Source organism: Amycolatopsis sp. NBC_00438 (assembly GCF_036026695.1).
Taxonomy (GTDB): Bacteria; Actinomycetota; Actinomycetes; order Mycobacteriales; family Pseudonocardiaceae; genus Amycolatopsis.
The window spans coordinates 5,242,801-5,298,358 of sequence record NZ_CP107923.1; the positions used below are offsets into that span (position 1 = coordinate 5,242,801).

Annotated in this window: 53 protein-coding genes and 1 pseudogene (2 of these 54 running past the window's edge); 24 read left to right on the forward strand and 30 right to left on the reverse strand. The window is 71.7% G+C overall.

The window, feature by feature from the left end:
* From OG494_RS23010 to OG494_RS23025, 4 genes are all read left to right on the forward strand, one after another.
* Positions 1-8, forward strand: the final stretch of a protein-coding gene (locus OG494_RS23010) for a DUF4097 family beta strand repeat-containing protein (protein WP_328442484.1). Its footprint begins 655 nt before the window's first position; the window shows 8 of its 663 coding nt (coding positions 656-663); the start codon falls outside the window, past its left edge; the stop codon is at positions 6-8.
* A gap of 244 nt (positions 9-252) precedes the next feature.
* Positions 253-1,272: a fatty acid desaturase family protein gene (locus OG494_RS23015; protein ID WP_328442486.1), complete on the forward strand. Its 1,020-nt coding sequence runs from the start codon at positions 253-255 to the stop codon at positions 1,270-1,272.
* 9 nt (positions 1,273-1,281) lie between these two features.
* Entirely contained in the window at positions 1,282-2,343 is a 1,062-nt protein-coding gene (locus OG494_RS23020) for an MBL fold metallo-hydrolase (RefSeq protein WP_328442488.1), read from the forward strand.
* Entirely contained in the window at positions 2,340-2,594 is a 255-nt protein-coding gene (locus OG494_RS23025; protein WP_328442490.1) for a Smr/MutS family protein, read from the forward strand. The genes OG494_RS23020 and OG494_RS23025 overlap by 4 nt, the downstream gene beginning before the upstream one ends.
* Before the next feature lie 3 nt (positions 2,595-2,597).
* Here the strand turns inward: OG494_RS23025 and OG494_RS23030 are convergent, their stop codons facing one another.
* The 3 genes and pseudogenes from OG494_RS23030 to OG494_RS23040 all read right to left on the reverse strand — a co-directional run.
* On the reverse strand, positions 2,598-3,188 hold the full coding sequence (locus OG494_RS23030; protein WP_328442492.1) for an Rv1733c family protein: 591 nt from the start codon (positions 3,186-3,188) through the stop codon (positions 2,598-2,600).
* 205 nt (positions 3,189-3,393) lie between these two features.
* Positions 3,394-4,491 (reverse strand): hypothetical protein, encoded by a 1,098-nt coding sequence (locus OG494_RS23035; protein WP_328442494.1) that lies wholly within the window; start codon positions 4,489-4,491, stop codon positions 3,394-3,396.
* Between the two features lie 65 nt (positions 4,492-4,556).
* Positions 4,557-4,664, reverse strand: a pseudogene (locus tag OG494_RS23040) (oxidoreductase); the annotation flags it as partial.
* A gap of 225 nt (positions 4,665-4,889) precedes the next feature.
* Here OG494_RS23040 and OG494_RS23045 point away from each other — a divergent pair.
* Positions 4,890-5,450, forward strand: coding sequence for a TetR/AcrR family transcriptional regulator (locus tag OG494_RS23045; protein WP_328442495.1), 561 nt, complete (start codon positions 4,890-4,892; stop codon positions 5,448-5,450).
* Here the strand turns inward: OG494_RS23045 and hsaB are convergent, their stop codons facing one another.
* The 5 genes from hsaB to OG494_RS23070 all read right to left on the reverse strand — a co-directional run bounded on the left by hsaB (position 5,451) and on the right by OG494_RS23070 (position 10,616).
* Complete coding sequence (gene hsaB / locus OG494_RS23050; RefSeq protein ID WP_328442497.1) at positions 5,451-5,981, reverse strand: 3-hydroxy-9,10-secoandrosta-1,3,5(10)-triene-9,17-dione monooxygenase reductase subunit; 531 nt, start codon at positions 5,979-5,981, stop codon at positions 5,451-5,453.
* A 5-nt stretch (positions 5,982-5,986) separates the two neighbouring features.
* Positions 5,987-6,901 (reverse strand): iron-dependent extradiol dioxygenase HsaC, encoded by a 915-nt coding sequence (gene hsaC / locus OG494_RS23055; protein ID WP_328442499.1) that lies wholly within the window; start codon positions 6,899-6,901, stop codon positions 5,987-5,989.
* Positions 6,901-7,746 carry a 4,5:9,10-diseco-3-hydroxy-5,9,17-trioxoandrosta-1(10),2-diene-4-oate hydrolase gene (gene hsaD / locus OG494_RS23060; protein WP_328442501.1) on the reverse strand — a complete coding sequence of 282 codons (846 nt, stop codon included), beginning with the start codon at positions 7,744-7,746 and terminating at the stop codon, positions 6,901-6,903. Before hsaD ends, hsaC begins: the two co-directional genes overlap by 1 nt.
* Complete coding sequence (gene hsaA / locus OG494_RS23065; protein ID WP_328442503.1) at positions 7,746-8,909, reverse strand: 3-hydroxy-9,10-secoandrosta-1,3,5(10)-triene-9,17-dione monooxygenase oxygenase subunit; 1,164 nt, start codon at positions 8,907-8,909, stop codon at positions 7,746-7,748. The genes hsaD and hsaA overlap by 1 nt, the downstream gene beginning before the upstream one ends.
* A 108-nt stretch (positions 8,910-9,017) precedes the next feature.
* Positions 9,018-10,616, reverse strand: a complete 1,599-nt coding sequence (locus OG494_RS23070; protein WP_328442505.1) for an FAD-binding protein — start codon at positions 10,614-10,616, stop codon at positions 9,018-9,020.
* Positions 10,617-10,717: 101 nt separating this feature from the next.
* Between OG494_RS23070 and kstD the strand changes: the two genes are divergently transcribed.
* The 6 genes from kstD to OG494_RS23100 all read left to right on the forward strand — a co-directional run bounded on the left by kstD (position 10,718) and on the right by OG494_RS23100 (position 16,265).
* Entirely contained in the window at positions 10,718-12,382 is a 1,665-nt protein-coding gene (gene kstD, locus OG494_RS23075; RefSeq protein WP_328442507.1) for a 3-oxosteroid 1-dehydrogenase, read from the forward strand.
* Positions 12,379-13,515: a Rieske 2Fe-2S domain-containing protein gene (locus tag OG494_RS23080; RefSeq protein WP_328442509.1), complete on the forward strand. Its 1,137-nt coding sequence runs from the start codon at positions 12,379-12,381 to the stop codon at positions 13,513-13,515. The genes kstD and OG494_RS23080 overlap by 4 nt, the downstream gene beginning before the upstream one ends.
* The gene (locus OG494_RS23085) at positions 13,512-13,769 is read left to right on the forward strand and encodes a hypothetical protein (protein ID WP_328442511.1); all 258 of its coding nucleotides are present in this window, start codon (positions 13,512-13,514) and stop codon (positions 13,767-13,769) included. The genes OG494_RS23080 and OG494_RS23085 overlap by 4 nt, the downstream gene beginning before the upstream one ends.
* Entirely contained in the window at positions 13,762-14,796 is a 1,035-nt protein-coding gene (locus OG494_RS23090; RefSeq protein ID WP_328442513.1) for a ferredoxin--NADP reductase, read from the forward strand. Before OG494_RS23085 ends, OG494_RS23090 begins: the two co-directional genes overlap by 8 nt.
* An 8-nt stretch (positions 14,797-14,804) precedes the next feature.
* Positions 14,805-15,650 (forward strand): MaoC/PaaZ C-terminal domain-containing protein, encoded by an 846-nt coding sequence (locus tag OG494_RS23095; protein ID WP_328442515.1) that lies wholly within the window; start codon positions 14,805-14,807, stop codon positions 15,648-15,650.
* Between the two features lie 162 nt (positions 15,651-15,812).
* Entirely contained in the window at positions 15,813-16,265 is a 453-nt protein-coding gene (locus tag OG494_RS23100) for a riboflavin kinase (protein ID WP_328442517.1), read from the forward strand.
* On the opposite strand, the gene OG494_RS23105 is transcribed toward OG494_RS23100, so the two are convergent.
* The 6 genes from OG494_RS23105 to OG494_RS23130 form a co-directional block, all read right to left on the reverse strand.
* The gene (locus tag OG494_RS23105) at positions 16,266-16,817 is read right to left on the reverse strand and encodes a DUF5134 domain-containing protein (RefSeq protein WP_328442519.1); all 552 of its coding nucleotides are present in this window, start codon (positions 16,815-16,817) and stop codon (positions 16,266-16,268) included.
* Between the two features lie 141 nt (positions 16,818-16,958).
* The gene (locus OG494_RS23110; RefSeq protein ID WP_328442521.1) at positions 16,959-18,128 is read right to left on the reverse strand and encodes a lipid-transfer protein; all 1,170 of its coding nucleotides are present in this window, start codon (positions 18,126-18,128) and stop codon (positions 16,959-16,961) included.
* Entirely contained in the window at positions 18,125-18,511 is a 387-nt protein-coding gene (locus OG494_RS23115) for a MaoC family dehydratase (protein ID WP_328442523.1), read from the reverse strand. The genes OG494_RS23110 and OG494_RS23115 overlap by 4 nt, the downstream gene beginning before the upstream one ends.
* Positions 18,508-19,449, reverse strand: a complete 942-nt coding sequence (locus OG494_RS23120; protein ID WP_328442525.1) for a bifunctional MaoC family dehydratase N-terminal/OB-fold nucleic acid binding domain-containing protein — start codon at positions 19,447-19,449, stop codon at positions 18,508-18,510. The genes OG494_RS23115 and OG494_RS23120 overlap by 4 nt, the downstream gene beginning before the upstream one ends.
* On the reverse strand, positions 19,446-20,600 hold the full coding sequence (locus OG494_RS23125; RefSeq protein ID WP_328442527.1) for an acyl-CoA dehydrogenase family protein: 1,155 nt from the start codon (positions 20,598-20,600) through the stop codon (positions 19,446-19,448). The genes OG494_RS23120 and OG494_RS23125 overlap by 4 nt, the downstream gene beginning before the upstream one ends.
* Positions 20,601-20,605: 5 nt before the next feature.
* Positions 20,606-21,652: an acyl-CoA dehydrogenase family protein gene (locus OG494_RS23130; protein WP_328442529.1), complete on the reverse strand. Its 1,047-nt coding sequence runs from the start codon at positions 21,650-21,652 to the stop codon at positions 20,606-20,608.
* An 86-nt stretch (positions 21,653-21,738) separates the two neighbouring features.
* Between OG494_RS23130 and OG494_RS23135 the strand changes: the two genes are divergently transcribed.
* Both OG494_RS23135 and OG494_RS23140 read left to right on the forward strand, forming a co-directional pair.
* Complete coding sequence (locus tag OG494_RS23135) at positions 21,739-22,623, forward strand: alpha/beta fold hydrolase (protein WP_328442531.1); 885 nt, start codon at positions 21,739-21,741, stop codon at positions 22,621-22,623.
* Between the two features lie 9 nt (positions 22,624-22,632).
* On the forward strand, positions 22,633-23,139 hold the full coding sequence (locus OG494_RS23140; protein WP_328442534.1) for a nitroreductase family deazaflavin-dependent oxidoreductase: 507 nt from the start codon (positions 22,633-22,635) through the stop codon (positions 23,137-23,139).
* Here the strand turns inward: OG494_RS23140 and OG494_RS23145 are convergent.
* Entirely contained in the window at positions 23,114-24,508 is a 1,395-nt protein-coding gene (locus OG494_RS23145; protein WP_328442536.1) for a WS/DGAT/MGAT family O-acyltransferase, read from the reverse strand. The genes OG494_RS23140 and OG494_RS23145 overlap by 26 nt on opposite strands.
* Positions 24,509-24,573: 65 nt before the next feature.
* On the opposite strand from OG494_RS23145, the gene OG494_RS23150 reads away from it, so the two are divergent.
* Complete coding sequence (locus tag OG494_RS23150) at positions 24,574-25,809, forward strand: alpha/beta hydrolase (protein WP_328442538.1); 1,236 nt, start codon at positions 24,574-24,576, stop codon at positions 25,807-25,809.
* Between the two features lie 286 nt (positions 25,810-26,095).
* Here the strand turns inward: OG494_RS23150 and OG494_RS23155 are convergent, their stop codons facing one another.
* The 3 genes from OG494_RS23155 to OG494_RS23165 all read right to left on the reverse strand — a co-directional run bounded on the left by OG494_RS23155 (position 26,096) and on the right by OG494_RS23165 (position 32,323).
* Complete coding sequence (locus tag OG494_RS23155; RefSeq protein WP_328442540.1) at positions 26,096-27,256, reverse strand: SWIM zinc finger family protein; 1,161 nt, start codon at positions 27,254-27,256, stop codon at positions 26,096-26,098.
* A complete protein-coding gene (locus OG494_RS23160; RefSeq protein ID WP_328442542.1) occupies positions 27,256-30,066 on the reverse strand; it encodes a DEAD/DEAH box helicase in 2,811 nt (936 codons plus the stop codon). The genes OG494_RS23155 and OG494_RS23160 overlap by 1 nt, the downstream gene beginning before the upstream one ends.
* Positions 30,067-30,268: 202 nt before the next feature.
* A complete protein-coding gene (locus OG494_RS23165; protein ID WP_328442544.1) occupies positions 30,269-32,323 on the reverse strand; it encodes an acyl-CoA dehydrogenase family protein in 2,055 nt (684 codons plus the stop codon).
* 140 nt (positions 32,324-32,463) lie between these two features.
* Between OG494_RS23165 and kstR the strand changes: the two genes are divergently transcribed.
* Both kstR and OG494_RS23175 read left to right on the forward strand, forming a co-directional pair.
* The gene (gene kstR / locus OG494_RS23170; protein WP_328442546.1) at positions 32,464-33,102 is read left to right on the forward strand and encodes a cholesterol catabolism transcriptional regulator KstR; all 639 of its coding nucleotides are present in this window, start codon (positions 32,464-32,466) and stop codon (positions 33,100-33,102) included.
* Positions 33,099-33,731, forward strand: a complete 633-nt coding sequence (locus OG494_RS23175; protein WP_328442548.1) for a maleylpyruvate isomerase family mycothiol-dependent enzyme — start codon at positions 33,099-33,101, stop codon at positions 33,729-33,731. Before kstR ends, OG494_RS23175 begins: the two co-directional genes overlap by 4 nt.
* Before the next feature lie 3 nt (positions 33,732-33,734).
* Here OG494_RS23175 and OG494_RS23180 read toward each other — a convergent pair whose 3' ends face one another.
* Both OG494_RS23180 and OG494_RS23185 read right to left on the reverse strand, forming a co-directional pair.
* On the reverse strand, positions 33,735-34,727 hold the full coding sequence (locus tag OG494_RS23180) for a TIGR03557 family F420-dependent LLM class oxidoreductase (protein ID WP_328442550.1): 993 nt from the start codon (positions 34,725-34,727) through the stop codon (positions 33,735-33,737).
* A 46-nt stretch (positions 34,728-34,773) separates the two neighbouring features.
* Positions 34,774-35,604: an LLM class F420-dependent oxidoreductase gene (locus tag OG494_RS23185; protein ID WP_328442552.1), complete on the reverse strand. Its 831-nt coding sequence runs from the start codon at positions 35,602-35,604 to the stop codon at positions 34,774-34,776.
* Positions 35,605-35,711: 107 nt separating this feature from the next.
* Here OG494_RS23185 and OG494_RS23190 point away from each other — a divergent pair, with 107 nt between their 5' ends.
* Positions 35,712-36,422, forward strand: a complete 711-nt coding sequence (locus tag OG494_RS23190; protein ID WP_328442554.1) for a class I SAM-dependent methyltransferase — start codon at positions 35,712-35,714, stop codon at positions 36,420-36,422.
* Positions 36,419-37,195: a hypothetical protein gene (locus OG494_RS23195; RefSeq protein ID WP_328442556.1), complete on the forward strand. Its 777-nt coding sequence runs from the start codon at positions 36,419-36,421 to the stop codon at positions 37,193-37,195. Before OG494_RS23190 ends, OG494_RS23195 begins: the two co-directional genes overlap by 4 nt.
* Here the strand turns inward: OG494_RS23195 and icmF are convergent.
* On the reverse strand, positions 37,192-40,425 hold the full coding sequence (icmF, locus tag OG494_RS23200) for a fused isobutyryl-CoA mutase/GTPase IcmF (RefSeq protein WP_328442558.1): 3,234 nt from the start codon (positions 40,423-40,425) through the stop codon (positions 37,192-37,194). The two genes, OG494_RS23195 and icmF, sit on opposite strands and share 4 nt — an antisense overlap.
* A gap of 138 nt (positions 40,426-40,563) precedes the next feature.
* Between icmF and OG494_RS23205 the strand changes: the two genes are divergently transcribed.
* Genes OG494_RS23205 through OG494_RS23215 form a run of 3 tightly spaced genes read left to right on the forward strand, consistent with a single transcriptional unit; the run spans position 40,564 to position 42,021 of the window.
* Complete coding sequence (locus tag OG494_RS23205; RefSeq protein WP_328442560.1) at positions 40,564-40,929, forward strand: ArsR/SmtB family transcription factor; 366 nt, start codon at positions 40,564-40,566, stop codon at positions 40,927-40,929.
* Positions 40,910-41,386, forward strand: coding sequence for an SRPBCC family protein (locus tag OG494_RS23210; RefSeq protein ID WP_328442562.1), 477 nt, complete (start codon positions 40,910-40,912; stop codon positions 41,384-41,386). Before OG494_RS23205 ends, OG494_RS23210 begins: the two co-directional genes overlap by 20 nt.
* Positions 41,383-42,021: a DUF899 domain-containing protein gene (locus OG494_RS23215; RefSeq protein ID WP_328442564.1), complete on the forward strand. Its 639-nt coding sequence runs from the start codon at positions 41,383-41,385 to the stop codon at positions 42,019-42,021. The genes OG494_RS23210 and OG494_RS23215 overlap by 4 nt, the downstream gene beginning before the upstream one ends.
* A gap of 124 nt (positions 42,022-42,145) precedes the next feature.
* Here the strand turns inward: OG494_RS23215 and OG494_RS23220 are convergent, their stop codons facing one another.
* From OG494_RS23220 to OG494_RS23235, 4 genes are read right to left on the reverse strand one after another with little or no spacing between them, the layout of a single operon-like run.
* Positions 42,146-42,709, reverse strand: coding sequence for a GTP-binding protein (locus OG494_RS23220; RefSeq protein ID WP_328442566.1), 564 nt, complete (start codon positions 42,707-42,709; stop codon positions 42,146-42,148).
* A gap of 28 nt (positions 42,710-42,737) precedes the next feature.
* Positions 42,738-43,454: a DUF742 domain-containing protein gene (locus tag OG494_RS23225; protein WP_328442568.1), complete on the reverse strand. Its 717-nt coding sequence runs from the start codon at positions 43,452-43,454 to the stop codon at positions 42,738-42,740.
* Between the two features lie 7 nt (positions 43,455-43,461).
* Positions 43,462-43,914 carry a roadblock/LC7 domain-containing protein gene (locus tag OG494_RS23230; RefSeq protein WP_247063292.1) on the reverse strand — a complete coding sequence of 151 codons (453 nt, stop codon included), beginning with the start codon at positions 43,912-43,914 and terminating at the stop codon, positions 43,462-43,464.
* Positions 43,911-48,026: a nitrate- and nitrite sensing domain-containing protein gene (locus tag OG494_RS23235; RefSeq protein ID WP_442874494.1), complete on the reverse strand. Its 4,116-nt coding sequence runs from the start codon at positions 48,024-48,026 to the stop codon at positions 43,911-43,913. Before OG494_RS23235 ends, OG494_RS23230 begins: the two co-directional genes overlap by 4 nt.
* 1,142 nt (positions 48,027-49,168) lie before the next feature.
* Between OG494_RS23235 and OG494_RS23240 the strand changes: the two genes are divergently transcribed.
* Positions 49,169-49,624, forward strand: coding sequence for a DUF485 domain-containing protein (locus OG494_RS23240; protein ID WP_328442578.1), 456 nt, complete (start codon positions 49,169-49,171; stop codon positions 49,622-49,624).
* 8 nt (positions 49,625-49,632) lie between these two features.
* Positions 49,633-51,240, forward strand: a complete 1,608-nt coding sequence (locus tag OG494_RS23245; RefSeq protein ID WP_442874495.1) for a solute symporter family protein — start codon at positions 49,633-49,635, stop codon at positions 51,238-51,240.
* A gap of 30 nt (positions 51,241-51,270) precedes the next feature.
* Here the strand turns inward: OG494_RS23245 and OG494_RS23250 are convergent, their stop codons facing one another.
* Positions 51,271-51,837, reverse strand: coding sequence for a TetR/AcrR family transcriptional regulator (locus OG494_RS23250; RefSeq protein WP_328442582.1), 567 nt, complete (start codon positions 51,835-51,837; stop codon positions 51,271-51,273).
* Positions 51,838-51,968: 131 nt separating this feature from the next.
* On the opposite strand from OG494_RS23250, the gene OG494_RS23255 reads away from it, so the two are divergent.
* A complete protein-coding gene (locus tag OG494_RS23255; RefSeq protein ID WP_328442583.1) occupies positions 51,969-53,402 on the forward strand; it encodes an MFS transporter in 1,434 nt (477 codons plus the stop codon).
* Here the strand turns inward: OG494_RS23255 and OG494_RS23260 are convergent.
* From OG494_RS23260 to OG494_RS23275, 4 genes are all read right to left on the reverse strand, one after another.
* Positions 53,380-53,724 (reverse strand): DUF3817 domain-containing protein, encoded by a 345-nt coding sequence (locus tag OG494_RS23260; RefSeq protein ID WP_247063289.1) that lies wholly within the window; start codon positions 53,722-53,724, stop codon positions 53,380-53,382. The genes OG494_RS23255 and OG494_RS23260 overlap by 23 nt on opposite strands.
* 23 nt (positions 53,725-53,747) lie before the next feature.
* A complete protein-coding gene (locus OG494_RS23265) occupies positions 53,748-54,143 on the reverse strand; it encodes a hypothetical protein (RefSeq protein WP_442874259.1) in 396 nt (131 codons plus the stop codon).
* 246 nt (positions 54,144-54,389) lie between these two features.
* Entirely contained in the window at positions 54,390-55,304 is a 915-nt protein-coding gene (locus OG494_RS23270) for a lytic transglycosylase domain-containing protein (RefSeq protein ID WP_328442585.1), read from the reverse strand.
* Positions 55,305-55,428: 124 nt separating this feature from the next.
* On the reverse strand, positions 55,429-55,558 hold the 3' portion of the coding sequence (locus OG494_RS23275) for a helix-turn-helix transcriptional regulator (protein WP_328442587.1). It continues 353 nt past the right edge of the window; only the last 130 of its 483 coding nucleotides appear in the window; its start codon lies beyond the right edge, outside the window; it ends in the stop codon at positions 55,429-55,431.

Here is a 55,558-nt window from a genome sequence, read left to right on the forward strand (position 1 = left end):
GCCTGTGACGCCCCTTCGGGCGGCGTAGCCGACATCGGCTACGCCGCCCCCGGCGCGCCCGCCCCTTCCAGACACGCCCCCAGGTATGCGAGTCGACCTTCCAATCACGCGAGATGCCCCGGCGGTCACCGTGATGCCCCGCGAGTCACGCGGGATCCGCGCATACCAGGCCGTCCGGTAGGGCTGGCCCCCCGAAGTTCGCACCGGCGCACAGGATTCCGCCCGGTGGCGTCCGCGCGAAGACTCGGGGACGTGACCACAGACAACCTCGTGCACACCGGCAGCGACTTCGCCCGGCTGAGCCACCGCATCTCCGCCGCCGGCCTGATGCGGCGCCGTCCCGGGTACTACACCGCCCGGATCGCCGTCGTGACCACGCTGTTCGCCGCCGGCTGGGTCGCCTTCGCCTTCCTCGGGAACTCGTGGTGGCAGCTGGCCGTCGCCGCGTTCCAGGCGGTGATGTTCGGCCAGATCGCTTTGCTGTCGCACGATCTCGCGCACAAGCAGGTGTTCCGGCGCCGGCGGCCGACCGAGGTCGCCGGGATGATCGCGGGCAACCTCGGCGTCGGCATGAGCTACGGCTGGTGGATGGACAAGCACACCCGCCACCACGCCAACCCGAACCACGAGGAGCTCGACCCGGACGTCGACCCGGACATCCTGGTGTGGTCGAAGGACCAGGCCCGCGCGGCCCGTGGTGTGCCCGCGTTCATCGGGCGCCACCAGGCGTTCCTGTTCTTCCCGCTGCTCACCCTCGAAGGGCTGAACCTGCACTGGTCCGGCATCCGCGCGGTGCGCAAGCCGGGCCTGCGCCGCCGCGGCGTCGAAGCGGCACTGCTCGCCACGCACTTCGCCGTCTACTTCAGCGCGTTGCTCACGGTGCTCTCGCCGGGCATGGCGTTGCTGTTCTTCGCCGTCCACCAAGGACTCTGGGGTGTCTACATGGGATCGATCTTCGCGCCCAACCACAAGGGCATGCCGACGCTCACCGGCCGCCCGGAGCTCGACTTCCTGCGCAAGCAGGTGCTGACCTCCCGCAACGTCCGCGGCGGCGCGGTCGTCGACGTCGCCCTCGGCGGCCTCAACTACCAGATCGAGCACCACCTGTTCCCGAGCATGCCGTCGCGGCACCTGCGGCAGGCGCAGCCGATCGTCGAGGGCTACTGCGCCGAGCTGGGCATCCCGTACCTGCAGACGAGCCTGGTCGAGTCCTACCGGCAGGCGCTCACCCACCTGCATGAAGCTGGGGCGCCTCTCAGGAACCGTTCGTAGACTCAAGGCATGAGGAAGACGATCGCTGCTCTGCGTGACCTGCCGGCGGCGTTCGGCGCGAAGGCCGCCGGTGCCCGCGCCGAGCGGGTCCGCCGGTCGCCGCAGTTCGACGGCAAGGTGTTCCGCAACGTGGCGCCGCGGCATCCGATGACCGCGGCGTCGATGCGCACCATCTTCCGCGAGATGTTCTTCGGCACCGACCGTGAGCTGCGCAAACCCGGCGGCGCGATCCCGTTGGTCCAGGCCGCGCCGGTCGAGACGGCCGAGGGCCTGCACCTGACCTGGTACGGCCACGCCTCGACGCTGGTGGAGCTGGACGGCGCCCGCGTGCTGCTCGACCCGGTGTGGAGCGACCGCGTCTCGCCGGCGACGTTCGCCGGCCCGCGGCGGCTGCACGAGCCGCCGGTGCCCCTGTCCGGCGTCGGCCGGATCGACGCCGTCGTCATCTCGCACGACCACTACGACCACCTGGACCTGCCGACCATCCGCTCGCTCGTGACGTCGACCGAAGCGCCGTTCTTCGTGCCGCTCGGCGTCGGCGCGCACCTGGAACGCTGGCACGTCCCGGCCGAGCGGATCATCGAGCTGGACTGGCACGAAGAGGCGACGGTCGCCGGCGTCCGGTTCATCTCGACGCCGGCCCAGCACTTCTCCGGCCGCGGCATCACCAACGACGACACGCTGTGGACGTCGTGGGCCCTGATCGGCCCGCGGCACCGGGTCTTCTACACCGGCGACACGGGCTACTTCGACGGCTTCGCGCGGATCGGCGCGGAGCACGGGCCGTTCGACGTCGCGCTGGTCCAGATCGGCGCGTACGCCCCGCAGTGGCCGGACATCCACATGACGCCGGAGGAAGGCGTCGCGGCGGGTCTCGACGTCCGCGCGAAGCTGCTGGTCCCGGTCCACTGGGCGACGTTCTCGCTGGCGATGCACCCGTGGGGTGAGCCGGCGGACCGCGTCTGGACCGAGGCGAAGGCGGCGGACATCCCGCTGGCGATCCCCCGCCCGGGTGAGCGCGTGGACGTCGGCGAGCCGCCGGCGGTCGACGGCTGGTGGCAGGCCCTGTGAAGCTGAAGCTGGACCTCCACGACATCTACAACCGCGGCGGCGAGATCGAGCGCGCGCTGCAGGGGATCATCGACGAAGCCGTCGCCAAGAAAGCGCCGCTCGTCGAGATCATCCCGGGGAAGGGCTCGGGGCAGCTGAAGAAGCACGTCCTGCGGTTCCTCGAGCGCAAGGACATCAAGGCGCTCTACCACCGGATCGAGAAGGACAAGGACAACTTCGGCCGGGTGTTCGTGCACTTCCGCTGGAAGTGACGCTCAGAACCGGCTGTCGTGGCGGGCTTCCGCCCAAGCGCGGTCCCACGCCGCCGCGCGGAGGCGGTCCAGGACGAAGCGGCCGAGGCCGTACAGTGCGGCCAGCACTCCGGTGACGGCGAGCCAGAGCAGGATCGCCGCGAACACGCCGTCGGCGACCGAGGTCGACGGCGAGAGCGGTTCGGTCGTCAGCTCGCCGCGCTGGTCCAGCCACACCGGCAGGTGGGTGCCCTTCGGGCTGCCGGAATCGGCGAGGACGTCGCCCGTGTGGCGCGTGCCGCGGGCGTCGAACCAGGCCGCCGGGACGGTGGTCTGGTCGGCCGGGGCGCCGGCGCCGTCGGTGCTGTAGGTCCGGGTGGGGGCCGCGGCCAGCGAGGTCGCCGTCGCGGGGTGGCGGGTGGTGCGCTCCTGCTCGGCGCGGGCGGTCTGCGCGGCGTAGGTGTCGGAGCCGACCGCGGCCGCGAACGGGAGCGTCAGCAGCGCCCCCGCGACCATCAGCACCAGCAACGCGGCTTCGACGCGGTCACCGAAGCGGGCGAGCGGGTTGCGGCCGGGGAACAACCGGCGCCGGAACCGGGCGATCCGACCTCGCATGCGCGGCACACTCCTCCCCGGGAACACGACTCTGCGCTACCAGTGTGCGCGCGAGGGGCCGGCTTTCTCTCGTGAATGGGACGCGGCCCACCTGTGAACCCGTGCACAACCACCCGGTGGCGCTACTGCGCCGACTATTACCCATCCGACCACAGCCACGGCCGATGGCGTCACGTCGACGGTTACGTGCCGCGTGGGGGTCGGCCTACCTCTGGCCGGATGGGTAACCGGCCACGATCGCCGACGACAACGCGTGAGCGACTTCCGGCCCGTGGACGTCGGTGTGCCCGCGCACGAACCGGTCGGCCCGCAGGTTGTGCGGCACGCCCGGGCGCCACGCGTAACGCCCGCCGACCGGCAGCAGCTCACCCGGCACGGCTTCGGCCGTCGCCTGGGCGCCGTCCCGGCCGATGGCGCCGTAACCCAGCCCCGTGACGCGCGACGCGATCTCGAAGGCGACCCCGGCGACCAGGTCGTACGTCGTGTGCGTGACGAGGATCGGGCCGGTCACGAGGTGCTCGTCGAGCACCCCGCGGTACCCGCCGTGCTCGGCGAAGGCGTGGTGCGACAGCGTCGCCTGCAGCAGGGTGAGCGTGCTCACCGTCCCGGCCGGCCGCGAAGCGGCGGCCGAGGTGACCAGCCGGCCGCCGAAGCCGTGCCCGACCAGGTGCACACGCAGGCCGGGCCGGGCGACCGCGGCGAGCAACGGCGCCAGGCCCCGCTCCCCCACCACACCCGCCCGCGCCTTCATCTCGTAGTACGTCAGGTAGTCGAGCAGCTCCCGCGCGGCTTCGACGAACCCGGACGCCGGTTTCGCGAGCCGGTCCAGCACGGTGCCGCCGGGCAGGGTCAGCAACTCCGTCGACGCGTCTTCGCGGTCCTGCGCGGCCGGGGGCACCACCGACAGCAGCGCGGCGGCGAACGCGGTCCGCGCGGTCGAGCGGGCCGCGAGCGCCGGGACGAGCTCGGCCGCCGCGTCGATGGTCGGCCCGTGCTCGGGCCGCAGTTCCCGCAGCAGGGCGAGCCGCTCCGCCAGACCGGGGGACTCGGCGAACCTCCGCGACGGCCACAGCACGCAGGCGAAGGCGAGCCGCGTTTCGGACACCGCGCGCAGCGAGGCCGCGAGCGCCGCGTAGAGCTGCCGGGCGGTGGCGTGGTCGTCGTCCCAGCCGTGGCTCAGCACGACGAGATCGGTGGTCGCGCTGTCGGCGGCGAGCTCACGCACGGCCGCGCCCCGGTCCCCGGTGAGCCGGCCCGCGCGGTCGAACCCGACCTCCGCGGCCGGGAAACCGGACAGCTGCACGGGCTCCTCCTCGAGCGGCGGGGACCCTGTGAAGTCGCCTTCGCGACGGCTGTCGTTACCGCTCGGCCTTGCCGGACGGGCCGAATGGTGATGTCGCCGATTTCGACGTCGCCGGGCTGCTCGATCGCGAACGCGACGGCGCGCGCCACGGCGTCCGGGCTGATCCCGAGCCGGCCGGTGCGCCGGGCCCCCAGCACGACCGCCGCGCCCCGGGCCGCCGGTTCCGACGCCGTGTCCGCTCCGATGCCGCGCCGATGCCGCTGCCGGCTCCGGTGATCGCGACGACCTTGCCGCCCGGACTGCTCGGCACAGCTCTCCCGGGCTAAAATGACAACTGTCCGGTTACTCCGCAACCTTGTCGGACAGTTGTCCACTTCGCCAGGAAGGGCGGTGCTGCCGTGCCGGGTCGTGAGCGCCGGTCGGACGCGGTCGCCAACCGCGACCGGATCGTCGAGGCCGCGCGGGCCGAACTGAGCGAGTCCAACGGCGCGGCCGACGACCTGAAGCTGCACCGGGTCGCCAAGGCCGCGGATGTCGGGCAGGGCACGCTCTACCGGCATTTCCCGACGCGCGAGCACCTGCTGGCGGAGGTGTACCGGTTCGAGCTGACCCAGCTCGTCGACGCCGTGGCCCCGTTGCTGGCCGAGCACCCGCCGCTCGAGGCCCTGACCTGCTGGCTGGAGCGGCTCGTCGGGTACGCACGCGTCAAACGCGGTGTCATGGCGGCGATCGAGGCGTCGGCGTGGCAGGACCTCTACGCGGACCAGCACCACCGGCTCGACGAAGCGCTCGAGATGATGCTCCAGCGGGGAAAAACCGCCGGCCAGGTACGCGAAGAGGTCGACGCCGCGGACGTCATCCTGCTCCTGGGCGCGTTGTCACGAGTACCCGAAGCGGAGTGGGACGCGCGGGTGCCCAAGATCGTGGCGGTGATCGTCGACGGTCTCCGCCCGCGGTGATCAGAGCCAGTCGTCCGGGCGGGGCCACGGCATCAGCGCGGCCAGCACGTCGCGCGCCGGCTCGGTGACCGAGTACCGGCCGCGGTGGAACAGCAACGGCCGCGCTTCCGACGGTGCGCCCAACGCCGTGACCCGCCCGATCACCACGTAGTGATCGCCGGCTTCGTGCACCGCTTCCAGCTCGCAGTCGATCCAGGTCAGCGCCCCTTCGAGCAGCGGCGCGCCGGACGGCGCGGGCGTCCAGCCGAAGCGGGCGAACTTGTCTTCGCCGCGAGCTCCGAAGACCGCGCTGACCTCCTGCTGGTCCTCGGCGAGGACGTTGATCGCGAACCGGCCGGCCGCGGCGAGCACCTGCCAGGTGCGCGACGACTTCGCCGGGCAGAACAGCACCAGCGGCGGGTCGAGCGACAGTGCGGCGAACGACTGGCAGGCGAAGCCGGCCAGGGTGTCGCCGTCGCGGCCGGTGACCACCGTGACGCCCGTGCAGAAGTGCCCGAGGACACTGCGGAACTCGGTCTGATCGACCGCCATCGCCGTCACGGCGCGCCGGGCGGCCGGGCGCCGACCGAGAAGTCGTGGCCCCACAGGGAAACCGCCGTGCTCTCGCGGGCGATCCAGTTCTCGTCGTCGACCTGCCGGCCCTCACAGCCGAACTCGACGTCGAAGCCGCCGGGGGTCTTCATGTAGAACGACAGCATCAGGTCGTTGACGTGCCGGCCGAGCGTCGCGGACATCGGTACCTTGCGCCGGATCGCGCGGTCGAGGCAGAGGCCGACGTCGTCGGTCTGCTCGACCTCGATCATCAGGTGCACGATCCCGCTCGGCGTCGGCATCGGCAGGAACGCCAGGCTGTGGTGGCGCGGGTTGCAGCCGAAGAACCGCAGCCACGCGGGTGGCCCGTCGGCGGGGCGGCCGACCATCTGCGGCGGCAGCCGCATCGAGTCGCGGAGCCGGAAACCCAGGACGTCACGGTAGAACCGCAGTGACGCCTCGTCGTCCTTTGTAGACAAAACGACATGGCCGAGGCCCTGCTCGCCGGTGACGAACTTGTGGCCGTACGGGCTGACCACCCGCCGGTGCTGCAGCGCGACGCCGTGGAACACCTCCTGGGTGTTGCCGGACGGGTCGTCGAAGCTGATCAGCTCGTCGACGCGGCGGTCGGCCCGCTCCTCCGGGGTGCCTTCCTTGTAGGGCACAGAGGCACTGTCCAACCGGGACCGGATCTCGGCCAGCTCGCCGGCGTTCGCGGCCTCCCAGCCGGTGGTCGTCAGCCGGTCGGCTTCGCCGGGCGAGATCACCAGCCGCGCCGGGAAGTCGTCCATGCGCAGGTAGAGCGCTTCGGGGTTTTCGCCCTTGCCTTCGACCATGCCGAGCACCTTGAGCCCGTATTCGCGCCACGCGGCCATGTCGGTGGCTTCGACGCGGAGGTAGCCCAGTGACCGGATGCCCATCAGGAACTCCCGAGGAAGTCGAGGGCCAGCCGGTTGAACTCGTCGAACTTCTCCAGCTGGGCCCAGTGTCCGCAGCCGCCGAACACGTGCAGCTGCGCGCGGGGAATGGTCTTCAACGCGACCAAGGCGCCGTCGAGAGGGTTGACGCGGTCTTCGCGGCCCCAGATCAGGAGCACGCGCTGGCGCAGGCGGTGGGCCTCGCGCCAGAGCATGCCTTCTTCGTAGGTTTCGGGCTGGGCGAACGACATCCCCATGGCCCGCATCGCGGCGAGCGACTCGGGGGTGTTCGCAGCGGCGAACCGGTCGTCGATCAGCTCGTCGGTGATGAGCGCCTGGTCGTGGACCATGATGCGCAGGAACGCTTCCATGCGTTCCCGGCTGGGTTTCGCGCCGAACTTCCCGAGGTTCTTGACGCCTTCGGTGGGGTCGGGCGCGAAGAGGTTGACGCTCAGCCCGCCCGGCCCCATCAGCACGAGCCGGCCGGCGCGTTTGCCGTGGTTCAGCGCCAAGCGCACGGCCGCCCCGCCGCCGAGCGAGTTGCCGATGAAGTGGGCGGTCTCGATGCCTAGCGTGTCCATCAGACCCACGACGGCGTCCGCGCTGTGGCGGAAGTACTGCGGGTGCTCGGCCGGCTTGTCCGAGCGGCCGAAGCCGGGCTGGTCGACGGCGATCGTCCGGTAGTGCTTGGCGAACTCCGGCAGGTTGCGCCCGAAGTTGCTCCACGCCGACGCGCCGGGGCCGCCGCCGTGCAGCAGGATCACCGTCTCGGCGTGCTCGGCGCCGGCCTCGTGGTAGTGCAGCTTCAGGCCGCCTGCCTGGACGTACTTTCCTTCGGGAGAAGCCATCAGTACATCGCGTTCTCGACGGGGAGCCCGAAGACCCCGGTGCCGTACATGACGTAGGCGCGCTCGGCGTCGTTGGCCGCGTGGACCCGGCCGGCGTGCGCGTCGCGCCAGAAGCGCTGGATCGGCGTGCCGCGCTGGATGGCCCGGCCACCGGAGTTCTCGAAGAGCCGGTCGATCGCGCTGATCGCGCGTTCGGTGCCGCGCACCTGGTCACGCCGGACGCGCAGCCGCAGGTCGCTCGGCAGGCGTTCCTCGCGCTTGGCCATTTCGTACAGCTCGTCGATGTTGCGGGTCAGCTGCAGCCACGCGGCGTCGATCTCGCTGGCGGCCTCGGCGATCCGCACCTTGGCGAACGGGTCCTCTTTGGACTGTTCACCGGCGTACGCGGCGCGCACCCGCTTGCGCTGGTGCTCGACGTGCGCGTCGTAGGCGCCCTGCGCCATGCCGATGATCGGCGCGGTGATCGTGGACGGGTGCACCGACCCGTACGGCAGCCGGTACAGCGGCCCGGGGTTGACGGCCTGGCCCGGCACCCTGCACTTCGACGTCGCGATGAAGCTCAGCGCCCGGTGCTGCGGGATGAAGACGTCCTCGACGACGATGTCGTTGGAGCCGGTGCCGCGCAGCCCGATCGTGTCCCAGACGTCCACAATGGAGTAGTCCGCGATGGGCAGCAGGTACGAGCAGAAGTCGACCGGCTTGCCGTCCTTGAACGCCGGCCCACCGAGCAGCACCCACGTGCAGTGGTCGCTGCCGGAGGAGAAGCTCCACCGGCCGGTCAGCCGGTAGCCGCCTTCGACGACCTCCGCCTTGCCCATGGGGGCGTACGACGAGGAAATGCGCACGTCCTCGTCGTCGCCCCACACCTCTTCCTGCGCCTGAGCGTCGAACAACGCCACGTGCCACGGGTGGACGCCGAGGATGGAGGCGACCCAGCCGGTGGACCCGCACGCGCTCGCGATCAGCTTCACCGCGGTGTAGAAACTCACCGGGTCCGACTCGAAACCGCCGTACGGCTTCGGTTGCAGCATCTTGAAGAACCCGGTCTCCTGCAGGGCCTTGACGGACTCTTCGGGGACGCGTCGCGCGTCCTCGGTGTCCTGGGCCCGTTCCCGCAGGACCGGCAGGAGGTCCCGGACCCCGGCGATCACCTGCTCGCTCATGCGCGGCCCTCGCTGACGCTCGGGCCGGCCTGAGCGGCGCGCGCAGTGTTTGATGATTCGCTCGCAAGCTCGCTCATGCGCAGTCCTCTCTTTCTCGCTGCGCCAAGACTAGAACACGTTCTCGTTTTTGTCGAGAACGCCCTGCGCCAAGGCCGAGTTGATCCCCGCCCTGCGGCCGGAAAACACGCAGTCGGCCAGCGAGAGACCGCTGACGTAGGACCTGGAACAGATTCCCACCGCGGTGCGCCCGGCGGCGTACAGCCCCTTGATCGGCGCGCCCTCGGCGTCCCGGACCGCGCCGGTGTCCTCGTCGACGACCAGGCCGCCGAGCGTCAGCATCGGCGTCGGGTACCCGAGGTTGGGCCGCACCGAGACGTCGATGAGCGAGAACGGCGGGTTGTCGAGGCGCCGGGCGAACTCGGCGGGTTTGCCCATCGGGTCCTCGGCGCCGTGGTAGGCCTCGACGCTCGCGCGCAGGCCCTGGGGGTCGACCCCGGCCTTGTGTGCCGCTTCTTCGACCGTCGCGCCGGTGACCCGCCCGCGGCGCAGCAGGAACCGCAGCTGCAGGCCCTGGAACCACTGGCTCTGCTTGGCGCCGTCGCGCCGCGCCTCGGCGACGATCGGCGCGTCGACGAGCAGCCAGCCCTGGCCGTCGTGCCGCTCGATCAGCCGCTCGCCGACGGCCGCGCCGTAGCGCGACTCGTCGATGATCCGCCGCCCGCCGGCGTCGACGATGATCCCGCCGAGGAACGCGCTCGGCGGCGTCACGAACCGCCACGCCGAGATCCGGCCCAGTTCCGCGGTCGCGCCGCCGGCTTCGACGCCCATCCGGATGCCCGAGCCGTCGTCGGCGGCCGTGCCCAGCGGCAGCCCGCCGCGGTAGGCGGGCGCGTGTTCGCGGACCATCCCGCGGTTGGCGATGAACCCGCCGGCGGCGAGCACGACCCCGCGTCGCGCGGTGATCCGCAGCTCGCGGGCGTGCGCGCGTTCGAGCCGTTCGACCCGGCGGTGCAGGGGTTTCCGCAGTGCCGGGACGTAGATGCCGGGCTTGGCGGAGTACCGCGCGAGCCGCCCGTGCCGGGCCTTCACCGAAGCCGGGGCGTCGCGAAGGGTGTCCGCGACCAAGCCGGTGACGACACCCTGCTCCGTGATCAGCGAACGCACCCGCGTCTGCGACAGCACCCGGATACCGCGTCGCCGCACGGCTTCCGCGAGCCGGGTCATCAGCATCTTCCCGGACGTGCCGGGTCCTTTGACGCGGTGTCCGCGCGGCGCCGGGTTCGCCGCGTCGCGGAACCCGCCGGCGGCCTCGCTCCCGGAGTAGTACAGGTAGTGCTCGTCACTCGGGTACGACGTCTTGTACGGGCAAAGGCTGCCTTCGAACGGGACGCCGTTGCCCTCCAGCCAGGTGATCATCTCGCGGCTGCCCTCGCAGAAGCGCCGCAACGTCTTTTCGGAGACGACGTCCCCGGCTTCGAGGCGCAGGTAGTCGTACATCGCGTCGACGGAATCGTCCACGCCCGCCTCTTGCTGCTGGCCGGTTCCGCCGCCCGCGTAGACCACGCCACCGCTCACCGCGCTGGCGCCACCGCCGGCGAAGCGCTCGACGATGACGACGTCCGCACCGGCGTCGGCGGCTTCGAGGGCAGCACACGCGCCGGCCGCCCCGAACCCCACGATGACCACGTCCGCGACGAGTTCGTCCATGGTTCGTTACCCTAGAACTGAAACACGTTCTCGTCTATGGTGGCCGAAAGCGACCCTCAACTGGATACTTGTCTTGTGGAACACGTTATAGGTGAGGTGGCATGACGGAGCAGTTCGACGTCGTCGTGGTCGGCAGCGGCGCTGCCGGGATGACCGCCGCGCTGGCCGCGGCTCACGGCGGCCTGAGCGTCGTACTCCTGGAGAAAGCGGCCTGTTTCGGCGGCTCGACCGCACGCTCCGGCGGCGGGGTCTGGCTGCCGGGCAACCACGCGTTGCGCGCCGCCGGGATCGACGAGCCGCCCGAGCGGGCGCGCGAGTACCTCGCCTCGATCGTCGGGGACGTCGTCCCGGCCGTCCGGCGCGACACGTTCCTCGCCCACGGCCCCGAGGTGCTGCGGTTCGTCTGCGACCACACCCCGCTGGAGTTCCGCTGGGTCCGCGACTACAGCGACTACCACCCCGAGGCGCCCGGCGGGCGGCCCGGCGGCCGGTCGGTCGAGCCCGTCGCGCTCGACGGCCACCTGCTCGGCGACGACCTGGCACACCTCGAACCGCCCTACAGCGCTCCCCCGCTCGGCGTGCCCATCACCCAGGCCGACTACCGCTGGCTCAGCCTGCTGGCCCGCCACCCCCGCGGCGTCGTCCGGCTGCTGTCGCTCGGCACGCAGTGGCTGGCCGGCCGGCTCCGGCGGCAGCACCTGCTGGCCATGGGGCAAGCGCTTGCGGCCGGCCTGCGGATCGGCCTGACCAGGGCGAACGTCGAGGTCCGGCTCAACACGGCGCTGGTCGACCTGCAGGTCGAGGGCGACCGGGTCACCGGGGTGGTCACCTCGCAAGGAGTCATCGCGGCCCGCCGCGGCGTGATCCTCGCCAGCGGTGGCTTCGAGCAGAACCTCGAGATGCGCGAGAAGTACCAGCGCGCCCCGATCGGCACCGACTGGACCGTCGGCGCGGCCGCCAACACCGGCGACGGCATCACCGCCGGCCTCAAGCTCGGCGCGGCCCTCGACCTGATGGACGACGCCTGGTGGGGCCCGACGCTGCCGCTCACCGGCGGCCCGTGGTTCGCGCTGGCCGAGCGCTCGCGGCCGCGGTGCGTCATGGTCGACGGGCGCGGGCAGCGGTTCGTCAACGAGTCGGCGCCCTACGTCGAGGCCGTGCACGCGATGTACGGCGAGGGCGACGGCCCCGGCGAGCACATCCCGACCTGGCTGGTGTTCGACCAGCGCTACAAGGACCGGTACATGTTCACCGGCGTCGGGCCGCGCCAGCCGCTGCCCGGCCGCTGGTTCAAGGCCGGGATCGCGGTCAAGTCGTCGACACTGGCCGGGCTGGCCGAAAAGATCGAGGTCCCGGCCGAGGCATTGGAAGCCACCATCGAGCGGTTCAACGGCTTCGCGCGCAACGGCGTCGACGAGGATTTCCAGCGCGGGCTCAGCACCTACGACCACTACTACGGCGACCCGCGCAACAAACCCAACCCCAGCCTCGGCCCGCTCGACAAGGCGCCGTACTACGCGGTGAAGATCGTGCCCGGCGACCTCGGCACCAAGGGCGGGCTGCGGACCGACGAACACGCCCAGGTCCTGCGCGAGGACGGCTCGGTCGTGCCGGGTCTGTTCGCCGCGGGCAACGTCAGCGCGGCCGTGATGGGCCGCACGTACGCCGGACCGGGCGCGACCATCGGCCCCGCCATGGTGTTCGGCTACCTTGCGGCGACGCGGCTGGCGAACGAAGATCAGAGGACCACGGGAGGGCAGCGATGACGCAGGAATCGGTACGCACCATCTACGCCGGTGAGCCACCGACCCGGTTCGCCCGGGGCTGGCACTGCCTGGGGCTGGCCGCGCGCCTCCGCGACGGGAAACCGCACGCCATCACCGCGTTCGGCACCAAGCTGGTGGTGTTCGCGGACTCCCACGACGAGCTGCACGTGCTCGACGGCTACTGCCGGCACATGGGCGGCGACCTCACCCAGGGCACGGTCAAGGGCGACGAGATCGCCTGCCCGTTCCACGACTGGCGCTGGAACGGCACGGGCAAGTGCGTCGCGATCCCCTACGGCAAGCGGGTTCCGCTGCGCGCGCGGACGCGCTCGTGGCAGACGCTGGAGCAGAACGGCCAGCTGTTCGTGTGGCACGACCCGGAAGGCAATCCGCCGCCGGACGAGCTGGCGATCCCGCGGATCGAGGCGGCCTACAGCTCCGAGTGGAGCAACTGGACGTGGGACTCGATCTTCATCGACGGGTCCAACTGCCGGGAGATCATCGACAACGTCGTGGACATGGCGCACTTCTTCTACATTCACTACGCCTACCCGACCTATTTCAAGAACGTCTTCGAAGGTCACATCGCGACCCAGTACCTGAACACCAAGGGCCGCCCGGACATGGGCATGGCGTCCAACTACGGCGGCGAGGACAACCTGCTGCGGTCGGAGGCGTCGTACTTCGGGCCGTCCTACATGATCAACGACCTGGTGAACTCCTTCCAGGGGTACGAGATCCAGAGTGTGCTGATCAACTGCCACTACCCCGTGTCGCCGACGTCGTTCGTGCTGCAGTACGGCATGAAGGTCAAGAAGCAGGACGGGCTTTCGGACGAGCACGCCGACAAGATCGCGGCGAAGCTGGCGAAGGGCATCGGCGCCGGGTTCCTGCAGGACGTCGAGATCTGGAAGCACAAGACGCAGATCGAGAACCCGCTGCTGTGCGAAGAGGACGGTCCGGTCTACCAGCTTCGCCGCTGGTACCAGCAGTTCTACGTCGACGCCGCCGACGTCACCGAGGACATGACCCGGCGCTTCGAGTTCGAAGTGGACACGTCGAAGGCGAACGAGGCGTGGGCGGCCGAGGTGGCGGAAAACCTGGCCAGGCAGAAGGCGGAGGCCGAGGTGTGACCACTCCGGAGACCGTCGAGTTCCTGACCGGCGGGCTGCGGCCGCACGAGTGCCGCGCCTGCGGGACCCGCGTGCTGGTGAAGAAGAACAGCATCAACCACACCAGCATCCAGTGGATGACGAACGCGGCCGAGAGCTGCCCGGTGTTCGCCGACGCCGAGGGCCCGACCGCGTTGCTCGACACCTGCCCGAAGCTCTCGGACAGCATCGACGACGCGGTGCGCGAAGGCACGCTGGCGGTCGCAGATGGCTGAGCGGGTCTACACCCTGACGGTCGCCGACGTCGTCGTCGAGACGCCGGACGCGCGCTCGGTGGTGTTCGAGATCCCCGGCGAGCACGCGTCGGCGTTCACGTATTCGGCGGGGCAGTTCCTGACGCTGCGGATCCCCAGCGAGCGGACCGGCTCGGTCGCGCGGTGCTATTCGTTGTCGAGCGCACCACACGAGAACCGCGTCCAGGTGACGGTCAAACGCACCGACGGCGGGTACGGGTCGAGCTGGATCTGCGACGAGCTGCGGGCCGGGATGACCCTGGACGTGCTGGCGCCGGCCGGGGTATTCACGCCGTCCTCCGTGGACGAAGACTTCCTGCTGTTCGCCGCGGGCAGCGGGATCACGCCGGTGATGGCGATCCTGAAGACGGCGCTGGAACAGGGTTCCGGGCGGGTCGTGCTGGTCTACGCGAACCGCGACGAGGCGTCCGTGATCTTCGCCGGCGAACTGGCCCCACTGGCCAAACGCTACGGTGACCGACTGGTCGTCGTCCACTGGCTGGAGAGCGTGCAGGGCCTGCCGGACGTGCCGCAGCTGCGCGGTCTGGCTTCCGCGTATACGTCGCACGAGGCGTTCCTGTGCGGCCCGGCACCGTTCATGGCGGCCGTGAAAGAGGCGCTCGGGCAGCTCGGCGTGCCGCGGGACCGGGTACACGTCGAGAAGTTCACGTCGTTGTCGGGGAACCCGTTCGAAGCGGTCGTCGAGGAAGAGCCGGTCTCCAACCCGGATGAGGCTCCGGCGTCGTTGACCGTGACGCTCGACGGCGAGACGCGGTCGATGGCGTGGCCGCGGCGCCGCAAGCTGCTGGACCACCTCCTCGACGCGGGACTCGACGCGCCGTATTCGTGCCGCGAGGGACAATGCAGTGCGTGCGCGTGCCGGATCGTGACGGGTGAGGTGAAGATGCTGCACAACGAGGTCCTCGACGCCGAGGACCTCGCCGACGGCATCGTGCTCGCCTGCCAGTCGCTGCCGGTCACCGACGACGTCTCGATCAGCTACGAATAGGAGCACCCGTGCCCATCGACCCGGCCGTCGCCATCGGTGCCGAAATCGGCGAAGTGAGCTTCGCCTGGACGTCGTCGGACGTGCTGCTCTACCACCTGGCGCTGGGCGCGGGCCCGGACGAACTGCGCTACACCTACGAGCGTGACCTGGTCGTCGTCCCGACGTTCGCGACGGTCGCGGCCAACCTGCGCGTGTTCGAACCGCCGGCGGTGTCGTTCCCGGGCGTCGAGGTCGACCTGGCGAAGGTGCTGCACGGCAAGCAGGAGATCACCCTGCACCGGCCGATCCCGGTCGAGGGCAAGGCGGTGGCCCGGTCCCGGGTCGCGGACGTCCACGACAAGGGCAAGGCGGCCGTGATCATCCAGGAGGTCGACGTCACCTCGGCCGACGGCAGTCCTCTGTGGACGGCCCGGTCGAGCATCTTCGCCCGCGGCGAAGGCGGCTTCGGCGGCTCGCGAGGCCCCTCGGACCGCATCGACTGGCCTACGCGGGACCCGGACGTCGTCATCGAGACGCCGACGTTGCCGCAGCAGGCGTTGCTGTACCGCCTGTGCGGCGACCGCAACCCGCTGCACGCGGACCCGTCGTTCGCCGCGGCGGCGGGCTTCCCGCGCCCGATCCTGCACGGGCTGTGCACCTACGGCGTGGTGGCGCGCGTCCTGATCAACGAGTTCCTCGACGGCGACGTGTCGCGGGTGGGCTCGTTCGCGACCAAGTTCGCCGGCGTGGTGTTCCCGGGCGAGACCCTGCGGATCAGGGTGTGGCGCGGCGACGACCGGCTGCTGGTGAGCGCGTCGGCCGTGGACCGGGAGGACGCGCCGGTACTGGCGGACACGGTCCTGACGTTCACCTAGCGGGTCCGCCGCGGCTTGTCGTGAGTGGTTAGGGCGGTTAGAACCGCCCTAACCACTCACGACGACCGGAGCGTGGCCCGCGTCACTCGTGTCCATGGGCTGATCTCCCTGTCACCGGCGCGCTACCGTGGACGGGGAGCGACCTCGGGAGGACGGGACACGATGCCGGAATACTTCGTGGTGCGGGGCGCGGTCGAGCACGGCGATCAGCGCGGCCGGGAGCTGGGCTTTCCCACGGCCAACATCGCTCTCCGTGACCAGGACGGGTCCGTCGGCGACGGTGTGTGGGCGGGCTGGGTGCAGCGCGGGGACGGCACCCGCGTCGCGGCGGCCGTGTCCGTGGGGCGGCGGCCGACCTACTACGGGGCCGACGGCTACCGGCTGCTCGAAGCGCATCTGCTGGAGTTCACCGGCGACCTCTACGACGAGACCCTCGTCGTCTGGCTCGGCGCCCACCTGCGCGACCAGCAGGCCTACGCCTCCGCCGAGGACCTCATCACCGCGCTCAAGAACGACATCGCCGTCGCGACGCAGTGGACCGCCGAGCACCCCGCCGCGTCGCTGCCCGAACCCGGGGACAGCCCGCTCGGCGAGGTCCGGCGTGTCGCCGGCTAGTCACCAGGCCGCGGCCAGGAGCAGGTAGCCCATCCCGGCGCCCATCACCACGCGGCAGGCCGCGCGCGAAGTGTGCCCGGACACCGCCGCCGCGGGGCCGCGCACCATGGCCACGCCGGTGCGCGCCGCGTCGAAGACGAAGTAGGCCGCCGCGGCCACCGCGAGCACCGGCACCGCCAGCCTGGTGTCCATTGTGGACATCGTCAGCCAGGGGCCGTGGGTCATGCCTTCGTGCGGCATCGCTGTGACCATGTAGAGCATCGCCGCCGCGGACAGCGCGTGGTGCGCGCAGCCGGACTGGCGCCCGCGCCACCAGGCGAGCGCGAACCAGCCCGCCGTCAGCACCAGGACCGCCTGCCAGCCGGCCGCCGGGATCGGGCCACCGACCGGCGAGAGCATCGCCACCATCGCGACGACCAGCAGCAGCTCGGCCAGGTCGCCGTTGCGGACCCCCTGGCCGAGGCGGACGTAGTCGAGCCGGACGAGCCGCAGCACGCAGGGCAGCGCCAGCACGGCGAAGACCACGGTGAGCGCCCAGTCCACGCCGGCCATCAGGGGACGGCCGGCGGCTCGGCGGGTGCACGCATGGCGGCCTCACTCTGCGTCGCGGACAGTCCCTCCACCGTGACATCCGGAGCGCACCCACACCAGCCGTCAAAGAGGTGAAGCCCGGTGACCCACAAGAGGGACCCGTCAGTCACTCGTGAGGACGAGCCCGCTCGTCGGCACGCCGGTACCCGCTGTGACCAGCACGCGGGACACGTCCCGCACCTGGTTGGCGGCGTCCCCGCGCAGCTGCCGGACACCCTCCGCGATGCCGTTCATGCCGTGGATGTAGGCCTCGCCGAGCTGGCCGCCGTGCGGGTTGAGCGGCAGTGTGCCGTCGAGTTCCAGCGCGCCGCCGGCGATGAAGTCCTTCGCCTCGCCGCGGCCGCAGAAGCCCAGCTCCTCCAGCTGCATCAGGACGTACGGCGTGAAGTGGTCGTACAGCACCGCGACGTCCACATCGGACGGTCCGAGCCCCGACTGGGCCCACAGCTGCCGGCCCACGACGCCCATCTCCGGCAGCGCGGCCAGGTCGTCGCGGTAGTAGCTGGTCATCACGTACTGGTCCGGCCCGCTCCCCTGCGCCGCCGCGGCGATGACCGCCGGCGGGCGGGCCAGGTCCCGGGCGCGTTCGACGCTGGTGACGACCAGCGCGACCCCGCCGTCACTCTCCTGGCAGCAGTCGAGCAGGTGCAGCGGCTCCGCGACCCAGCGCGACCCCTGGTGCTCCTCGAGGGTGATCGGCCGGCCGTGGAACCAGGCGTTCGGGTTGGTCGCCGCGTGCTTGCGGTCGAGCACCGCGATGCGGCCGAAGTCCTCGCTCGTCGCGCCGTAGTCGTGCAGGTACCGCCGCGCGACCATGGCGACCGTCGCGGCCGGGGTCGCGATGCCCATCGGGTAGTGGAACGCGTTGTCCACACCGGACGAGTTGACCTGGCCGGCCGCCGCCGAGGACACCTGGCCGAAGCGCATGCCCGAACGTTCGTTGAACGCCCGGTAGGCGACCACGACGTCGGCGACGCCGGTCGCCACCGCCATCGCGGCCTGCTGCACGGTCGCCGCCGCCGCGCCGCCGCCGTAGTGGATCCGGCTGAAGAACTTGAGTTCGGGGATGCCGAGCTCACGCGCGAGCGCGATCTCCGCGTTGCCGTCCATGGTGAACGAGACCAGGCCGTCCACATCGGACGGCCGGAGCCCGGCGTCGGCCAGGGCGTGCGACACGCATTCCGCGGCCAGCCGCAGCTCGGTGCGCCCGGAGTCCTTCGAGAACTCCGTCGCGCCGATGCCGGCGATGGCCGCCTTGCCCGAGAGCGTCACGGCAGCGTCACCTCCACGGTCCCGGCGACGTGCTCGCCGAGACTGTCCACACCGGACACCGCCACCACGGCGTCGCGGCCGTCACACGAGACCACGCGGCCGGTGAACGTCAGCGTGTCGTAGGCGTAACACGGCACACCGAGGCGGATCTTGATCGACCGGATCAGCGCCTCCGGGCCGGCCCACTCCGACACGAACCGCTGGACCAGGCCGGTGTCGGTGAGGATGTTGAGGAAGATGTCCTTGGAGCCGCGCCGCACCGCGGCGTCGCGGTCGTGGTGGACGTCCTGGAAGTCGCGGGTGGCCAGCGCCGTGCTGACCACGAACGTCGGGGTCGCCTCGATCGTCAGCGGCGGCAGCTCGGTTCCTTCGGCGACGGTCATCGGGTCACCTTCCAGGCGGGCAGGGTCAGGTCGTCGTCCACCTTCACGAAAGCGGCTTCCACCGGAAGTCCGATGTGGACTTCTTCCGGCGCCGCGTCCAGCAGTTCGGCCATCACGCGCACGCCTTCCGCCAGCTCCACCAGCGCCACGACGAACGGGAGGTCCTTGCCCGGCACCGGCGGGTGGTGGTGCACGACGTAGCTGAACACCGTGCCGCGACCGCTCGCCACGACGTAGTCCGGCTTGGCGTCGAGGTCGCCGTCCGGCGGCATCGGGCCCGGCGGGTGGCGCAGCGTCTCGCCCCAGCGCTGGATCCGCAGCTCCCCCGCTTTCAGGCCGTCCCAGAAGAACTCCGTGTCCTTGCTGATCACCGGCCGCAGCACCGGCGCCGGCGGCGGTTTCGGCGCGGGCGGCCGGAACTTGAGCACCCGGAACATCATCTCCGCGACCGGCTCGTCCTCGACGTACCACTTCACGCGCGTGGTGACGAACCAGCCTTCGCCCAGCGCGGTCTTCTTGGGACCGACCACGCTTTCCAGCGCGGTCCGCGCTTCGACCTGCTCGCCGTGGCGCAGGTAGCGGTGATACGCCTGCTCGGAGTTGGTCGCGACGACGGAGGTGAACCCGGCTTCGTCGAGCAGCTCCATCATCAGGCCGAGCGGGTCGTCGCTGCCGCGGAGCGCGTGCAGGCGGCCCATCGTCCACACCTGGGCCATCGCCGGTGGGGCCACGAGTCCCTTGTGGACGCTCTTCGCCGCGAACTCCGGGTCGACGTACACCGGGTTGTCGTCGCCGATCGCCTCGGTCCAGTTGTTGACCATCGCCTGGTTGACGGGGTCGCGCGCGAGGCGCGGCGCGCATTCGCCCCGGGCGGTGATCTCCGCCGTTTTTTCCAAGATGGCGGCTTCGGTGATCTTGCCGGTGATCTTGTCGGTCATCGTGGCACCCTCGGCAGTCCCAGGCCGATCGAGGAGATCAGCTCCCGTTGGATCTCGCTCACCCCACCGCCGAACGTCAGCACGATGTTGCGTTTGGCCTGCAGGTCCAGCCATTCCGCCAGCTCCGCGGTGTCCGGGTCGGCCAGGTCGCCGTGCCGCCCGATGAGCTCCTCCATCGACCGGCCGATCCGCTGGATGACCTCGGAGCTGAACACCTTGGTCGCGGACGCGTCGGCGACGACGACCGGCGCGCTGGCGGAGGACGCGGCGACCTGCCAGTTCAGCAGCTCGTTGACCCGCGTCACGGCGAAGGCGTCGGCCAGCACGGCGCGGACGTCCGGCAGGTCCAGCAGCGCGTGCGCGGCGGCCCAGGTCCGCACCCGGTCGTACAGGCCGCCGATCCGCCCGGCCGGCCCGAGCATCACGCGCTCGTGGTTGAGCTGCGTCGTGATCAGCCGCCAGCCCTCGTTCTCCTTGCCCACCAAGCGGTTCACCGGCACGCGGACGTCCGAATAGTACGTCGCGTTGACGTGGTGGGCGCCGTCGCAGGTGATGATCGGCGTCCACGAGTAGCCGGGGTCGGTCGTGTCCATGATGAGGATCGAGATGCCCTTGTGCCGCGGCGCGTCCGGCGCGGTCCGCACGGCGAGCCAGATGTAGTCGGCGTCGTGACCACCGGTGGTGAAGATCTTCTGGCCGTTGACGACGTACTCGTCGCCGTCGCGCACCGCCGTCGTCCGCAGCGCCGCGAGGTCCGTGCCGGCCTCGGGTTCGGTGTAACCGATGGCGAAATGGATCTCGCCGGCCAGGATCTTGGGCAGGAAGAAGGACTTCTGTTCGTCGGTGCCGTACTGCTGCAGGGTCGGCCCGACCGTCTGCAGGGTCACCGACGGCAGCTGGACGTCGGCGCGCGAGGCCTCGTCGACGAACAGGTGCTGTTCGATCCCGCCGAAGCCCTGCCCGCCGTACTCGACGGGCCAGCCGACGCCGAGCCGGCCGTCGCGGCCCATCCGGGCGACGATCTCGCGGAACACCGGCCCGTGCCGTTCGCGGCGCATCGCCTGGCGTTCCTCCGGGCTGATCAGCCCGGCGAAGTACTCGCGCAGCTCGGTGCGCAGTTCTCGTTGCGCCGTGGTCAGTTCGACGTGCATCGCGCTCACCCCGCCACTCGTTCGCCGAGCCTGCCGAGCCGGTGCGCGGTGCCGCCGAGCGCCCGGCCGAGATCCTTCACCTGCGACGAATACCGGTGCAGTGGATAGCTTTCGTCGACGCCGACGCCGCCGTGCAGGTGGTGGCAGGTCGCCAGCGCGACCGGCGCCTGCACGGCGAGCCAGTAGGCGGCGACGTCCAGTTCGGCGCCGGAGTCGAGGCCCGAAGCCAGCCGCCACACCGCCGACGTCACGGCCAGGTGCACGGTCCGCGCGGCGACGTAGACGTCCGCGATCTGGCCGGCCACGGCCTGGAACGTCGCGAGTGGACGGCCGAACTGGGTCCGCTCGCCGACGTGCTTCACGGTCAGCGCGAGCGCCCCGGCCAGCAGGCCGTCACCCAGGGCCAAGGCGCCGGCCAGCGCGAACCGGTGCAGCGTCGCGACCGCGCCCTGGTCGGCGAGCAGGTCGGACTCCTCGACGGCGACGTCGTCGAAGCGCACCGTGCACTCCGGCGTCCCGGCGGAGTTGCGCGTCGGGACCAGCGTGACGCCGTCGGCGCGCGGATCGACCAGGAAGACGGCGGTGCCGCCAGGGGTCGTCACGGGCGTCAGGATCCGGGTGGCTTCCCCGGCGTAAGGGACGGCTGTCTTGACGCCGCTGAGCAGCCAGTGGCCGTCACCCGCCCGGGTGGTCGTCGCCGGTTGGGCGGTGAGCGGCGCGGACGGCTCGTGCAGCGCCGCGGTGAGCAGCGCCTCCCCGGCCGCGACCTGCGGCAGCAGCTCCGCGCGCTGCCCGGGCGTGCCGAGCGTCTCCACCGGCAACACCCCCAGGGCGAGCGCGGCGTAAGCGGGCACGGGCGCGGCGACGCGGCCGACCTCGGTCAGCACTTGGGCGACCTCCGCGACGCCCAGGCCGTCGCCCTCCAGGTCGGGGGGCAACGCGAGCGCCAGCAAGCCCGCGTCGGCGAGCGCGCGCCAGGGGTCGTCGGTGCTCAGCACCTTCGCGGTGAGTGCGCTGATCTCTGTCTGCGTATCGTCAAGGGTGAAGTCCACGCCTGTCCTCCGGATCGGCGCAATACTGAAACCTGTTCTAGTCTTAGTCGGAAACGTCCTGGACGGCAACCCCTTGGAGGAGCGGAATGCCGGTGATCGAACCGGGCAGCGCAGGCTGGCGCGCGACCCGGCGGCTGGTCACCGTGCCGCCGACCGCCGGCGTGCCCGACCCGGTTCCCCTCGACCTGCCCGGCCGCGGCAAGACGGTCGTCACCGACGTCGGCCCGCGGCACGCGCCCGCGCTGGTACTGCTGCACTCGGTGGCCTGCACCGGCTTGCTGACCTGGTACCCGGCCCTCGAGCGGCTGGCGCGGCACTACCGGGTCGTCGTGTTCGACCAGCGGTGGCACGGGCAGGGCATCCGCTCGCCGGAGTTCCGGCTCACCGACTGCGCCGGCGACGTCACCGCCGTCGCCGACGCGCTGGGCATCGGGCAGTTCGCCGTCGGCGGCTACTCGATGGGCGGGATGGTCGGTCAGCTCGTCGCCCACGCGGAACCAGAACGTGTTACCGGATTGGTGCTGTGCTCGACGGCGAGCAACTTCCGCCGCGGCCTGCGCCAGCGTGTCGCCCTCGACGTCTTCGGCCGGACGCTGACGCAGCTGCGCGAGCGCATCCGGCTCGGCACGATCCCCGGCGAGCCGCGCCGCGAGCGGCTCGCCCGGCTCGAAGACCACCGGTGGGCCCTGCGGGAGTTCCGCTCGACCACGCCGTGGGAGATCGCGGTCGCCCTCGACGAGATCGGCCGGTTCGACTCGACGCCGTGGCTGCACACGCTGCGGCTGCCGACCGCGGTCGTCGTGACCACCCGGGACCGGTTCATCGCCCCGGACCACCAGCGGTCGCTCGCGCGCCGGATCCCGGACGCGGCGACCTACGAGATCCCGGCCGGGCACGCCGCCTGCGTGCTGGCCGCCGCCCGGTTCGTGCCCGCGCTGCTAGCGGCGGTCACGTCAGTGCACGCGCGATAGGAGCTCACGATGGGACGTTTCAGCCTGCCCGACCAGAAGCCCGGCGGCCTGGATTCACCGGTCACCGCGGCGGCGATGAAGTACGGGGCGAAGGCCCAGGTCGCGGTCTTCCGGCTGACCGGCGGGCGCGTCGGCGCCAAGTGGCGGATCGGCGCCGGCTTCCGCAAACCGGTGCCGACGCTGCTGCTGGAGCACCGCGGGCGCAAGTCGGGCCGGCTGTTCACCACACCGTTGCTGTACCTGCGTTCCGGTGAGGACATCGTGCTCGTCGGATCCCAGGGCGGGCTGCCGCGGCACCCGCAGTGGTACTTCAACCTGGTCGCGCACCCCGAAACCCGCGTCCACCTCAAGGGCCGCCGCGGTGTCCCCGTCACGGCGCGCGTGGCCGGGCCGCAGGAGCGCGCCGGACTCTGGCCGCGGCTGGTCGAGCTGTACGCGGACTTCGCCAAGTACCAGGCGTGGACCGAGCGGGAGATCCCGGTGGTGGTGCTCAGCCCCCGCCAGGCGCGGCTTTGAGCAGCCCGGCCATTGCGTCCGGGAGCGCGTCGGCGAGCGGCCACAGGTCCTTGACCAGCTCGCGCGCGCCGATCAGGCCGACGTGCACCTTGCCCGCGTTGGACAGCACGGTGACGTTCAGCCCGGCGCCGTGGAAGACCGGCCCGAGCGGGTAGAGGCCGGTGATCCGCGCGCCGAGCAGGTAGAGCGGCATCGGCGGGCCGGGCACGTTGGAGACGACCAGGTTGTGCACCACCGGGTGCTTTTCGGCCAGCCGCAGCGCCGAGTAGGCGCGCACCGCCATGCCGAACGCCGTCGCCGCGGAGAACTGCGCCCAGTCCTGCAGCATGTCGGCGTCGATGTCGTAGTGGTGGTCCTTGGACAGCCGGTTCGCCTCCGCGAGGAAGAACACCCGCGCGGCCGGGTCGGCCAGATGCGTCGGCAGGGAGGCGAAGAACGCGGAGACCTTGTTGCTGCCGTGCTCGCGTTCGGTCCGGTCGTGCACCGACACCGGGACGGTCGCGACCAGCGGATCGTCCGGCAGCTCACCGCGCGCGCCGAGGAAATCCCGCAGCGCGCCGGCGACGAGCGCGAGCACGACGTCGTTGACCGTGACCCCGAAAGCGTTCTTCACGTGCTTGACGTCGTCGAGTTCGAGCTGGGCGAAGGCGACGCTGCGGTGGCCGGTGATCGTGCCGTTGAGCGAGGTCCGCGGCGCGGTGAACGGGATCGGCATCCCCTTGCCGCGCAACGCTTTCCCGAGCCAGCGCGGGACGAGCTCCAGCAGGTCCGGCAGCAACCGCGCGACTTCCAGCGGGCCCTTCACGACGTTGAAGACGCTGGAGCGCAGGAGGTCGAACCCGGCCGGGACGCTCGCGTTGGCCCGCTCGGTGACCTCCGGCGCCGGCGCGTCGGGCTCCACCCCGGCCAGGTAGGTGATCAGGCTGGCGCCACTCACGCCGTCGACGCTCGCGTGGTGCATCTTCAGCAGCACCGCGATCTCGCCGTCGGCCAGGCCTTCGATGACGTAGAGCTGCCACAGCGGGTACGCCCGGTCGAGCTGCTGGCCCGCGATGTGCGCGCAGAGCTCGGCCAGCTCGACGCGGTCGCCGGGGGCGGGCACGCCGATGCGGTGGACGTGGTGGTCGAGGTCGAAGTCCTCGTCCTCGACCCAGACGGGGTGACTGAGGTTCCAGAGTGGATTGTGCAGTTTGCGGCGGAATGCCGGGATCACCCGGACCCGTTCTTCCAGGCGCTGTTTGAGCTTCGCGAAGGTGTAGCCGCCGGGGACGGTCGAGCCGTCGAGGGTCATCAGCCCGCAGACGTGCAGGACCTGCGACGACGTCTCCAGGTAGAGGAAGCTCGCGTCGAGGCCGCTCAGTCTCTGCATGAGGCCCAGCGTAAGCCACTTCCCGTGAGCGGCGCGTCACCCTACTCGTCGGTACCATGGCTGAGGTGCAGCCGAACTTCCTGATCCGCCGCGCGGTCCAGCTCGGCCTCGCCGCGAACGCGCTCCGCCCGCTGCGAGCGCGTTCGACGTCGATCCCGGCGTTCTTCGCCGGGTGGCTGACGAGCGAGCTCGCGCCCCAGTTCCTGGCGTTGACGGCCGCGGACACGGCGCTCCACCTGGCGCGTCACGGCGCGCGCGACCGGTCGACTCAAGCCGGCCTGGCGCTGGCCGCGGCCACGGCGGTGGGCCTGGGCGCGTCGATCCGCACGGGCCACGGCGCGCGCGACGAGATCGAGCGGGCGCTTCGGGAAGCCCTCGGCGACGACTACGCCGAAGAGCTGGGCCGCTCCGACCTGGGCCTGCCGTGGGGCGAGCTGGCGCTGCCGTTCCGGATGGGCGCGCCGGACGTCAAGGTGGACCGCAACATCGCCTACGCCCCGGGCGGCAAGCGATTCCTGCTCGACGTCTACCGCCCGGTGGAACCGGTGACCGGTGCGCCGGTGCTGCTGCAGGTCCACGGCGGCGCGTGGGTGATCGGCAACAAGGAGGAGCAGGGCCGCCCGCTGATGCGCTACCTGGCGCGCCGCGGCTGGGTGTGCGTCGCGATCAACTATCCGCTTTCGCCGACCCACCGCTGGCCGGCGCACATCGTCGCGGCGAAGCGGTCGCTGGCGTGGATCCGCGCGCAGATCGCCTCGTACGGCGGCGACCCGGATTTCGTGGCGGTGACGGGCGGTTCGGCGGGCGGGCACCTGGCGGCACTGCTGGCGCTGACGCAGAACGACGCGGCCCTGCAGCCGGGCTTCGAGGACGTCGACACGAGCGTCCAGGCGTGCGCGCCGCACTACGGCGTCTACGACATCGCGGCCACTTCCGGTTCCCCGGCGAGCAAGTACCGCCTGGAGAGCCTGCTGGCGCGGCGGGTGTTCGCGGCCGACCGGGACCCGGTGAGCCACTTGGACGACTACATCGCGGCGTCCCCGTTCGACCGGGTCTCGTCGGAGGCACCGCCGTTTTTCGTGATCCACGGCCGTGACGATTCCCTGGTGCCGGTCCGGGAGGCACGCGAGTTCGTCCGGCGGCTGCGGGAGAAGTCTCCGAACCCGGTGGCGTACGCGGAGCTCGCGGGGGCGCAGCACGCGTTCGACGTGTTCACGTCGGTCCGCAGCGCGCACGTGGTTCGCGGGGTGGCTCGGTTCCTGGACCACACGTACCTGCAGTGGAAGGCCGCGGCCCGGTAGCCGCGCGAGGGTTCGCCTTTCCGCGCGGCTCGGCGCCGGTTGTGAAGGTCGGTGGCGGCGGCGCAGGGAGCGGGCGACAGACCGGTGCGGGTCCGGCGCTGCGCCGAGCCGCTGACCGCAGGGCGGCGGCGGACTGGGGTGCGGTGGCAGTGCGATTGCCACCGGGCTTGCCGGAGCGCGGAGGTCGGGGGTCGGTAGCCACGAGGCTCGCCGGCGGCGGGCCGTCGAGGCACCGCTCGTGGCCTGGCCGGTCGATGAGCCATCCCACTCGCCGTACCACCCTCTGTCAGTACGCCAAGTCCACCGGGCTTGCCGAGGGTGGGCCGTCGAGGCGCCACTCGGTCCCTGATCTCACGAAGCGGTACCAGCGGGCGTCGCGGCCGTAGCGGAGTTGCAGATCTCCCTGGGTGAGGCGGTTGCGCCAGATTCTCGGTCGGCCGGGGAGTCCTGCGTCCGCCAAGACCGCCTGGGCTTCGGCTAGGGGGCCGGGGCCTGGCTGCCATGATTCGCGCAAAGCTGTCAGGCCGCCGCGGCCGGCTTCTCGCCAGGCCTCTGCCCAGCGGGCCAGGTCGCTCGGTGGGACCTCCGCCGCCTCGGCCAGGGCGGCTACTTCCGGGGCGGAGCGGCCGGCTGCGCGGCGGGTGAGGTCCTCTTCGAACGTCAGCTCCGCGGCCGTCGCGCCGCCGAGCAGGAGGTCCCGGGCCAGGGATGCCGCGTCCGCGGCCAGCGCGGCGAGGCCCGCCGCCGTCCAGCCGGTGCTGACCGGCGGGTCCAGGTCCAGCACCGCCGGCCGGCCCGCCGTGCGCGGCGGGGGTGGCAGCGCCGGGATCGCGCCCGGGCGCCGCGCGTAGGCGGCTTTCGGTGAGAGGCCGTGGTCCTCGGGCTTGGGCAGCTTCGGCCGTTCCCCGCGCGCCGGCGCGCGGCGGGCCCGCAGCTCGGCCAGGACGTCCGCCCGCGGCCGGCCGCGCAGCAGGAACAGCACGAACGGGTCGCGGTCCACCTCGTCGGCGACCAGGTAGTACACCGCGGCGACGTGCTTGCACGGGTTCGCCGAGTCCGGGCACGAGCACCGCGGCCGCAGGTCACCCGGGCCCGGCAGCAGATCGGCGCCCGCCTCCCGGGCCTGTTCGGCGAGCGCGCCCGGCAGTTCGCCGTCGAGCAGCGCCGCCGCGTGCCCGAGCCGCGTGCCGACCACGCCCAGCAGGGTGTCCCACTCGCCGTCGGTGAAGGTGCGCATCGTGATCGTCACCCGGTAGGGCTGCGGCCGGCTGCCGCGCACCCGGGCGCTCACCGCCCCGGCGCCGACACTCAGCTCGCTGACCGTGTCCTTCCGCGCGTACGTCCGCCCGCGCGGCAGCCGGTTGGGGTCGAGCTTCGCGCGCTGCTCCAGCGCGTCGACCCAGGCCCGGCCCCACCACGTGGTGCCGAAGGTGCGCCGCGGCGGCATCACCCGCTCCCGAGCCGCACCAGGTCGGCGAGTTCGTCGTCGGACAGTTCGGTGATCCAGTCTTCCCCGGCGCCGACGATCGACTCGGCGAGGCCGCGCTTCTTCTCGAGCACGACGGCGATCCGCTCCTCCAGGGTGCCTTCGGCGATCAGCCGGTGCACCTGCACCGGCCGGTCCTGGCCGATCCGGTAGGCGCGGTCGGTGGCCTGGTCCTCGACCGCCGGGTTCCACCAGCGGTCGTAGTGGATCACGTGGGTGGCCTTGGTCAGGTTGAGCCCGACCCCGCCGGCCTTGAGCGAAAGCAGGAACACGGGGATCTCCCCGGCCTGGAACCGGTCGACCATGTCCTGCCGCTGTCCCGGCGAGCTCTCGCCGGAGAGCAGCTCGGTGGGCAGGCCGCGTTCTTCCAGCCGGCGCCGGAGCAGCTTGCACAGCTGGACGTACTGGCTGAACACGAGCACGCTCTCGCCCTCGTCGAGGATGACGTCGAGCAGTTCCTCGAACGCGGCGAGCTTGCCCGAGCGGCCGGTGAGCGCGCCGTGCGGTTCCTTGAGGAACTGCGCCGGGTGGTTGCAGATCTGCTTGAGCTCGGTGAGCAGCTGCAGCACCTGCCCGCGCCGCTGGATGCCCTGCGTCGCCTTGATCTCGGCCAGGTTCTCCCGCACCACGGCCTCGTACAGCGTGGTCTGCTCGGCGGTCAGCGGGACGAACCGGTCGGTCTCGGTCTTGGGTGGCAGCTCCGGGGCGATGTCCGGATCGCTCTTGCGACGCCGCAGCAGGAACGGCCGCACGGTCGTGGCGAGCCGCTCGGTCACCGCCTTGTCCCGGTCGCGTTCGATCGGCCGCGCCACGGTGCGGCGGAACCGGTCGAGCGGGCCGAGCAGCCCCGGTGTCGTCCAGTCCACAATGGACCACAGTTCGGTGAGCCGGTTCTCCACCGGCGTGCCGGTGAGCGCCACCCTGGCCCGCGCGGGGACCTTGCGCAGCTCCTTGGCCGTGGCCGACAGCGGGTTCTTCACGTGCTGCGCCTCGTCCGCGGCGACCAGCCCCCAGTCCACTTCGGACAGTGTTTCCCGGTCGCGGCGCAGCACGCCGTAGGTGGCCAGGACGACTTCGTCGGGCGCGAGGTCGTCGAGGTGCCGGCTGCCGCCGTGGAACCGCCGGACGGGAATGTGGGGCGCGAAACGGGCGAACTCACGCTCCCAGTTGCCGAGCAGGGACGTCGGGCAGAGCACGAGAGTCGGCCCGCCGGGCTTCGGCTCATCGCCCGGCGGGACATCAGCGGCGGTCTCCGGGGACGCGTCGCCGATCGGCGACGAGCCGGTGAGCGCGCGCCGGTGCAGATGCAGCGCGATCAGCTGGATCGTCTTGCCCAGGCCCATGTCGTCGGCCAGGCACGCGCCCAAGCCCAGGCCGGTCATCGTCGCCAGCCAGGCCAGCCCCGCCTGCTGGTACGGCCGCAGCGTCGCCTGCAGGCCCGGCGGCGGGGCCGCCAGCCCTCCCGGACGATCGCGGAGACGCTCGGCGAGGCCGCCCAGGACCGAAGGGGCCGCGAACTCGACGTGTTCGCCGTCCAGGACCAGCTCTCCGGTGAGGGCCGCCGCCAGCGCCTCGCCCGCGTCGAGCTTGCGGCTGCGGCCACGGACCTTGGCCAGCAGCTGCGGGTCGACGCGGACCCATTGACCCCGCAGCCGGACCAGCGGCCGTTTCGCCTCGGCCAACGCCGTGACCTCGGCCTCGGTCAGCTGCTCGCCGCCCAGGCTGAGCTGCCAGCGGAACTCCAGCATCGTCCGCAGCGCGAAATCCGGCCCCGTGACGCTCGCCGGCGCCTGTGTCGCGCTCGCCTTCGCCTTGACCTCGCCGGCGAACATGCCCTTCGACCAGAGCACCTCGATCCCGGCGCCGCCCAGGTCCCGGCTGCCGTCGGTGAGCAGGTCGACGACCTCGTCGTCCGACAGCGGCAGCTCCGCCGGAGCGGACTCGGCCAGCACCCGGCCCAACGGCGGCCACGCCCGCGCGCCCCGGCGCAGGCCGAGCAGCAGCTGGGTCTCCACCTGGTCGCCGAGCCGGCTCAGCACCGCGTCCGGCGCGTCCCACAGGGTCGCCGCCTCGACCACCAGGCTCGCCTCGGCCGTGCTGCGCACCGCGAGCACGCCGGCGAACGCGTCGTCACCGCGCGCCTCCACCCGCAGGATCAGCTGGGCACCCCGCGGCTCGCGCTCCTCCAGCTCGGCCAGCCAGGCCGCGCCGTCCGGGCCGAGCAGCGCCTGTTCCCGCGCCGCGAAGGCCGGGTCGCCCGCCCCGACCGCCGCCGCCGGGCTGCGCACCAGCAGGTCGGCCGTCGCGTCCCAGAGGGCGCGCACCAGCGAGTCCGGCGAGTGCAGCCGGATGCGTTTCAGCCCGGTCAACGGCAGCGCGTACGCCTCCGGCGGCAACGCGCCGGCGAGCCCGCGCAGCAGTTCTTCGTCCGCGGCGTCCAGCGGGCCGATCCGCCACGCGCCGACCCCGCCCTCCGTGACGGCCGGCCGCAGCCGCCCCCGCGCGACGAGGTTCACCCCGGCGTTGACGGCCGCCGACCACGCCGCGACAGCCGGGCTCGCCTCGTCCCCCACCGTCAGCAGCCGCGGCAGCGCGCGTTCGAGCGGGACGAGCTCGGCGTCGACCTTCGTCCGCGCGAACTTCCCGCCGCGGGGCAGCACGAGCTCGATCGTGGTCCCGCCGGCCACATCGCCGCCCCACAGCGCCAGCACGCCTTCCCTCGGCGGATCCGAGGGAAGGTAAGTCGCCTGGGTCTGTGCGCTGAACTCCACACCCGCAACGCTAGATCACCGGACCGACAGTTTCGGGTCCGGCGGCACGAACGGGCCGTTCGCACCGTCTCGTTGTGCAACCCACACGGCGAAATGCCGTACCCGGACGGTCGGTTCGCGTACCCGGACGGTCGGCCCGCGTACCTGGAGAGTCGGTTCGCGTACCTGGAGAGTCGGCTCGCGTGATGGGGGTGGGGCTCGGTCAGCGGGGTAGGCCCAGCAGGCGTTCTGCCGTCAGGGACCGGAGGACTTGGGTGGTGCCGCCCGCTATCGAGAGGCAGCGGGTCATCAGGAACTCGTGGTGCGCCGCCGCGGCGGGGCCGTCGGCGGCCAGGGCGGCGAGGCCGGCCAGGGTCAGGGCGAACTCCGCGACGTCCTGGCGGTGCTGGACCCCGAGCAGCTTCCGGACGCTCGACTCCGCGCCCGGGTCTTGGCCGCCGAGCCGCCGAAGGGCCGCACGCAGGTCGAGGACCGAACCCGCGACCCCCTGGGCCACCAGCTCGCCGAGCCGGTCGCGGGTGACGTCGTCCAGGGCCGAGGCGTCCACTGTGGACACCAGGTGCTGCACACTCTCGCCGACCGCCGAGCCGCCGCCGATGGCCACGCGCTCGTTCGCCAGCGTCGTGCGCGCCAGCCGCCAGCCGCCGCCGGGTTCGCCGACGACGTCGGCGTCGGGCACGAAGACGTCGTCGAGGAAGACCTCGTTGAACACGGCCTCGCCGGTGATCTCGCGCAACGGCCGCGTGGTGATGCCCTCGGCGCGCATGTCGACCAGGAAGTACGTGATGCCCTTGTGCTTGGGCACGGCCGGGTCGGTGCGGGCCAGGCAGATCCCCCAGTCGGCTTCGCGGGCGAGTGACGTCCATACCTTCTGCCCGGTCAGCCGCCAGCCGCCCTCGACGCGGCGGGCGGCCGTCCGCAGCGACGCCAGGTCGGAGCCGGCGCCGGGTTCGCTGAACAGCTGGCACCACGTCAGCTCGCCGCGCAACGTCGGCCGGGCGAACCGCTCGCGCTGCTCGTCGCTGCCGTGTTCGAGGATGGTGGGCACCGCCCACGCGCCGATGACCAGGTCCGGACGGCGAACGCCGGCGGCGGCCAGGAAAGCGTCGATTCGCAGCTGAAGAGCGGCGTCGGCGCCGCGGCCGAAGGGCACCGGCCAGTGCGGTGTCAGCAGCCCCGCGTCGGCGAGCGCGACCCGCTGGCCGGCCTCGGGCAGCGACGCGATCCGCGTGATCTCTTCACGCAGCGGAAGGTCGTCCCCGACGTCGACGCCGAGGGTGCGTTCGGTCCCATCGAGGGTGAGGGCGGCCGCCCGGCGCCGCCACGGCCCGCTGCCGCCGAGCCACTGCCGCAGGGCGACGGCCCGGCGCAGGTAGAGGTGGGCGTCGTGCTCCCAGGTGAAGCCGATCCCGCCGAGCACCTGGACGCAGTCCTTGGCGTTGGCGACGGCGGCGTCGAGGGCGACGACGGCCGCGCTGGCCACCGAGAGCGGGTGCTGCCCGTTCGCCGCGTCCCAGGCCAGCGCTTCGGCCGCTTCGGCGCGGCAGAGCATCTCGGCGCACAGGTGCTTGATCGCCTGGAATCCCCCGATCGGCTGACCGAACTGCTCGCGGACCTTGGCGTACTCGACGGCGATGGTGAGCGTCCGCCGCGCCACCCCGGCGGCTTCGGCGGCGGCCAGGGTCGCGGCCAGGTCGGCGACCGGCGGCAGCGTGAGGAGCTCACCGGAGACGCCGGCGACCCGGACCCGCGCCAGCGGCCGGGAGAAGTCGAACGGCGCCACCGGCTCGGTGGTGACGCCGGGGGTGCCCGGGGCGAGCAGGAGGTGACCGTCACCCGAGGGCACCAGCAGCCAGGAGTCCGGGTGCGCGCCGGGCACGAGGACGCCGTCGGCGGGCTCGTCCAGCAGCACCGCGATCGTGGCCGTGCCTTCGGCGAGCGCCGGGAGCAGTTCCTTGGCCTCAGCCACCGAAGCCAGCAAGAGCCCACCCAGGGCGGTGCTCAGGACGGGGCCCGGCACCAGTTCCTCGGCCGCCGCGGCGAGCCCGGCGGCGAGATCGGCGATACCGCCGTCGGCCCCGCCGGCGGCGGCCGGCAGCGCGACGCCGAACAGGCCGAGATCGGCGAACCCGGCGGGAATCCCGGCCGGTGGCCCGGTTTCCGCCGCCCGGACCGCGTCGAGGGGCCGGCGGTCGGCGGACCAGGCGTGGATCGCCGCGGCCAGCGCGGCCTGTTCGTCGGTGAGCGCGACCGGCATCGGGTCTCCTCGCGGTTACGGGACACTACTCGCGAGTGTAGAACGTGTTACAGTTTTTCGGCCAGTGGGTCATTGGTTGAACGTTTCGCCAGGACAGGTACTCTACGTCGTGAACTGGAACAAGTTCCGAAGGACGGGGGATGCCGATGCCCGGCAAAGCCAAGGCACCGACCAAGGCGCGCGGTAACGGGCTGAGCGCGATCGGCGCCGACGAGCTCGGTTCGGCCGCCCAGCGCGACCGCCGTCGCCGGATCATCGACGCGACCCTCGCCCTGGCCTCGAAGGGCGGCTACGACGCCGTCCAGATGCGAGCCGTCGCGGAGAAGGCGGACGTCGCCCTCGGCACGCTCTACCGGTACTTCCCGTCGAAGATCCACCTGCTCGTCTCCGGGCTGGCGCGCGAGTTCGAGCGGGCGCAGGAAAAGCTGGAGCGCCAAGCCATCCCCGGTGAGACGCCGGCCGAGCGGCTGATGTTCGTGCTGGGCCGCAACACCCGGCTGATGCAGCGCGACCCGCACCTCACCGAGGCGATGGTGCGCGCGTTCATGTTCGCCGACACCTCCGCCGCGGCCGAGGTCGAGCAGGTCGGCCTGCTGATGGAGAACATGTTCGCCCAGGCGATGGGCATCACCGACCCGACCGAGGCCGACCGGGACATCTTCCACGTCGTCGCGGACGTCTGGATGGCGAACCTGGTCGCCTGGGTGACCCGCCGCGCGTCGGCCGCCGACGTCGCGAACCGCCTCGAACTGTCGGTCCACCTGCTGCTCGACAAGTGATCCCGACGGCGGAGGTCGCCGACGCGCACCGCCACCTCTTCCGCGCCCTGGACAGCCTGACCGACGCCGAGGTCCGCGCGGCCACGGCGTTGCCCGGGTGGACGCGCGGGCACGTCCTGGCTCACGTCACGGACGCCGGACGAGCACTGGCCGACCTGGTGGAGCACGCCGTGCGCGGGGTGCTGATCCCGCTGTACGACCCGGCGACGCACGACCGCGACGGCATCATCGAGGCGACCGCGGGCCGGACCGCCGACGAACACCGAAGCGCCCTGCGTGAGCACTCGCGGCGGCTGGAAGCCGCGTGGAGCCGGGTCACCGACTGGGACCAGGCCGTGGACTACCGCGACGGGAAGCTGTCGAGCACGGTGTTCGCACGCTGGCGCGAAGTCTGGATCCATGCCGTCGACGTCGAAGCCGCGACGCCGGCCGACTGGCCGGGCGGCTTCTGCGAGCACGCCGTCGACTTCCTCAAGGAACGCCTGCCGAGCGACGCGATCGTCACCGGGCCACCACGCGCGCTCGCGGCGTGGCTCTCCGGCCGGAGCGACGGGGACGGCCTCACCGGTGACCTGCCGGAGCTGGGCCCGTGGCCGAGCGGGCGTCCCCGGAACAGGGACGCCCGCTGACGGCTAGGCGTTGAGCTTCGGCAGGACTTCCTTGCCGAAGGTGCTCAGGAACTCGTCTTGGTTGCGGCCCACGTTGTGGATGTAGATCCGGTTGAAGCCGGCGTCGACGTACTTCTGCAGCGCCGCGCGGTGGACGTCCGGGTCCGACGACACGACCATGCGGCCCTCGAAGTCCTCGCGCCGCACCAGCTTCGCCATCTGCGCGAAGTCGAACGGCGAGCGGACGTCGGCCTTCGGGAACTTCATACCGCCGTTGGGCCACTGGTCCAGCGCGTTGGCCCAGGCCGTCTCGTCGTCTTCGGCCCACGACAGGTGCACCTGCAGCAGCTTCGGCATCGAGTCCGGGTCCTTGCCGGCCTTCTTCGCGCCCTGGTTGAAGTTGTCCACGATGCCGGCCAGCTTCTCGATGGACGCGCCCGGCGTGATCAGGCCGTCGGCCAGCTCGCCGGTCTTGCGGGAGGTGTACGGCCCCGCGGAGGCGATGTAGACGGGCGGCGGCGGGCCGTCGGGCAGTGTCCACAAGCGCGTGTTGTGCAGCTTGAAGAACTCGCCCGAGTGCTTGACGTCCTTGCCGGTGAACAGCTTCCGGATGATCTCGAGGGCTTCGAACATCCGGCGGACCCGCTCCGGGGCCTCCGGCCAGTAGCCGCCGATGATGTGCTCGTTGAGGGCCTCGCCGGAGCCGATGCCCAGCCAGGTGCGGCCCGGGTAGGTCGCCTCGAGGGTGGCCGCGGCCTGCGCGACCATCGCCGGGTGCAGCCGGAACGAGGGGCACGTCACGCCCGGGCCGAGGTCACCGGTCGTGTTCTCGGCCAGCGACGCCAGCACGCTCCACACGAACGAGGCCTCACCCTGCTGCGGCACCCACGGCTGGAAGTGGTCGGCCGCCATCTGGCCGGAGAACCCCTGCTCCTCGGCCGCCTTCGCCAGCCGGATCGACTCCCGCGGCGAGAACTGCTCCAGCGCCGCGGCGAGACCGATTTGCACTTCACTCACGCGTCTTGCTCCTTCATCTTGAGTCCCTCCCGCCATCGAACCACGATCACCGGTGCGCCGCCGCCACCTCGGCGAGCTCGTCGAGCGCCTTGAGCGTCTCGGCCTCCGGCATGGTTTCCAGCATGAACGTGTAGCGCTCGGTGCCCGCGTCGCGGAAGCCGTCGATCACCTTGGCCTTGGTGTCGCCGCCGAAGACGGCGAACTGGACGTCCTCGCGGCCTTCCGCGTTCAACCGGTCGCGAACCTTCTTGGCCTCGTCGAAGTGCAGGTTCCCGCGCAGCAGCCAGCCGTCGCCGTACTTGATCAGCCGCTGGACCGCGGCCTCGCTCTCGCCGCCGATGTAGATCGGCGGGTGCGGCTTGTGCACCGGCTTGGGCCAGGCGAAGATCGGGTCGAAGTTCACGTACTCGCCGTGGAACTCGGCCTCGTCCTTCGTCCAGATCTCCTTGAGCGCGGCCAGCTGCTCGTCGATCAGCGCGCCGCGGGTCTTCGGGTCGGTGCCGTGGTTGGCCATCTCCTCGCGGTTCCAGCCGACGCCGACGCCGAACAGCGCGCGGCCGTCGGAGATCAGGTCGAGCGAGGCGACCTCCTTGGCGGTGTGGATCACGTCACGCTGGATCAGCAGCGCGATCCCGGTGCCGAGCAGCAGCTCCGACGTCGTGGTGGCGGCCGCGGTGAGCGCCACGAACGGGTCGAGCGTGCGCTTGTACTTCTCCGGCAGCCCGCCCGGGGCCGGGTACGGGCTTTCCCGGCTCACCGGGATGTGCGAGTGCTCGGCCAGGAACAGCGAGTCGAAGCCGCGCTCCTCCATGGCGGCGCCCAGCACGTCCGGCCGGATGCCCTCGTCGGTCACGAACGTCGAGATCCCGAATTTCATACCAACGACTACCCCTCGCCCCGCCGCCGTATTCCCCGGGTTGACAGTCGTGCACGCACCGTCGCACGATGGGGTTATCTCATCATACGTTGAATAAGGGGGCAAGGATGACGAATCCGGGCACGAGCACCGAGGACCTCGACTTCGAGCAGGCCTACCGCGGCGCCACCCCGATCGGCCGGAAGATGCCGTGGGACCTGGGCGCACCGCAGCCGCTGGTGGTCGCGCTGGCCGACGCCGGCGAGTTCACCGGCGACGTCCTCGACATCGGCTGCGGGCTCGGCGACAACTCCGGGTTCCTCGCTTCGCGCGGGTTGAACGTCACCGGATTGGACGGCGCGCCGTCAGCTATCGAACAGGCCCGCACCCGTGCCGAGGGCGTCACCTTCGCCGTCGCCGACGCGACGAAGCTCGAAGGGTACGAAGGCCGATTCGACACGGTGCTCGACAGCGCGCTCTACCACTGCCTGAACGAGGACGCGCGGCGCGAGTACCTCGCCGCGCTGACCCGCGCGACGCGGCCGGGCGCGCACCTGCACCTCTTCTGCTTCTCGACGGAGGTGCCCGACGCGTTCCCCGCGCCGTACCTGATCAGCGAGGCGAACCTGCGCGAGACCGTCGGGAAGGACTGGACGATCGAGCGCCTCGAACCGGCCGTCTACACCACCGCGTTCGACGTGGCGGAGCTGCGGGCCAGCGTGGGCGCGATCCTCGACCCCGAGGCCGACACGTCGGCCCTGGCCACCCTCGCCACCGACGCCGAGGGCCGCGCGCTGGTGCCGGTCTGGCAGCTGAGGGCGGTACGTTCGGCCGGGTGATCCTCGAGACGTCGGTGGTGCCGCGGGACAGCGCCGAACCCTGCGCCGACCGGCTGGTCCTGGGTGAGCACGTGCTCGGCGTCGCCGACGGCGCGACGAAGAAGCCGTGGGACACCGGCCCGGACGGCGCCGAACTCGCCGAAGCCGTCGCCGGGCACCTGGCCGCCACCGCGGCCGGGTGCCCGGCGCGCGAGGCGGTCGACGGCGCGACCGCGCTGGTCCGGAGGCTGCTGGGCGACGCGGGCGTGGGTTCGGCGGTGTCCTTCTGCGTGCTCCACCTGGGCCGCCGCGAGATCTGGCGCGTCGGCGAAGGCCGCGTGCTGCTCGACGGGCTGCCGGTGCCGCCACGCCCGTCCGGTGAACGGATCGTGGCGGAGGCCCGCGCCCTCGTGCTGCGCCGGCACCTCGCCGACGACGTCCCGGAGGCCACGCTGCGGGCGGACGATCCGGGCCGGGCCGCCGTGCAGGAGCTGCTGCGCGCGCTGGTCGGGCTGCGCAACCGGCCCGACCCGCGCTACGGCTACGGCGCGCTGGACGGCCAGGACGTCCCGGACCTGTTCGTCGAGGTCGTGCCGGTGCCCGGCGGCGTCCGGGAGGTCGTCATCACCACGGACGGCTACCCGGAACCGGCGCCGACGCTGGCCGAGGCCGAACGCCTGCTGGCGCAACGACTGGCGCGCGACCCGCTGATGCTGGACCCACCGGAGACCAAAGGAAAACGCCCGGCCGCGAATTCCTTCGACGACCGGGCGTACCTGCGCGTGGCGCTCTAGACGTTGCGGCGGTACTGCCCGCCGACCTCGAAGAACGCTTCGGTGATCTGCCCCAGTGAGCAGACCCGGGCCGCGTCCATCAGGACGCCGAACAGGTTGCCGCCGCGGGTGGCTGCCTCGCGCAGGGCCTTCAGGGCCTGCTGGGCGTCTTCCTTGTGGCGGTGCTGGAAGTCCGAAAGCCGGTCCAGCTGGGACTTCTTCTCGTCTTCGGTCGCCCGGGCCAGCTCGACCTCGATGTCGTCCTCGCCCGCGCGCGGGTTGCGGAAGGTGTTGACGCCGATGATCGGCAGCGAGCCGTCGTGCTTCTTGCGCTCGTACAGGATCGACTCGTCCTGGATCTTGCCGCGCTGGTAACCGGTTTCCATCGCGCCGAGCACGCCGCCGCGCTCGGAGATCCGGTCGAACTCGACCAGGACCGCTTCCTCGACCAGGTCGGTCAGCTCGTCGACGACGAACGAACCCTGCAGCGGGTTCTCGTTCTTCGACAGGCCCCACTCCTTGTTGATGATCATCTGGATGGCCATCGCGCGGCGCACCGACGACTCCGACGGCGTCGTGACCGCCTCGTCGAAGGCGTTGGTGTGAAGTGAGTTCGCGTTGTCGTAGAGCGCGCAGAGCGCCTGCAGCGTGGTGCGGATGTCGTTGAAGCTCATCTCCTGCGCGTGCAGCGACCGCCCGGACGTCTGCACGTGGTACTTCAGCTTCTGCGACCGCTCGTTCGCGCCGTAGCGCTCCTTCATGGCCACGGCCCAGATCCGCCGCGCCACCCGGCCGAGCACCGTGTACTCGGCATCCATGCCGTTGGAGAAGAAGAACGACAGGTTCGGCGCGAAGTCGTTGATGTCCATGCCGCGCGCCAGGTACGACTCGACGTAGGTGAAGCCGTTGGACAGCGTGAACGCCAGCTGCGAGATCGGGTTCGCCCCGGCCTCGGCGATGTGGTAGCCGGAGATCGACACCGAGTAGAAGTTGCGGACTCCGTGCTCGATGAACCACTCCTGGATGTCGGCCATCATCCGGAGACTGAACTCGGTGGAGAAGATGCAGGTGTTCTGGCCCTGGTCCTCCTTGAGGATGTCGGCCTGGACCGTGCCGCGCACGTTCTTCAGCGCCCACTCGCGCAGCTCGGCGGCCTCGTCCTCGGACGGGTCGCGCCCGTGCTCGGCCTTGAACGCCTCGACGCGCTGGTCGATCGCGGTGTTGAGGAAGTAGGCCAGGATCGTCGGCGCCGGGCCGTTGATCGTCATCGACACCGACGTGTTCGGCGCGGTCAGGTCGAAGCCGTCGTAGAGGACCTTCATGTCCTCGAGCGTCGCGATGGACACCCCCGACGTACCGACCTTGCCGTAGATGTCGGGGCGGGTGTGCGGGTCGTGGCCGTAGAGCGTCACCGAGTCGAACGCGGTCGAGAGGCGCTTGGCCTCGGAGTCGGCCGAGAGCATCTTGAACCGGCGGTTGGTGCGGAACGCGTCACCCTCGCCGGCGAACATCCGGGCCGGGTCCTCGCCGTCCCGCTTGAACGGGAAAACGCCCGCGGTGTAAGGGAAGTAGCCGGGCAGGTTCTCCCGGCGCAGGAACGACAGCAGCTCGCCGGACTCGGCGTAGCGCGGCAGGGCGACGCGCGGGACGCGGTTGCCGGACAGCGTGTCGCGCCACAGCTGGGTGCGCAGTTCCTTGTCGCGGATCTTCACGACGAGCTCGTCCTGGCGGTATTCCTCGGCCAGCGTGCGGAAGCGTTCGAGGGTCTTGGTCGCCTCGCCGTCCACCTCGGACGCCGCGGTGGCGAGCAGCCCGTCGAGCGCGTCGGTCGACGCGTCCACCTTGGACAGTTCTGCACGGGCCGTCGTCAGCGCTTCGTGCTTGCGGATCGCCGCGACCTGCTGCTCGGTCTTCGCGTGGTAACCGCGGACGGTTTCGGCGATGTCGGCCAGGTACCGCGCGCGGGTGCCCGGGATGACCGTGCTCGCGTCGGTCGAGACCTTGCCTTCGACGTGCGGCAGCGTCCCGGCCGAGACGGTCAGGCCGCGCTCGGCGAGCAGGCCCCGCAGCTGCTGGTACAGCGCGGTGACGCCGTCGTCGTTGAACTTCGCCGCGCTCGTGCCGTACACCGGCATGTCGTCGGGGCCGGACTCGAACGCCTCGCGGTTGCGCACCAGCTGGCGCGCGACGTCGCGGCGGGCGTCCTCGGCGCCGCGGCGCTCGAACTTGTTGATCGCGACGACATCGGCGAAGTCGAGCATGTCGATCTTCTCCAGCTGCGACGCGGCGCCGAACTCCGGCGTCATCACGTACAGCGACTGGTCCACGAAGTCGACGATCCCGGCGTCACCCTGGCCGATGCCCGGCGTCTCGACGATCACCAGGTCGAAGCCGGCGGCCTTGCAGGCCAGGATCGACTCGCTGAGGCCGGCCGGGATCTCGCCGGACGTCGTGCGGGTGGCCAGCGAGCGGAAGTACACCGGGGAGCCGTCGAGGCAGTTCATCCGGATGCGGTCGCCGAGCAGCGCGCCGCCGCCCTTGCGCCGCGACGGGTCGACCGCGAGCACCGCGATCCGCAGCTTGTCCTCCTGGTCCAGGCGGAAGCGCCGGATCAGCTCGTCGGTGAGCGACGACTTGCCCGAGCCGCCGGTACCGGTGATGCCGAGGACCGGCACCTCCCGCTTGCCCGCGGCTTCGGTGATCCCGCTCAGCACGTCCCCGGACAGGCGCTCGGCCTGCAGCTGCGTGATGACCCGGGAGAGCGCGGCGACGTCGCCGGAGAGCACCTTGTCGAGCGCCGGGCCGTCGGCCGCCAGATCGACGTCGCAGGCCTTGATCATCATGTTGATCATGCCCGGCAGGCCCATCTCGTAGCCGTCTTCGGGCGAGAAGATCCGGGTGACGCCGCGCGAGTGCAGCAGGTCGATCTCCTCGCGCACGATCACCCCGCCCCCGCCGCCGAAGACCTTGATGTGGCCGGCGCCGCGCTCGCGCAGCAGCTCGACCAGGTAGGAGAAGTACTCGACGTGGCCGCCCTGGTAAGCAGAGATGGCCACACCCTGGACGTCTTCGGCGATGGCCGCGGTGGCCACCTCGTCGACCGACCGGTTGTGGCCGAGGTGCACGACCTCCGCGCCCTGCGACTGCAGGATCCGCCGCATGATGTTGATCGACGCGTCGTGGCCGTCGAACAGGCTCGACGCCGTGACGAACCGGACGGGGTGCGCGGGGCGGTACAGCTCACTGCTCATCCTCCCAAAATACTAGGACTTCCTACTATTGGAAACCGGACGACCAGTGACGCGGCTCTCACCGCACGGCCCGACACCCTTGACAACACCCAGCTGGCAGCTATGTTTAACCAGTCCGTTAATTAACAAGGTGTTGAAATGACTGCTGCTGCCGATCACCTGAGCCGCACGTTCTCGGCGCTCGCCGACCCGACGCGGCGCGCCATCCTCGCCCGGCTTTCGGCCGGTGAGGCGACGGTCAACGAGCTCGCCGGGCCGCTGCCGATGAGCCTGCCCGCGGTGTCCCGGCACCTGAAGGTGCTGGAACAGGCCGGGCTCATCACCCGCGGCCGCACCCGCCAGTGGCGGCCCTGCCGGCTGGAGGCGAAACCACTGGAAGACGTCGCCGACTGGGTCGCGGCCTACCGCCGGTTCTGGGAGGGCGGCTTCGACCGCCTCGACGAGCACCTGCGGGAGCTGCAGCGACCGCCGGAAGGAGCGGAAGATGCCGGAAACCCAGCCTGACTCCGGGACCGATTCCGAGCTGACGATCACCCGGGTCTTCGACGCGCCCCGCGAGCTCGTCTTCGCCGCGTGGACCGACCCGGACCACCTGGCGAGCTGGCTGGGCCCGAGCGGGTTCACCGGGTGCGCCGTCACCCTCGACACCCGCGAAGGCGGCCATTGGCGCGCCTGCATCCGCTCCCCCGAGGGTGACGAGCACTGGATGCGCGGCGTCTACCGCGAGATCACCGCCCCCGCACGGCTCGTGTTCACCTTCGGCTGGGACGCCGACGGCGACCGGGGCGTCGACACGCTCGTCACGATCGACTTCGCCGACCTGGGCGGCAAGACCGAGATGACCTTCACCCAGACCGGCTTCCCGACCGTCGCCGAGCGCGACGGCCACCACGACGGCTGGACCTCGTCCTTCGACGACCTGGCCGGCGGCCTCCACCTCCGACGAGAGGAAACCCGATGACCGCGATCGTCTCCCCCGAGGAATGGCAGGCCGCGCGCGACGCGCTGCTGGTCAAGGAGAAGGAGCACATGAAGGCGGCCGACCGCCTCGCCGCCGAACGCCGGCGCCTGCCGATGGTCCGCTTCGACGCGGACTACCCCTTCGACAGCGCGGACGGGAAGGTCAGCCTGCTCGACCTGTTCGAGGGCCGGCGCCAGCTGATCGTCTACCACTTCATGCTGCACCCGGGTGACGAGGCGGGCTGCCCGGGCTGCTCGCTGGTGCTCGACAACCTGCCGCACCTGGCGCACCTGCACGCCCGCGACGTCACGCTCAAGGTCGTCGCGCCGGCGACGCTGCCCGAGATCGAGCGGTACCGGACACGCATGGGCTGGGACGTGCCCTGGGTGTCCGCGCACGGCACCGGCTTCACCGACGACTGCGGCGTCGGCGGCGGCTTCGGTGTCAGCGTCTTCTTGCGCGAGGGCGACGACGTCTTCCGGACGTACTTCACGTCCGGCCGCGGTGGCGAGATGTTCCTGGCGTCGCACCGCTACCTCGACGTCACCCCGCTCGGCCGCCAGGAAGCGTGGGAAGAGGACAGCCACGGCGACGACGCGCCCAGCTCCTGGTGGCGCCGCCACGACGAGTACTGAACGTTCGGCGGTACCGAGGGCACGACTCGGCTCGGCCTCGCTCTCGTCGAAACGTGCACGTCCGACGAGCGGGCCGTACCGCCGCGCTGCCGGGCCCGGGGCACGCCCCGGGCCCTGGACGGCGTCAGCGGGCGTTGGCCGCCCGCAGCGCGATCCACTGGCGCATCGCGTACTCGACCAGCGTGATCAGCGTCTGCTTCGTCGACTCCCGGTCCCGGGCGTCACAGCGGACGATCGGGATGTTCGGGTCGATCGACAGCGCCTCGCGGACGTCGTTGATGTCGTGCTCCAGCACACCGTCGAACGTGTTCACGCCGACGATGTAGGGCAGACCGCGGTCCTCGAAGAAGTCGATCGGCGCGAACGAGTCCGCCAGCCGGCGGGTGTCGGCCAGCACCACCGCGCCGATGGCGCCGCGGACCAGGTCGTCCCACATGAACCAGAACCGCTGCTGCCCGGGTGTGCCGAACAGGTAGAGGATCAGGTCCGCGTCCAGCGAAACCCGGCCGAAGTCCATCGCGACGGTGGTCGTCGACTTGTTCGGCGTCTGGTCGAGGTTGTCGATGCCGCGGCTCGCGTCGGTCATCATCGCCTCGGTGGTGAGCGGCACGATCTCCGACACCGACCCGACGAACGTCGTCTTCCCCGCTCCGAAGCCGCCCGCCACCACGATCTTGGCGGATGTCATGGTCGGGGGCGCGGTGTCCCGCGGTGCCTTAAAGCCGACGGAGTCCACTCAAAACCCTTTCCATCAACACCAGATGTGCCTCGGCGCCGTCATTGCCCGTTATCGTCTTGTGCACCGTGACCAGCCCCGCATCCGCCGCGTCGCTGATCAGCACGCGGGCCACGCCCAAGGGCACCCGCAGCGCCGACACGATCTCGGCGACCGAACGGGGGGTCCGGCACTCTTCCATGATCGAGATGCACTCGATCTGCTCCGCGGCCACTTCGGGGAGGCCACCGGTGGCAGCGTAGTCCTTCGTGGAGACGAGCGTCTCCAGCTCCAGCGCGTAATTTGCCCGCGTTCGGCCGCCAGTGAGAGCGTAGGGCCGGACGATCGCGGTCTGGTCCTCGGGGGCCGCTGGTTGTTCGAACACCCGGGGCATGACGAACTCGCCGCTGGGCGGCCCCGGGTCGAACAGCCCGCCGGGGCGCGGTGCGTCCCCGTCGGTACTGCCGGGTGGCGACACTAAAGAGGTCACTCGATCTCCTTGGTCGGCCGACGGCGCTGGTGGCGCCGGCGGTTCCGCGGCCGCGTGGGCACCGGCGGCCGGGGGTGGCGGGGACTCCTTGCCCTTCTTGCGCTTCCGGCGGGCACGGCCGGAATCCAGGGAGAACCCGTTGAAGACGTCGGCGAAGGTGCCGTCGCCCCCTGGACCGGAGGCCTCCGCCTCCGGGGGTTCGCCGAAAGATCCGGGCCCCGTGCTCATCGCGCCATCATCCCACCGGTTCGCCGATCAGGGACCCACCCGAACCCTGGAGCTGGGCGCGCAGCTCCGGGGTCAGGATCTGGCCGACCCGGTCGACGAGCATCGTCATTTCGTACGCGACCTGACCGATGTCGCAGTTGGGGGCGGCGAGCACGGCCAGGCAGGATCCGTCGCTGATCGACATCAGCACCATGATCCCCAGCTCCATCTCGACCACCGTCTCGTTCACCGCGCCGGCCTCGAAGCACCGCGCGGCGCCTTGAGTGAGGCTGACCAGTCCCGACGCCACCGCGGCGAGCTGGTCGGCCCGATCGAGCGGGAGCCGGTTCGACGCGGACAGCAGCAAGCCGTCCGCCGAGACGACCACCGCGTGCGCCACGCCGGGTACTCGCTCGGCGAAGTCGTTGACCAGCCAGCCGAACTGATTCTGCGTCGGCTGAGCGCTACTCGGCGAGGTCATTCACCCTCCAGTGTCTCGTGGTTCGTCTCGGTCGCCCGAGCGTTGCGGTGGCGTCCGCGCTCGATGCCCTGCTGGAAACTGCGCAGGCGACCGCGCACGTCGTGTGCGTCGCGTTGTGGTCGGGGGGCCGTGGCCCCGGTGGGTGGTGCGGCGCTGCCCGGGAGCAGCTGCTCCCCGCGGCGGCGCCGGGGCAATCCTGCCGAAGTGAACGTGGCGGGCGCCGACTGGGACACCGCTTGCACGGTGCGCCAGCCTTCGTCCGAGCCGAAGTTCCACTCCGCCGTCGCCTCCAGGGCGGCGTCTTCCCGGCGGGGCGTCGGAGCCTCTTCCGGGGTCTCCGCCGCCGCTGGCTCGGGTGGTGGCCCGGACCGCCGGTCCGGCAGCCCGGCGGGCGGCGCGGCCGGCCTGTCCTGGAAGGCGGGGTGGCCGCCCTGCTGGGGCAGTTCCTGCTGGTCCGGCCGCTGTTGCCCGGGTTGCTGCCCTGGTTGGTGCGGTCCGGCGTGGCCCGGCTGTTGTCCGGGTTGCCGGTAGGCCGCCGGTGGTTGCTCCGGGAAGCCGGGACGGCCCGGCCCCGGCTGCGGCGGTTTCGGCGGCTGCCCGCCGAACTGCCGCGGCAGGGAGAACTGGCCGGAGCCCGGCTGCCGGTACGCCTGCGGCCCGCCAGGCTGGTGCGGTCCCGACGGCCGGGGTTGCCGGTCGCCGGGCTGCTGGTAGGCCGAGGGATGGCGGAACGCCTGCTGCGGCCCGCCGGACTGGTGCGGTCCCGGGCGGGGCTGCTGCTCGCCGGGCTGTCCGTCGGGCGGCTGGAAGGCGGGCCGCTGCGGCCCCGGCGGCCGGGCGCCGGGGTGGTGAGGTGCGTCCGGCGCGCCGGTCTGCGAGAACTGCGGCCCGTCGGGCTGCTGCTCTCCCGGCTGCTGTCCGCCGAACCGGTGGAACGCCGACGGCTGGACCTGCTGCTGCCCGCCGGGGTAGGGCGACGCGGACTGTCCCGGCTGCCCCGGCTGGTGCAGCCCGTTCGCCTGGCTCGGCTGCGGCACTCCGTTCGGGTGTCCCGGCTGCGGCAGTCCGTTGGGCTGCCCCGGCCGCCGCTGACCGGGCTGCGGCCGGCCGTTCGACTCCGCGGACGGCTGCGGCCCCGACTGGGACAGTCCGTTCGGCTGACCCGGCTGCCGGCTCGGCAGCGGCAGGCCGGTCGATTCGTCCGGCTCCTGTTGCCCCGCCTGCTCGGCCTCGAGCTGCTGGTCCTGCTCGAGAGCATCCGAGTGCGCGTCCGGCCGGATCGGCTGCTCCGCGTCCGTCTCCGCACCCTGCGCGGTACCCGCCGCCGCGGCTTCGCGGGCTTCCTGGCGGCCGCGGGTCACGCCCTGCTGGAAGCTGCTCAGGCGGCCGCGGACGTCCGCCGGGTCGCGGACCGGGAGATCCGGGCGGGCCGGGGCCGGTGATGAGAAGGCCGAGGGGCTCGAGGTCGCGCTGCCCGGCATGAGCTGCTCGCCGCGGCGGCGGCGCGGGAGGCCCGCGTCGGTGAACGTCGTCGGCTCGGCCTTCGTGACCGCCTGGACCGTGCGGAACTCTTCGTCGCTCGCGAAGTCCCAGCTGCGGCCCTCCGGCTCGGCGGCCGGCTCCTCTTCGGGAGCGGCCTCTTCGTCGACGACGGGCTCGTCTTCGGCGACCGGCTTCGTGGTGGCCGGCTGTCCGGCGGCCGGCTTCTCCGCCGACGGCTTCTTGGGTGCCGCCTTCTCGGGCGCCGGTTTCTCGGCGGGCTTGTCCTCGCGGAACCACGCGGACAGCATCTCGTCGAAGATCGGCGTCGTCTCCGACAGGTCCAGCGCCGGCGCGGGGGCCGGGGCGGGCTTGGCCGGCTTCGCGGTCGCGTGCCGCCACCAGTCGCTGAGCGTGGTCTCGTTGGCGGAGAACAGGTCCTTGCCCGACGGCAGGTCGTCGTGGCGCGGCGGCTGCGGCACCGGCAGCACCGCGGGCACCGGCGGCAGGGTCGGCCGCGGCGGCGGCGCCGGGTCGTCCTTCGGGATCGGGGCGAACAGGTCCGTCCCCGAGATCTCCAGGTCCGTCGGCGGCCGCTCGGTAACCGGGCCGTGCCCGTTGGCCAGCCCGGCGAGGTCGCTCGCCGACGGCCAGCGCTCCTCCCCCATCGGCGGCTGCTGCGGGACCACCGGCGGCCGCGGGCGGGAGGTGCCGTTGGTGGTCTGGCGGCGCGGCAGCTGCGTGCCGGCGGGCGGGCTCAGGGGCGGCGGCTGCAGCACGCCGATCTGGCCGGTCATCGGGCCGTCGGTCACCGGCATCACCAGCTCCGCCGGGACCACGACGGTGGCCCGGACGCCGACGATGTCCTTGCCGCCGTGCAGCGAGACGCCGATCCGGTGCCGGCTGGCCAGCCGGCCGACCACGAACAGGCCCATCCGGCGCGACGTCGCCAGATCGACCGACCCGGCCTCGGTCAGCCGGGTGTTCGCCTCGGCGACCTCGGCCTCGTTCATGCCGATGCCCTTGTCGAGGATGTCGACGCTGAGCGAGCCGTCCTCGCCCAGCCGCGACGCCACGGTCACCGACGTCTCCGGCGCGGAGAACGCGGTCGCGTTGTCCAGCAGCTCGGCGACCAGGCGCATCAGGTCGCTCGCGGCGTACCCGACGATCCGCGCCGGGGGCGGCGGCTGCACCTGGACCCGTTGGTACTGCTCGATCTCCGACACCGCGGCGCGGAGCATGTCGGTGGTGCCGACCGGCTTGCCGGAGCGGCGCCCTGGCTCGGCGCCGGAGAGGACCATCAGGTTCTCGTTGTTGCGCCGCATGCGGGTGGCGAGGTGGTCGAGCTGGAACAGGGTCGCCAGCTGGTCGGCGTCCTCTTCGTCGCGCTCCAGCTGCTCGATCAGCTGCAGCTGCCGCTGCACCAGGCTCTGGCTGCGCCGGGACAGGTTGACGAACACGCTGCCGTAGCCGGTGCGCATCGCGGCCTGCTCGGTCGCCAGCCGCAGCGCCTGGTGGTGCACCTTGTCGAAGGCGCGCGCCACTTCGCCGACTTCGTCGTCGGTCCGGATGGGCACCGGCGTGACGTCGGTGCCCTGCGCGCGGCCCTCCTGGATGTTGCGGACCGCCTCGGGCAGCGCGGTCTCGGCGACGTCGAGGGCGCTGCGGCGCAGCACCTTCAGTGAGCGCAGCAGCTGGCGGGTGATGAGGAAGACGACCGCGACCGCGAGCACCAGGGCGGCGAACAGCAGCACCGCGAGCACACCGGCCCCGCTGCTGGCGTCCTCGACCAGCGACGACGACGTGTCCGACGCCTGCGTGCCGAGCCGGTCGGCGACCTGGGCGATCTGCGCCCGCATCGCCGTGGACGCGATGTTCCAGTCGGCCGCGGAGAGGGCGCGGAAGGCGGTCCGCGCGGAGTCGGGCTGCGCGCCGAGCACCGACTCGACCATCCGGGCGCGGCTCTGCGCGTCGGTGCCTTCGGCGATCGCCGAGAAGTCGCGCTGCAGCGCGTCGCCCGCCGCGGACCGGAAGTCGACGAGCCGGTCGGCCAGCCGCAGCTCGGCGGCGCGGAGGGTGGCCAGTTCGCTCGGCGAGAGCGCGCCGCGGTTGATGCCGTAGGACACCATCGCCTGGCTGAGCGACACCTGCTCGCCCGCGACGAGAAGTTCGTGCAGCCCGGCGGGTGTGCCGCCGAGGGTGCCGTCGCCGGCGCCGGCGGTCGCCGCGGTGTCGAGGCCGATCAGCGCGCCGGTGACCCCGGAGTACGCGGTGACGGCCTGGCCCGGGTCGAGCTGGCCGCCGTCGACCTGGCGGCGGAGGAAGTCGAGGTTGTTCACCTGGGCGGTGGCCGCGCCCGCGGCCCCGGCCACGCCGGGCTCGGCGGCGGACCCGCGGGCCTGCGCGTCGGTGAACGGGCCGACCGCGGCGTCGGTCGCCTTGCGGGCGGTCGCCAGTTCGGGCGTGCCGCCGACGGTGCCGTCGGTCAGCATCGCCGCGGTGACCGTGCGCTCCTGCTGCAGGGCGCTGGTGAGCGCGCGCACCTGGACGCCGAGCGCGACGAGCCGGTCGAGCCGCCGGTAGTCGTCCGACCGGCCGACCTGGCCGGCGATCGTCGTGATGCCGAGCACCATCGCCAGGACGATGGGCACGACGGTGACGGCCGAAAGCTTGACGGGCAGGCTCCAGTCGCGCCAGCGCACGAGCGCCTGCCAGACCGCCTTCCCCTTCGACCGCCGGGGTGCTCGGCCGAGCAGTTCCCCGACGGGCACCTGACCTTCTCCTGCAACGGTCACGTGAGTGACTCCCTGTCCGGCGTCATGGATCCGCGTCGGTCGCGCGGCGTCCCGGTTCGCGGCGTTCCGGCGGACGGCCGTGCCGCCCCCGCCCAGCCGCGTCCCGGGCCCCCTCGCACGTCCCCGGCTGCCCCTCCGGCCGCGCGCGACGAGCACCGTCCCGGCGTCCCGTTCCCGGGACTCTGCACGTGCACGGCGCAAGTTGCGGTCTGCACGGTCGTCGAGATCAACTTAATCGGTGCCAATCGGATCGCTGCGGTCAGCTGGGCCAAAGAATCGTACCCCCGCGGCCCGGCCGGTCAATTGTGTTCCCGGCTCAGGCTCTGACCTGCGAAAAGTACTTTCCGGCCCGGTAGTGGGCGGACTCATTCTGCACGGCCGGGGCGGAAGAGGGAATTCCGGTTACCGGACGCGGCGATAGTGAGCGTCCGGCGGTCACCCGATTAGCCCACCCGGCGGAGTAAGATCCCTCGGACGATCTACACTCCGTACCCCCATCGGGTGGGTCAAGTCTCAATGTGTGCCCGATGTTGTGGCATTCTCGCCGACCGTCGCCCGACCTGGTGATTCCATTCGGGAGCCCGCTGACCAGTGGATCTCCCCCGCCACGCCCGCACCAGGGTGACCCTCTCCGAGGCGACCCCGGACCGCCTTGACTACTCCTGGTGACACATCTGGACGACTGTCCAGGACGGTTAGCCCGTTTGCCACAGCTACCGAGAAGTACGACAGCGCGGTGTCACAATTCTTTCCTCATTGTGGGTAACCCGTCCGCGAACTCGCTGAAGTCCGGGTTTCGACATTTTCGACAAGAAAACGAATTCCGCGCCGCGGGGACCGCAAACGAACCGGCCGCCTTTCCGGGCGGCCGGAGGGCGTAGTTACGATGTGCGCCTCGCAGTCCGCAAGGGCGGCCCGGCGCCCGGCCAGCAGGCGCTCGTAGCCCCGCCGCCACGGAGGCAATCTGCCGGAGGCAACCCATGTACGACGTCGCGCGCCCCGCGACGGGCAACGCCCTGGAGGAGACCGGCCAGATGCCGGCCCTGTTCGCCGGGGATCACCCGTCCGATGGCCGGCACGGCCACCAAGGCCAGCACCGCAAGCCCCGCCCCCGCTCGGGTCCCGACTACGCCGGGATCCAGGCCGGCCGCGAGTTCACCGCTCTGCGCCGCCGGTTCCGCGGGTTCGTCTTCCCGATGAGCCTGGCCTTCTTCGCCTGGTACATGACCTACGTGCTCCTCGCCGCCTACGCGCACGACTTCATGAGCACCAAGGTGTTCGGCCAGGTCAACGTCGGCATCCTGCTCGGCATCGGCCAGTTCGCCAGCACGGCGCTGGTCACGTGGCTCTACCTGCGCTACGCGCGCACCCAGCTCGACCCGCGGGTGGCCGAGCTGAGGGCCCGCGAGGGCCTGACCGAAGGGACCCCCCGATGACGGCCCCGATGATGACACCGACGGCCGTGACCGTGCTCGCCGCGGGTGTGCCCGCCAGCGACCCGATCGTCAACACCGCCGTGTTCGCGCTGTTCGTGGCGATCACGCTGTACGTCGTCTACCGGGCCAGCTCCCGGAACTCCTCGACGTCGGACTACTACGCCGCGGGCAGCGCGTTCACCGGCCGCCAGAACGGCATCGCGCTCTCCGGCGACTTCCTGTCGGCGGCGTCGTTCCTCGGCATCGCGGGCGCCATCGCGATCCACGGCTACGACGGCTTCCTCTACTCGATCGGCTTCCTCGTCGCGTGGCTGGTGGACCTGCTGCTGATCGCGGAACTGCTGCGCAACACCGGCCGGTTCACGATGGGCGACGTCCTGAGCTTCCGGATGAAGCAGCGCCCGGTCCGCGCCGCGGCGGCGACGTCGACCCTGGTCATCTCGTTCTTCTACATGCTCGCGCAGATGGCGGGCGCCGGCGGCCTGGTGGCGCTGCTGCTGAACGTGCACTCCAAGCTCGGCCAGGCGCTGGTGATCGGCGTCGTCGGCCTGATCATGGTGTTGTACGTGCTGGTCGGCGGCATGAAGGGCACCACATGGGTGCAGATCATCAAGGCGACCATCCTGCTGGTGTGCGGCGTGCTGCTGACCGTGTTCCTGTTCGGCAAGTTCGGCTTCGGGTTCTCGAACCTGCTGTCCTCGGCGGCCGAGAACAGCCCGCTCGGCGACAAGCTGCTCGAGCCGGGCGGCTCGTACGGCAAGAACGGCACCACCAAGCTCGACTTCGTGTCGCTGGCGCTGGCCCTGGTGCTCGGCGCGGCGGCCCTTCCGCACGTGCTGATGCGCTTCTACACGGTGCCGAACTCCCGCGAAGCACGGCGAAGCGTCGTCTGGGCGACAGCCTGCATGTTCGTGTTCTACCTGTGCACGCTGGTGATCGGCTTCGGCGCGGCCGCGCTGGTCGGCGCGGACGAGATCAAGGGCGCCCCCGGCGGCGAGAACTCGGCGGCGCCGCTGCTGGCCCTGCACGTCGGCGGGACGCTGCTGCTCGGCATCATCGCCGCGGTCGCGTTCGCGACGATCCTGGCCGTGGTCGCCGGGCTGACGATCACCGCGTCGGCCTCGTTCGCCCACGACGTCTACGCGAACATCTTCAAGCGCGGCAAGGCCGAACCGGCCGACGAGGTCCGGGTGGCCCGGCTGACCGCGATCGTGGTCGGCGCGCTGGCCATCGTCGGCGGGGTGCTCGCCAACGGGCAGAACATCGCCTTCCTGGTCGCCCTGGCCTTCGCGGTAGCGGCGTCGGCGAACCTGTCGACGTTGCTGTTCTCGTTGTTCTGGAAGCGGTTCAACACGACCGGCACGCTGTGGGGCATCTACGGCGGCCTGATCGCGTGCCTGCTCCTGGTGGTCTTCTCCCCGGTCGTGTCGGGTGCCCCCGACTCGATCATCAAGGGCGTCGACTTCGCCTGGTTCCCGCTGAAGAACCCGGGCCTGATCTCGATCCCGTTCTCGTTCCTCTGCGGCATCGTCGGCACGCTCATCGGCAAGCCGAAGGCGGACGTCGAGAAGCACGCCGAGATGGAAGTCCGGTCCCTGACCGGCATCGGCAGCTAGGCCCCCGAAGAACGCTCCGGACGGCCTGCGTCACGCGCGCAGGCCGTCCAGGATCACGCTCAGCACCAGCTTTCCCTCGGCCGGGCTGCAGTTGCGCACGGCCATGCCGGCGCCGTGGCCCAGCCGCAGGACGTCGGCGCCGGTGACGTCCGCGCGCACGAGACCGGCGGCCTGCGCCGCGTCGACGAGCACCCCGGTCGCCCCGCGCAGCCGTTTCTGGCAGTACTGGAACGTCTCGGACCCGGAGTCGATCGACTCCTTGAGGATCGTGGCCAGCTTGTGCCGCTCGACGACCCAGGTGACCTGCTCCCCCAGCCAGGCTTCGAGGGCCTCCCACGGCGGCAGCTCGTCGTGCAGGGCGAGCGCCCGGTCGGCCAGCAGGCCGATCTCGTCGCGGTAGACGGTCTCGATCAGCTTCTCCCGTGTCGGGAAGTGCCGGTACAACGTGCCCGCGCCGACGCCGGCCGTCTTCGCGATGTCGTCCAGCGGGACGTCGGCGCCGTGCTCGGCGAACAGGTCCTTGGCCGTCGCAACGATGCGCTCGTAGTTGCGCCGCGCGTCCGCGCGCATCGGGCGCTCCGCGTCGTCCCTCGGCATCCCGGCCTCCTCGCCCTTAACCGGAGAGATTCTCCGAATTCGCTTGCGCATCCGGAGACGCTCTCCATATTATCGCGTCAGACAAGCGGAGAAAGTCTCCGCTTCTGGTGTGCTCCTTGGGGGAGTATCTCTTGTCCCAGCAAACGGTCCCGCGGACGACCGCGCCCGCACCGGCCCGCCGCGGCGGGCTGGTCCTCGCGATCATCCTGACCTGCCAGCTCATGCTCGTCCTCGACGCGACGGTGATGAACGTCGCGCTCCCGCGCATCCAGTCCGACCTGGGGTTCTCCGCCACCGGCCTGTCCTGGGTGATGACCGCCTACAGCCTGGTCTTCGGTGGCCTGCTCCTGCTCGGCGGCCGCGCCGGCGACCTGTTCGGCCGGCGCCGGATGTTCGTCGCCGGCACCGCCGTGTTCACCCTCGCCTCGCTCGCCGGCGGCCTGGCCGGCTCGGCCGAACTGCTCATCGCGGCCCGCGTCCTGCAGGGCGTCGGCGCCGCGATGGCGGGCCCGAGCACCCTGGCACTGGTCACGACGACGTTCACCGAGACCCAAGCCCGCGTCCGGGCCCTGGCGCTGTTCTCCGCGATGTCCAGCGGCGGGTTCGCCCTCGGCCTGATCGTCGGCGGCCTGCTCACCGAGTGGATCTCGTGGCGCGCGGCGCTGTTCATCAACGTGCCGTTCGGCCTGGCGATCGTGCTGCTCGCGCCGCGGTTCGTGCCCGAACCGGCGCGCCGTCCCGCGCGCCTCGACCTGCCCGGCGCGATCACCGGCACCCTCGGCGTCGGCGCGCTCGTATTCGCCTTCACCCACGCCGCGTCCGACGGCTGGGGCAACCCGGTGACGCTCGGCTCGCTCGCCGCCGGCCTGGTCCTGCTGGCCGGGTTCGTCACCATCGAAGCCCGTACGGCGCTGCCGCTCGTCCCGCTCCGGCTGTTCGCCGACCGCAACCGCAGCGCGGCCTACGTCAACTTCTTCCTCGGGCCGATGGCGATGATGTCGATGTTCTTCTTCCTCACCCAGTTCATGCAGGACATCCGGCACTTCGCCGCGCTGGCCACCGGGTTCGCGTTCCTGCCGATGGCCGCGCTGATCTTCACGATGAGCCGGCTGGTGCCGCGGCTGCTCCCCCGCTACGGCCCGAAGCCCCTCGCCGTCACCGGGTCGCTGCTGATGGTCGCCGGGGCCGGCTGGCTCGCGCTGCTCACCACCGGCAGCGCGTACTTCCCGGCCCTGCTCGGGCCGCTGCTGCTGATGGGACTCGGCGGCGGGCTGGGGTTCGCGCCGCTCAACGTGATCGTGATGGCCACCGTGCCCGCCGAGGACGCCGGGGCCGCGGGCGGCGTGCTGCAGACCATGCAGCAGGTCGGCAGCACGCTCGGGCTCGGCATCCTGATCACGGTGTTCGGCTCGGCCACCCGCACGGCGGCCGCGGCGGGCACGACCGGGGCGCAGCTCACGGTCGACGGCATGACCGCGGCGTTCGCCACGGCCGCGGCGCTCGCGGCCGGGACGTTCCTGGTGGCGCTGACGTTCCGGCGGGTTACAGCTTCTGCCCGGCCTTGACCTTGTGCGTCACCTTGCGCTCGACGAGGAACGAGACGAACGGGACGCAGCCGGCCAGCAGGACCAGCACAGTGCCCTTGATCGACCAGCGGGCCTTGATGGCCAGGTCGATGGTCAGCACCAGGTAGATCATGTAGAGCACGCCGTGGATCGGCGAGTACACCGCGGACGGCGTCGGGTTGTCGAAGCCGTAGCGCAGCACCATCACGAAGCACAGGCCGAGCAGGCCGACGCCGGTGACGTAGGCGGCAGTGCGGAACCGGACCAGGGGGCCGGTGAGCGGGACCGCGGTCTGCGCGGCGCCGTCGGTGCGGGTGGTCATCGGGACGTCCTCACTTTGCGGCCTCACTCTGCGGCCTGCTGGTCGCGGGCGTTCAGCTCGCGCAGGTAACGGTTGTACGCGGCCAGCTCCTCGTCCTCGTCCGTGTCGTACGACGTCTGCACGCCGGGACGGGGACGAGGGGCGGGCACTTCGGCGACCGGGGCCGGTTCGGGGGCCGGTTCGGCCGCGGCCTTCTGCCGCAGCTGCCGGATCCGCCAGAACATGAACGCCGGGAACAGCCCGAACAACGGCCACTGCAGGACGTAACCGAGGTTCTGGAAGGTGCCGTTCGCCGAGGTGAACCGGTCCCACTGCCACCAGGCGAGTCCGCAGCAGATCAGCAGGCTCACCAGGCACGTCGCGACGATCGCGAGCCGGCGGCCCCAGAGGGACCCCGCCGGCGGAGGGGATGCTGGCACGAAGCCCAAGCTAGCACTGGCCCGCGATCGGCCGGCGCCCGACCGCACCCGGCGTGGCCAGGCTCTCACGCAGGTCGCGGACCCTTTACCGCCGGTTGACCAGCCGGCCGAACCCCGGCCCCCGCCCTTTCCTCGGGGGGGGCGTCCCCAGTCCAGTTTACCGGCCGCTGCCGGCGATCCCCGGATTCGCGGGCGATCCGGCACGAGTTGTCCACATTCGGCCTCGCCTGTGGAACGTCCGCGTCGTCAGCCTTGCTTGCGCACCGACTGGGCGGCCTTGGCGTACCCGTCGGCCAGGCCGAAGACCTTCTGCGCGTACTCGGTCGAGTTGTTGTAGGACAGGATGCCCGCCCACCAGCCCGACGGGCTCTGCATGTCGCGTCCGCCCGCGCACAGGTAACGGGCGGCGGCCAACGCGGCGTCGTCGATCTGCTGCGGGTCGCCGAGGCCGTCGCCGTTGCCGTCGGACGCCCACTTGCGCCACGTGCCCGGGATGAACTGCATCGGCCCGACCGCGCGGTCGACGCCCGCGTCGCCGTCGTAGCGGCCGCCGTCGGTGTCGCCGATGGCCTGGACGCCCGACGAACCGTCGAGCGGGACGCCGATGATCGGCTTGGACGGCCGCCCGTCCGCGCCGAGGACGGCGCCGGAGTACTGGCCGTGGTTCGACTCGATGCGGCCGATGCCGGCGAGCGTCGCCCACGAGATCTTGCAGTTCGGCTGGCTCGCGCGCATCGCCAGTTCGGCGTTGCCGTAGGCCGCCAAGGCCCGCGCCGGGACGCCGCTGGCCCCGGCGACCTGGCTCGCCCACTGCGAGAGCGTCGCCGGGCCGGACGTGCTGCGGGACTGGGCCTGCTGGGGAGCCGTCTGCTGGTCGGCGCCGCCCGCGACGGCGCCGCCGGCCGGGGCGACCGACCCCGGGCGGACGTCGGCCGCCTTGACCTGCAGGGCGGGGATCTCGGTGGTGGTCGGGCTCGCCTCGGGCGTCGAAGCGCGCGTGACGAGCCAGACGCCGCCACCGGCGACGGCCAGCACGACGAAGACCACGATCAGCCGGGTGAGGAGGGCGACGCCCGCGGAGCGCGGTGCCGGGGCGGCGGAGGCGGGCTCGTCGACGGAGTCGATCGGGTCGTCCTCGGTCTTTCCGGTACTCGTGCGCACGAAACTCCGGTCCTCCAGCGTGGTTGTCGACGATGAGTCAACGAGCCCGCGCAGGTTAGCGTTACGCGGGCCGTCGAGATCGTCTCACCACACCGGTTCACCCGGCCGAGTGAAGACCGTCGCGTCAGGCGGACTTCTGCTGACGCGCGAGGCGCGCCACGCACCAGGCCGGGGCGCTGCCGCGGCGCAGGTGCTGCAGGACCGTCATCGGGCCGAGACGACGGCTGAGGTCCGACGGCGAGAGTCCCGCCGCG

Excerpts from the sequence above, each read along its gene's own strand:
- OG494_RS23020 (WP_328442488.1), top strand. The coding sequence starts at position 1,282 with ATGAGGAAGACGATCGCTGCTCTGCGTGACCTGCCGGCGGCGTTCGGC.
- OG494_RS23030 (WP_328442492.1), bottom strand. The coding sequence starts at position 3,188 with ATGCGAGGTCGGATCGCCCGGTTCCGGCGCCGGTTGTTCCCCGGCCGC.
- hsaB (WP_328442497.1), bottom strand. The coding sequence starts at position 5,981 with ATGGCGGTCGATCAGACCGAGTTCCGCAGTGTCCTCGGGCACTTCTGC.
- hsaC (WP_328442499.1), bottom strand. The coding sequence starts at position 6,901 with ATGGGCATCCGGTCACTGGGCTACCTCCGCGTCGAAGCCACCGACATG.
- hsaD (WP_328442501.1), bottom strand. The coding sequence starts at position 7,746 with ATGGCTTCTCCCGAAGGAAAGTACGTCCAGGCAGGCGGCCTGAAGCTG.
- hsaA (WP_328442503.1), bottom strand. The coding sequence starts at position 8,909 with ATGAGCGAGCAGGTGATCGCCGGGGTCCGGGACCTCCTGCCGGTCCTG.
- OG494_RS23070 (WP_328442505.1), bottom strand. The coding sequence starts at position 10,616 with ATGGACGAACTCGTCGCGGACGTGGTCATCGTGGGGTTCGGGGCGGCC.
- kstD (WP_328442507.1), top strand. The coding sequence starts at position 10,718 with ATGACGGAGCAGTTCGACGTCGTCGTGGTCGGCAGCGGCGCTGCCGGG.
- OG494_RS23080 (WP_328442509.1), top strand. The coding sequence starts at position 12,379 with ATGACGCAGGAATCGGTACGCACCATCTACGCCGGTGAGCCACCGACC.
- OG494_RS23090 (WP_328442513.1), top strand. The coding sequence starts at position 13,762 with ATGGCTGAGCGGGTCTACACCCTGACGGTCGCCGACGTCGTCGTCGAG.
- OG494_RS23100 (WP_328442517.1), top strand. The coding sequence starts at position 15,813 with ATGCCGGAATACTTCGTGGTGCGGGGCGCGGTCGAGCACGGCGATCAG.
- OG494_RS23105 (WP_328442519.1), bottom strand. The coding sequence starts at position 16,817 with ATGGCCGGCGTGGACTGGGCGCTCACCGTGGTCTTCGCCGTGCTGGCG.
- OG494_RS23115 (WP_328442523.1), bottom strand. The coding sequence starts at position 18,511 with ATGACCGTCGCCGAAGGAACCGAGCTGCCGCCGCTGACGATCGAGGCG.
- OG494_RS23120 (WP_328442525.1), bottom strand. The coding sequence starts at position 19,449 with ATGACCGACAAGATCACCGGCAAGATCACCGAAGCCGCCATCTTGGAA.
- OG494_RS23125 (WP_328442527.1), bottom strand. The coding sequence starts at position 20,600 with ATGCACGTCGAACTGACCACGGCGCAACGAGAACTGCGCACCGAGCTG.
- OG494_RS23135 (WP_328442531.1), top strand. The coding sequence starts at position 21,739 with ATGCCGGTGATCGAACCGGGCAGCGCAGGCTGGCGCGCGACCCGGCGG.
- OG494_RS23140 (WP_328442534.1), top strand. The coding sequence starts at position 22,633 with ATGGGACGTTTCAGCCTGCCCGACCAGAAGCCCGGCGGCCTGGATTCA.
- OG494_RS23145 (WP_328442536.1), bottom strand. The coding sequence starts at position 24,508 with ATGCAGAGACTGAGCGGCCTCGACGCGAGCTTCCTCTACCTGGAGACG.
- OG494_RS23155 (WP_328442540.1), bottom strand. The coding sequence starts at position 27,256 with ATGCCGCCGCGGCGCACCTTCGGCACCACGTGGTGGGGCCGGGCCTGG.
- OG494_RS23165 (WP_328442544.1), bottom strand. The coding sequence starts at position 32,323 with ATGCCGGTCGCGCTCACCGACGAACAGGCCGCGCTGGCCGCGGCGATC.
- kstR (WP_328442546.1), top strand. The coding sequence starts at position 32,464 with ATGCCGATGCCCGGCAAAGCCAAGGCACCGACCAAGGCGCGCGGTAAC.
- OG494_RS23185 (WP_328442552.1), bottom strand. The coding sequence starts at position 35,604 with ATGAAATTCGGGATCTCGACGTTCGTGACCGACGAGGGCATCCGGCCG.
- OG494_RS23190 (WP_328442554.1), top strand. The coding sequence starts at position 35,712 with ATGACGAATCCGGGCACGAGCACCGAGGACCTCGACTTCGAGCAGGCC.
- icmF (WP_328442558.1), bottom strand. The coding sequence starts at position 40,425 with ATGAGCAGTGAGCTGTACCGCCCCGCGCACCCCGTCCGGTTCGTCACG.
- OG494_RS23205 (WP_328442560.1), top strand. The coding sequence starts at position 40,564 with ATGACTGCTGCTGCCGATCACCTGAGCCGCACGTTCTCGGCGCTCGCC.
- OG494_RS23210 (WP_328442562.1), top strand. The coding sequence starts at position 40,910 with ATGCCGGAAACCCAGCCTGACTCCGGGACCGATTCCGAGCTGACGATC.
- OG494_RS23215 (WP_328442564.1), top strand. The coding sequence starts at position 41,383 with ATGACCGCGATCGTCTCCCCCGAGGAATGGCAGGCCGCGCGCGACGCG.
- OG494_RS23220 (WP_328442566.1), bottom strand. The coding sequence starts at position 42,709 with ATGACATCCGCCAAGATCGTGGTGGCGGGCGGCTTCGGAGCGGGGAAG.
- OG494_RS23225 (WP_328442568.1), bottom strand. The coding sequence starts at position 43,454 with ATGAGCACGGGGCCCGGATCTTTCGGCGAACCCCCGGAGGCGGAGGCC.
- OG494_RS23230 (WP_247063292.1), bottom strand. The coding sequence starts at position 43,914 with ATGACCTCGCCGAGTAGCGCTCAGCCGACGCAGAATCAGTTCGGCTGG.
- OG494_RS23235 (WP_442874494.1), bottom strand. The coding sequence starts at position 48,026 with ATGGTGCTCGGCATCACGACGATCGCCGGCCAGGTCGGCCGGTCGGAC.
- OG494_RS23240 (WP_328442578.1), top strand. The coding sequence starts at position 49,169 with ATGTACGACGTCGCGCGCCCCGCGACGGGCAACGCCCTGGAGGAGACC.
- OG494_RS23245 (WP_442874495.1), top strand. The coding sequence starts at position 49,633 with ATGATGACACCGACGGCCGTGACCGTGCTCGCCGCGGGTGTGCCCGCC.
- OG494_RS23250 (WP_328442582.1), bottom strand. The coding sequence starts at position 51,837 with ATGCCGAGGGACGACGCGGAGCGCCCGATGCGCGCGGACGCGCGGCGC.
- OG494_RS23260 (WP_247063289.1), bottom strand. The coding sequence starts at position 53,724 with ATGACCACCCGCACCGACGGCGCCGCGCAGACCGCGGTCCCGCTCACC.